Raw genomic sequence first — 57671 nt, forward strand, 5'->3', positions numbered from 1 at the left:
GTCGCCGACGAACTCACCCGGTGGGTTCGCAGCGGAGCGACGGACGGGTTCAACATCTCGCCGTACCTGGTGCCCACCGGACTCGACGAGATCGTCGGCCTGCTGGTGCCCGAACTGCAGGAGCGAGGCTCGTACCGAACGGAATACGAAGGCTCCACTCTGCGAGAACATCTCGGTCTCCGGCCCGCTCTGTCGCGACGGGAACTCCCGACCCGGCAGGCCGTGGGGTGACGGGGGCCCGTGTGGCGGGGCGACCGGCGATCTCTTACACTCGGTGACGACCATCCAGAGCGACCGAGAGACCTGGCTCGTTGACGTCGCAGCAACCCCCCGCCCTGCGGGTGCGGGTGCTACCGCCGGGATCGATGGAGGAACGATGTTGACCGAAGGTTTCGTGAGCGCCTGGGGGCGTCTCCACGTCGATCTCTGCCGGCTGTCCACCTCGATCTGTCACAGCTGACCTGATACCCCGATCCGTCGGGGTTCCGGCTCTTCACACCGCATCCGCGTCGGATCCGGTGTCCCTCACCTTCCTGTGCGCGTGAGCGCTGCCGAATCGTCTCGGCAGCGCGCACGGCACTTCTTCGAGATCACGGAGTTCTCGGTGCCATCAGTGCATTTGTCCTCGCCCCACCGCGGTGCCCGCATCGCAGCAGGTATCGGCGCCGCCGCCGTGCTGGCCACGGCGCTCACCGCCTGCGGTGGCGGTTCCAGCAGTTCCTCCGCGGATGCGGGCCCCGCACAGCCGGGCGGCACACTCCGCTACGGCCTCTCCCAGGCACCCACGTGCGCCGACCCGGCGCAGTCGGGCACGAACCAGACGATCTACGTGGCTCGTCAGGTGGTGGACTCGCTCACCGACCAGGACCCGGCAACGGGTGAACTGAAGCCGTGGCTCGCCGAGAGTTGGGAAACCGACGCCGACGCGTCCTCCTTCACGTTCCACCTGAAGGACGGTGTGACGTTCAGTGACGGAACACCTTTCACCGCGGATTCGGTGAAGAAGAATCTCGACGCCATCGTGAACACCCTCTCCGGCGCCAAGGCCCCGCTCGGTGCCAGCTACCTCGCCGGTTACACCGGTACCACCGTGATCGACCCGCTGACCGCGCAGGTCGACTTCGCCGCACCCAACGCGCAGTTCCTGCAGGCGTCGTCGACCCCGCAGCTGGGCATCCTGTCCGATGCGTCCGTCGCGAGGTCCGCCGAAGAGCGGTGCACCGGCAACATCTCGGGCACCGGGCCGTTCACGTACGGCGACTACCAGCAGGACAAGTCGGTGACCCTCGCCAAGCGCGCCGGATACAACTGGGGTTCGGACGTGTTCGGCCACGACGGCGAGGCCTATCTCGACACCATCGAGTTCAGTGTCGTGCCCGAATCCGGGGTCCGCACGGGCAGCCTGTCCTCAGGACAGCTGGACGCGATCAGCGACGCGTTGCCGCAGGACGCCCCGCAGATCGAAGGCGCGGGCGGGCAGGTGCTCACCACGTCGAACCCCGGGACGCCGTTCGGTTTCCAGCCCAACGTGACTCGCGGGCCGCTCGTCGATCCGGTCGTGCGCAGCGCGCTGGTCCCGGCGATCAACCGGCAGGAACTGGTCGACACCGTGCTCGGGCCCAACTTCAAGCCCGCCACGAGCACGCTGGCCAGCCGCACCCCCGGCTACGTGTCGCTGCCGGACGTGACGTACGACCCGGAGAAGGCGAAGTCGATTCTGGATCAGGCGGGCTGGGTTCCCGGTGCCGACGGCATCCGGGAGAAGGGCGGTCAGAAGCTGAGCTTCCCCGTTCTGTTCAGCTCGGTGTTCGCCGGTAACCAGGCCATTCTCGAACTGGTGCAGCAGCAGCTCAAAGAGGTGGGAGTGGATCTGCAGCTGAATCTCGTGTCCACTCCTGAGGCCACCGCCCGCCAGAATGCCAAGGACTTCGACGCCACCTACTACAACAGCACCCGCGCCGACGGTGACATCCTCCGCACCCAGTTCGGCCTCGAAGGCCGCAACCTGAACAACCGCGGACCGATTCCCGCGCTCGACGACGTGCTCGCGAAGCAGCTCGCCACCACCGACACCACCGAGCGGAGTTCGCTCGTCGCCGACGCCCAGCAGCAGGTGCTCGACAACGGCCTGTGGATTCCCACGGTGGAGTTGTCGCAGGCGATCGGCGCCGGCCCGAACGTGCAGGACCTGAAGTTCGAGGCCTCGGCCCGGCTCCAGTTCTTCGACACCTGGATCAGCGGACGCTGAGCCATGATTCGCTACCTCGGACTACGTGTGCTGCAGGCGATCGCCGTCCTGTGGGCGACGTTCACCGTGTCGTTCGCCGTGCTGTTCCTGCTGCCGTCCGACCCGGTGAGCATCGCCGTCGACTCGGCGACCACCGGAACGACGGTCGACGCGGCTGCCGTCGCGGAGTTGCAGGCCCGGTACGGCCTCGACCAGCCGGTGTGGGTGCAGTACTGGAACTCCCTGAGCCACGCCGTCCGCGGTGACTTCGGGTACTCGATCGCCACCGGGCAATCGGTGACCGAGGCCATCGGGAACGCGGTGCCCAGCACGCTCGCGCTGGCGTCCGCGGCGCTGGTTCTCGCGGTCGTGTTCGGGGCAGCGGTCGCGTTCCTCGCCACCTACACGAGGGTCCATTGGGTGCGGAATCTGCTGTTCTCACTTCCTCCGCTCGTTGTCGCGGTGCCGACATTCTGGGTGGGACTGATTCTGCTGCAGCTGTTCTCGTTCCGGTTGAAGGCTTTCCCGGCGTTCGGTGACCAGGGGATCGCGACGCTGGTGCTCCCCGCGGTGACGCTCGCGCTGCCGACCGGCGCCGTGATCGCGCAGGTGCTCGCGGCGAGTCTGCAGACCACGTGGCGGCAGCCGTTCATCGAAGCCGCGCGGGCGAAGGGCGCGTCCCGTTGGCAGATCCAGACCCGGCACGCGCTGCGCCTGTCGAGCATTCCCGCATTCACCATCGCCGGTGTGCTCGTGGGTAATCTGCTGGCCGGATCGGTCGTCGTCGAGACGGTGTTCTCGCGCGCCGGAGTGGGGCGGCTCACCCAGACTTCCGTGATGGCGCAGGACATTCCGGTGGTCCAGGGAATCGTGGTGCTGAGCTCCGTCGTCTATGTACTCGTCAATCTCGCCGTCGATCTGCTCTACCCGCTGATCGATCCGAGGATCGTCGAGGGTAGACGCAGTTCCGGCGCCGGCACCACCGCGGGTGTGGAGGAGAAGGTTCATGTCTGACATCCTCACCAGGGAACTGATCGACGAGGCCGAGGGTTTCGGCACTCCACCGATCGACCCGCCTCCCGTGATCGTGTCCGAGTCGGGCAGCCGCGGACGCCGCGTGGTGACGTGGTTGCGTCGCAATCTCGCGCTCGTGGCCTCGGCCGCCGTGCTCCTTGTCGCGGTCGGATTCGCGGTGGCGCCGTCGGTGTTCGCGAGCGGCGACCCGCTGGTCGGGGTGCCCGCCCAGAAACTGCAGGCGCCGAGTGCCGCGCATTGGTTCGGCACCGACAACATCGGCCGCGACGTGTATACCCGCGTGGTCCACGGCGCCGGACTGTCGCTGACCGCAACGCTGTTGGCCGTGGGCATCGCACTGGTCGTCGGTTCGCTGATCGGCCTGCTGTCCGGTGCCGTCGGAGGTGCGCTGGACGCCGTCCTGATGCGGGTAGTCGACGTCCTCCTGTCGATCCCCGCCCTGCTGCTCTCGCTCGCACTGGTGACCGCGCTGGGGTTCGGCACCGTCAACGTGGCCATCGCGGTGGGCGTGTCGCTGATCGCGAACTTCGCCCGCGTGATGCGTTCGGAGGTGCTGCGAGTACGCCGGTCGCTGTACGTCGAGGCGGCGTTCGCGTCGGGTGTCCGCTGGCACACGGTGCTGCGCCGCCACGTGCTGCGGAACTCGTACGCGCCCGTCGTGGCACTCGCCGCCGTCGAGTTCGGGATGGCGGTCCTCGCGGTGTCGTCGCTGAGCTTCCTCGGGTTCGGTGCGGTGCCGCCCACCCCGGAATGGGGCTCGCTGATCTCCGAGGGCCGGAACTACCTCGCCACCGCATGGTGGATGACAACCCTGCCCGGACTGGTGATCGTGGCCGTCGTGCTGTCGGCGCACCGACTCGGGCATGCACTCGAACAGAGGGAAGTGCGATGAGTTCGACTACTACTGCGGCAGGCACCACGGCGCCGCTCCTCCAGGTCTCCGGACTGCGGGTGGCGTACGGGAGCGTGAGCGATCCCGTCGTGGCCGTGAAGGGCGTCGACCTCACGGTCTCGCGCGGCGAAGTGGTGGCCGTGGTCGGCGAGTCCGGCTCCGGAAAATCCACCACCGCGCACGCCATCCTCGGACTGCTCAGCGGATCCGGGCGTGCCGTCGCCGGCACCGTCACATTCGACGGTGAGCGTCTCGACACCAAGTCGGAGCGCGCACTCGGGCGGGTCCGCGGCGCCCGGATCGGCCTGGTTCCCCAGGACCCGACGACATCGCTCAACCCCGTCCTGCGGGTCGGCGCCCAGGTGGCGGAGGTGCTCCGGATCCACGGTCTCGCCGACCGGCGGACAGCAGGCATCGAGGCGGTGCGCATTCTCGCCGAGGCCGGGATCGACCGGCCCGAGGCGCGGGCGAGGCAGTACCCGCAGGACCTCTCGGGCGGGCAACGGCAGCGCGTCCTGATCGGGATCGCCTTGGCGTGCAGCCCCGAACTCGTGATCGCGGACGAGCCGACCAGCGCGCTCGACGTCACGGTGCAGCGCCGGATTCTCGATCACCTCGACGCGCGGATCGCCGAGTCCGGTACCGCGGTCCTGCTGATCACGCACGATCTGGGTGTCGCCGCCGACCGTGCCGACCGGATCGTGGTGATGAGCCAGGGTGAGGTGGTGGAAGCCGGTCCCACCCGCGAGATCCTCGAGAATCCACAGCACGAGTACACCCGCACCCTGCTGGCCGCGGCGCCGAGTCTCTCGGTGGGACGGGGGTCCAGCCGCGCCGCGGCGGCGGGCGGAGCCGAACCCGATGTCCTGTTGCGCGTCTCCGGGGTGTCCAAGACGTTCCGGATCGATCGGCGCACGGCCATCGACGCCGTCCAGGACGTGTCGTTCGAGGTTCCGCGCGGGCGCACGCTGTCGCTGGTGGGGGAGTCCGGGTCCGGCAAGTCCACGGTGGCCCGGATCGCGATCCGGTTGGAATCTCCCTCCGCGGGCCGCGTCGAGTTCGACGGCCGGGACATCACCACCCTGCGCGGCGGCGCGCTGCGCGCCCTGCGCCGCCGAGTGCAGATCGTGTACCAGAACCCGTATGCGTCCCTCGATCCGAAGCTGGCGATCGCGGACATCGTGGCGGAACCGCTCGGTGCGTTCGGTGTCGGGACCAGGGCGGAACGGACGGCCCGAGTCGCCGAACTGCTCGAACAGGTCGCGCTGCCGCGCACCTACCTCGAACGCAGGCCGGCCGAGCTGTCCGGAGGGCAACGGCAGCGGGTCGCCATCGCCCGCGCGCTCGCCCTGCACCCCGAACTCGTCGTGCTCGACGAACCGGTGTCGGCGCTGGACGTCTCGGTGCAGGCACAGATCCTCGGGTTGCTCGAGAGCCTGCAGCGGGAACTCGGGCTCAGCTACCTCTTCATCTCACACGACCTTGCCGTGGTCCGGCAGATCAGCGACACGGTCGCGGTGATGCGGTCCGGCCGCATCGTCGAATCGGGCACCGCGGCAGAAGTATTCGACAATCCCCGCCACGACTACACCCGGCAGTTGCTCGACGCCATCCCGGGACGATCCGTCGTGCGCCCACGTTCTGCACAGCTGGAGGAATCGATTCATGCCTGAGCCACACGACCCGCTCGTCGCCGTCGATCTGTACGGTACGGGGATCCATCCGCAGTCCTGGCGCCGTCCGGACTCGCGCGCCGAGGACCTCTTCACCGCCGGCTACTGGACCGGCCTCCTCGGGCAGGCCGACTCGGCCGGAGTGGACCTCGCCTTCGTCGGCGATACCTTCGCGATCGCCACCACGGGACATGCCGATCAGCGTGGGCAACTGGATGCCGTGGCGATCGCGGCACGGGCCGTCGCGTCCACCGAGCGCATCGGCCTGGTTCCCACGGTGACGGTCACCCACACCGAACCGTTCCACGTGTCCAAGGCGATCGCGAGCCTCGACCACGCGTCGCTCGGCCGCGCCGGGTGGCAGGTGGACGTGTCGGCCGGTCAGGCGCAGGCGAATCTGTTCGGGCGCAAGGATGCACAGGAGGCCGAGAGTCTGTGGGCGGAGGCGGCCGACGCGATCGAGGTCGTCAGTCTGCTGTGGGACAGCTGGGAGGACGACGCCGAGATCCGCGACGTCGCCACCGGCCGTTTCATCGACCGGGACAAGCTGCACTACATCGATTTCGGGGGCACGCACTTCTCCGTGAAGGGTCCCTCGATCACGCCGCGGTCGCCGCAGGGGCAGTCGCTGATCGTGATCGGTGCGCGGGACGAGCACTCCACCCGGGTCGCCGCGGCGCGCGCCGACGTGATCCGCATCGGCGCACCCACCGTGGACGCGGCGCGTGACGTCGCGGACCGGGTGCGACGTGCCGCGGTCGAGGCGGGCCGGGCCCCCGCTTCGCTCCGGATCCTGCTGGACGTCGAGGTGGTGATCGCCGAGACCGCCGACACGGCGGAACGCGACCTCGCCCAGCTCGAGAACTGGTCCGGCGGCCGCTACGAGCCGGCGTCGATTCTCCACCGCGGCGCCGCGCATGGACTGTCCCGGCTGATCACCGACGTGGTGGACACCGGGGGCGTCGACGGTGTCACCCTCCGGCCGCTGGCGCTGACGTCCGGCCTGAACGAGATCACCCAACGCGTCCTGCCGCTGCTGCGGCCGGGCGGCCGAGCGTCCGACAGCGGAGTGCTCCGGGAGCGGCTCGGCTTCACCCGTCCCGTCAATCACTTCGCCGGACAGGACTGACCTCATGAGCGACCAGCGCAAGCAGATTCATCTCGCCGCCCACTTTCCCGGCGTCAACAACACCACCGTGTGGAGCGACCCCGCCTCGAAGAGCCAGATCGACTTCGACTCGTTCGTGCACCTCGCGGAGACCGCCGAACGCGGACTGTTCGACTTCTTCTTCCTCGCCGAGGGCCTGCGCCTGCGTGAGCACCGGGGCCTGATCCACGACCTCGACGTGGTGGGCCGCCCCGACACGGTGACGGTGCTCGGCGCACTCGCCGGAGTCACCACGCATCTGGGCCTGGCGGGGACGATCAACACCACGTTCAACGAACCGTACGAGCTGGCACGGCAATTCGCCTCGCTCGACCATCTGTCCGACGGCCGGGCCGCGTGGAACATGGTGACGTCCTCGGACGCGTTCACGGGGGAGAACTTCCGGCGCGGGGGATACCTCGACAAGGCCGACCGGTACGTCCGTGCAGGCGAACTGATCGAGGGCGCCCGCAAGTTCTGGGACAGCTGGGATCAGGATGCGTTGCAGATCGACCGCGCCCGGGGAGTGTTCGCCGCGGACAACTCGATCCGCGACGTCACCCACTCCGGCTCCCAGTTCGACATCCGGGGACGATTCACGATTCCCCGGAGCCCGCAGGGGCACCCGGTGCTGCTGCAGGCCGGTGACTCCGATCAGGGCCGCGAATTCGGGGCCGCGCAGGCGGACGCGATCTTCACCATCCACGGGTCGCTCGAGGACGGCCAGAAGTTCTACACGGATGTCAAGGGCAGGCTGGCGAAGTACGGGCGCAGTTACGACGATCTCAAGGTCCTGCCCGCGGCGACCTTCGTGCTGGGCGACTCCGCGGCGGACGCCGCCGAGCGCGCCGATCACATCCGGCACCAGCAGGTGGGCCCGCAGACGGCGATCGCGTTTCTCGAACAGGTCTGGGGTCGTGACCTTTCCGCATACGACCCGGACGGTCCGCTACCGGACGTCGAACCGGCCGACGACACGAACATCACCCGCGGCCGGGTCCGGCACGCGAAGGACCCCCGCGAGATCGCCGCCGCGTGGCGGGCGAAGGCCGAAGCCGAGAAGCTCAGCATCCGTGAACTGATCATCGCGGTCACCACCCGCCAGCAATTCGTCGGCACCGCCGCCCAGGTGGCCGAGGAGATCGACCGCTACGTGCAGGCGGACGCGTGCGACGGCTTCATCCTGGTACCGCACCTCACACCGGCCGGGCTCGACGAGTTCGTCGAGAAGGTGGTCCCGGAATTGCAGAACCGCGGCAGCTTCCGCTCCGAGTACTCGGGGACGACCCTGCGCAGCCATCTCGGACTGCGCCATCCGCATCACCAGACAGAAGGAGTTCGGGCATCATGACCGCAGTCACGGCAGGCGCGACATTCGAGCAGGACTGGCAGGACTGGCATTCGGCGCGGGAGGAGTCTTTCCGCGACCCGCTGGGATGGCTGAGTCTCACGGCGTTGCACTGGCTCGTCGAGACCGACACCACGTTCCCCGACCTGCCCGGGAAGTGGCGGGCCGACGCGGACGGGGTGGTGATCACGGCCACCGCCGACGCCGGTCTCGAGGTCGACGGCGACGCGGTCGACGGCACGGCGACCCTCGCACCTCTGGAGGGTGCACCCGGTCTGCTCGTGCGGCACGGGAGCCGCAACATCGAGGTGATCCGGAGGACCGGTGACGTCGCCCTGCGGATCCACGACCCCGAGGCGGGCACCCTCGCCGCGTTCACCGGCATCCCGGCGTTCCTGCCCGCGCGGCAGTGGGCCGTGCCGGCAACGTTCACCCCGTTCCCGCAGTCCCGTGTCGTGACGACGGGTGCGGTCGTCGAGGGTCTCGAGCACCACCACACGGCGCTGGGCTCACTCGCATTCGAGTACGACGGCGCCGCACACGAACTCGTCGCGTTCGCAGGCACGAACGGTGGCCTGCACGTCCTGTTCACGGACGCCACCAGCGGGGTCAGCACGTACCCCGCGGCGCGGTCCCTGGCCGTGGACGCCCCCGCCGCCGACGGCCGGGTGGTCCTCGATTTCAACCGGGCGGCCAACTTGCCGTGCGCGTTCACCGACTACGCCACCTGCCCGGTCGCGCCCGCCGAGAACCGGCTGACGCTCGCGGTCGAGGCCGGCGAGAAGAACCCGCGGTAGGCATGGCCGAGAAGCAGGTCGTGCTCGGGGCGGCGGCGCCCGTGGGCCGGGCGGACTTCGCCGTCCTCGCGGATGCCGCCCGTACCGCGGAGCGGGGGAGATTCGACTTCTTCCTCGCCGAAGGCGTCACCGCGGCGAACGCGCTGGCCGGGTTCACCGACACGGTGGGGCTCGCGGCGACGCTGGACACGACCTCCGCCGAACCGTACGACGTGGCCCGCCGGCTGGCCTCACTCGATCACCTGTCCGGCGGCCGTGCGGCATGGAACACCGTGGCGCCCGGCGACGAGCGGGCCGCGGAGTTCGTCGACACCGCCTGCACGCTGTGGGATTCCTGGGCCGAGGGGGTCGTGACCGTCGACCGGGATGCGGGGCGATTCGTCTCGGATCCCACCGCAGGCGCGTTCTATCACCGGGGCAGGCACTTCGACATCGGTGGACGCTTCACCGTCCCGCGGAGCCCGCAAGCGCAACCGGTGGTGATCGTGTCGGGTGACGGCCCGGCGGCCCGGGATCTCGCCGCCCGGCACGGCGACGTGATCATCGCGCCGCTCGGCACGTTCGAGGCCGGTCGCGCGTTCTACGACGACCTCGCGCGCCGCACGGTCGAGGCAGGCAGACCCGCCGGTGCGGTGAAGGTCCTGTCCGCCGCGACGTTCGTGGGTACCGCCGCGTCCGTCGCGGACCGGATCGTCCGGTGGGTCCGCGAGGACGCAGCGGACGGGTTCGTCCTGCCCTCTCACCTCACCTCGGACGAACTCGCCCTGTTCGCCGACACGGTGGTGCCGTTGCTGCAGGACCGCGGCGTTCTGCGCACCGAATACACCACCGCCACGCTGCGGCGGCACCTCGGACTCGGTGCCCCGCGCAGCCATCGCGCTGTCAATCCCCGCTCTCTCCAGAAGGTGCCCTCATGACCACTCCGTTGTCCGTCCTCGACCTGTCGCCCGTCAGCGAGGGCACCACCGCCCGCACCGCGCTGCGGAACACCGTCGACCTCGCCCGGCACGCCGAGGCGTGGGGATACAAGCGGTACTGGGTTGCCGAACACCACTTCGTGGGCGTCGCCAGTTCCTCGCCTGCCGTGCTCGTCGGGATCCTGGCCGCGGCGACCAGCACGCTCCGGGTCGGCGCCGCCGCGGTGCAGTTGGGCCACACCACCGCAGCGGCCGTGGTCGAGGCGTTCGGCACCGTCGACGCGCTGTACCCGGGTCGCCTGGACCTCGGGCTCGGACGGTCGGGTCAGCGGCGGGCCGAGGCGCTGAAAGCGGTTGCGGAACGCAACAACCAGCCGACCCCGCCCCGCCGGGAGACGGAGATCCGCGACGGCGTCGTGATCCCGGCGCCGTTCGATCCGACCGGGCTCCTGCTGTCTCCGCGGCTCGCGGCGGCGCAGTCGGTTCTGCAGCAGCCCGGCGCGCTGTCACCCGCATTCGACCAGCAGGTCGACGACATCCTGGCACTGCTCGGCGGCACGTACCGCACCCCGGACGGGATCGAGCTCCACGCGAGCCCCGGCGAGGGCGCCTACGTCGAAGTGTGGGTGTTCGGCAGCAGCGCGGGACCGAGCGCAGAACTGGCCGGCCGGCTGGGGCTGCCTTTCGGCGCGAACTACCACGTGAGCCCGTCGACAACCATAGAGGCGGTCGAGGCCTACCGCGCCGCGTTCCGCCCGTCGTCGAAGCTGCAGAAACCGTACGTCGTCGTCTCCGCCGACGCGGTCGTGGCGGAGGACGACTCGACCGCGAAGGAACTGGCGTCGACGTTCGCGCACTGGACGCACAGCATCCGCAGTGGGCACGGTGCGATCCCGTATCCGGACCCGGCGCACACGGCACCGCTCGGCGAGACGGAACGCGCGGCGGTCGAGGACCGGCTGATCACCCAGTTCGTGGGGGCACCGGCCACCGTCGCGGACCGACTCGACAGTCTGCGAAGGCTCACCGACGCCGACGAACTGGTGATCACCAGCGTCACCCACGATCACGGCGACCGGTTGCGCTCCTATGAGCTGCTGGCAGCGGAGTGGGGACTGCCGGGCCTGCTGGCCGCCTGAGAGCACGATGATTGAACGCTGGTCCAAATGGGAATCCCAGGCCCATGGACACAGCAAATGCCCCTGTGCCCGAGTCCCGTGACGAGCTGGTCGAGCAGCTACGGCAGTACCTGAGCTCGATCACGTCGACGGAACTCGGCCCCGACGACGACTACTTCACCCTGGGATTGGTGAGTTCGTTGCGGGCCCTGGAGATCGTCACGTACATCGAAGGCTCCCACGACGTCGTGGTCGAGGTGGAGGATCTCGATCTCGACAACTTCCGTACCGCAGCGCGGGTAGCGGGCTTCATTCGGAGAAAGCGGGGCGAGCAGCTTCGTGCGACGGACGGGGCGGCGCCGTGATCGGTATCGACACACTCGTCGCCTCCGCCGAGACGGACGCCGGCACCTGGGACGAGACCGGACTGCCGGTCGATGTCATCGAGGCCGCCGCGCGGGCGGGAGTCCTCGGGCTGGACCGGACGACGGACTGCCGGGGACTCGGCCTGAACGCGGCCGAACTCGGCTCGGTCGCAGAAAGACTCGGGGCGGTCTGCACGTCGTTGCGCTCGCTGCTGACCGTGCAGGGGATGGTGAACGCCGCCCTCGATCGGTGGGGCACCGCCGAACAGCGGGCGCAGTGGGTGCCGGCCCTGGCGACCGGTGAACTCCTCGCCGGATTCGCCGCCACCGAATCCGAAGCCGGCAGCGACCTCTCCTCTGTGACTACCAGTTTCGAGGCGCACGGCTCGGATCACCGGATCTCCGGACGGAAACTGTGGGTCACGTTCGGCGAGGTCGCGGATGTACTGCTCGTCCTCGGCCGCTCGCAGGCCGGGCTGACGACGGCGCTGGTCGAAACGGACGCACCCGGAGTGTCCGTCGAACCGATCCACGGGCAGCTGGGTATGCGCGGCGCCCGGATCGCGCACATCGCGTTGGACGGCGTCGTCGTCCCCGCCGACCACCTGATCGCACCGCCGGGATTCGGACTGTCCCACGTCGTCGGCACCGCCCTGGACCACGGCCGGTACACCATCGCCTGGGGGTGCGCCGGGATGGCGCGTGGGTGTCTCGCCGACGCCGCCGCACACGCGTCCACCCGGGTGCAGGGCAGCGCCGTGCTGTCCGAGCACGACTCGGTCCGCGCGATCATCGGTCGCAGCTGGGTCGATGCCGCGGGGGCTCGGGCGCTGTGCGAACGGGCCGCCGAACAACGCGATGCCCACGAGCCGAGCGCGCTGTTCACGACGATCGCCGCGAAGTACGCCGCTTCCCGCGTCGCCGCGTCGGTGAGCCAGCAGGCGGTCCAGGTGCTCGGGGCCGCGGGGTGCGCCCCCGGCAGCCGGGTGGGTCGCTTCTTCCGCGACGCCAAGGTCATGCAGATCATCGAGGGCGCGACGGAGGTCGCCGAACTGCAGATCGGTGACTACGTGCTCGGGGGAGGTGCGCGATGACGGCCGACCGACCGGTCACGATCGATTCGGTCGCGCTCTGGTTCCCGGACGACGAGGTGACCGTGGCGGGCCTGCCCGAGCTCGACGAACTGCCGATCGCTCAGCGTGAGCACGCATTGTCACTGGGCATCGACACGGTGCGGATCGGAATCGGGCTCTCCGAGGTGGATCTGGCACACGCCGCGGCGGACGAGGTGCTCCGGACGGCGGGCCTCGACGCCACTCAGCTCGATGCGCTGCTGCTCGTCCAGGGCCGGGTTCCGCAGTATCTGCTCGCGTCCGAGGCGACGCGGCTGCAGCACCGGCTCGGCGCGACCCAGGCGTTCACCACCAGTGTGGGTGACCTCGGGTGCGTGTCGGTCTCGGGGGCGTTCGCGCTCGCGTCGGCGTTGCTCCGCGGCGACTCCCGTTGCCAGAACGTCCTCGTCGTCGCGGCGGCGAAGACACCGACCCGGTCGCGGTACCGGTCGCCGATGACGCTCCTGGGCGACGGCGCCGCCGCGGTCCTGCTGACGACGTCGGGGACCGGGCGCTACGAACTCGTCGACCAGATGATCCGCAGCGACGGGAAATACGCCGACCTGTTCCACATCGACTACCGCGACGTCCGCGAAGCCGACTGGGTCGAGGAATGCGCCGACGAACCCACGTACTCGTTCCGCCTCGCGGTCGAGAGCCGGAAGCGGTTCACGGAGATCAACGCGGACCTGCTGGCCCGGAACGGGCTGCAGCAGGACGCCATCGGCGTGTTCCTCATGCAGAACCTGTCGCTCGGCGCGTTCACGTTCTGGCAGGAGGCACTCGACGTCACCATCGATCCGGTCTGCCGCGACAACCTGGCCCGGTTCGGCCACCTCGGATCCGTCGACGTCGCGGCGAACCTCGAGCACGCGGCGTCCGCACAGGCGCCCGGCGACTACTGCGTGATCATGAACAGCAGCCCGGTCGCGGCGTGGAGCAGCGCGCTGCTCCGACGCCTGCCGGATCGACCCGGGCACGGGAAGTGATCGCGATGGAGCAGACGGTCAAGTGCGTGGTCTGGGATCTCGACGACACCATCTGGGACGGTGTCGTCCTCGAACAGGACGCCCCCATGCCGAAAGCCGACGCCCTCCGCGCCCTGGACGTGCTCGACCGTCGCGGCATCCTGCACGCCGTGGCGAGCCGCGGCGAATACGAACCCGCCGCCGCGCACCTGCGCATGCACGGGATCGAGGAACTGTTCTGCGCCGTCGACGTCGGCTGGGGCCCGAAGTCGGAAGCCGTGCGCCGCATCGCGGACACACTGAATCTGGGTCTCGACACCATCGCCTTCGTCGACAACGATCCCGTCGAGCGGGCCGAGGTGTCCGAGGCGCTTCCCCCGGTGCGCTGTTATCCCGCCGAGCAGATCGCGTCGTTCCCCGACCTTCCCGAGCTGACTCCGCCCGCCGTCACCGAGGAGGCGAGGCAGCGGAGGTCGCTGTACCGCGCCGAACGGATCCGTCAGGTGAGCGAACAGGAGTTCCACGGGTCCAACTCCGAGTTCCTGGCCTCGCTCGAACTGGTCATGACGGTCCGCCGCGCGACCGAGGACGACCTCGAACGCGCCCACGAACTGACCGTCCGGTCTCATCAACTCAACACGACGGGCCGGACTTTCGGCATCGACGAACTGCGCCGGCTGTGCGCCTCGGACGACCATGAGGTGCTCGTGGCGTCGCTCGGCGACCGATTCGGCGGGTACGGCACGATCGGTCTCGCGGTCTCCGAGATCCGTGGCGACGATTCCGTCCTGCAACTGCTGCTGATGTCGTGCCGGGTGATGTCCCGTGGGGTCGGGACGGCGCTGATCCGGCACGTCGTCGAGCGGGCCCGCGCGCACGGAAGGCGGGCGCTCGCCGAGTTCGTGCCGACGGACGTCAACCGGGTCATGCTGGTGACCCTGCGATTCGCGGGCTTCGACGTCGTCGACCCGAACCCCGATCGGATACTGCTGCTGTGCAATGACGTTCGCAGTACTGCGGCGCCGAACGCCGACCACGTCGCGGTCCTCTCGGGAGACGTGGCGCCATGACGGACGTGGTCGCGAACGGTGGGGTGATGTCCGGGATTCTCCGCCAGTGCGCGCGGGTTCCCGGCCGGATCGCGATCGTGGTGGGCGAGCGGTCGCTGACGTACCGCGAACTCGACTCGGCGAGCGAGGCACTGGCGCGGCAACTCGCTGCCCTGGGCGTGCGGCCGGGCCAGGTGGTGCTGATCCACCAGCGGCAGAGCGTCGAGACGGTGGTCGGGATGATCGCCGCGCTGCGACTGGGTGCGGCCTGGTGCGTGATCGAACCCGGACACCCGGTGGTTCAGCTCCGCGCACTCCTCGGCGACATCGACTGCGGTGCCATCGTCTTCGGGTCCACCGATCCGAAGACGCCGCCGGAGTCGGTCCGGGACCTGGCCCGGAGTGCGGGCGGACGTGTTCCCGCACTGCACGACCGGGACGCCGACCACCCGCCCGTCGCCGAACCGGCCGATCTTCCCGAGGACGTGCCCGCGGGCACCGCCGCCTACGTGATCACCACGTCCGGGTCGACCGGCGTCCCCAAGGCCGTCGTCGCGAGCCGCGCCAACCTCGCGAACATGGTCGACGGGCGCAATTATGACTACGACGACGGCGACCTCGTCACATTCTCCGCGTTCCGCCTCACGTGGGACGGCTCCCTGCTGAAAACGCTGTGGGCGTTGTGCACCGGCGGCACCAGCGTGCTCCCGGACGCTCGCGCACTGATGGACGCCGAGGCGGTCGCCGCGCTCGCCCGGACGTGGCAGGCCACCCACCTGGTCGCGACCCCGTCCTTCTACCGGCTGCTGCTGCCGCATCTCACCCCGCTGCGCGAACGTCTGCGGTTGGTGACGCTTGCGGGAGAGGCACTTCCGGGCACGCTCGTCGAACAGCATCGCGCGGTGCTGCCCGGGGTCCCGCTGAGCAACGAGTACGGTCCGACCGAGACGACCGTCAGCTGCCTGGCTCATCCGGTGCGCGACGTGCCCGCCTCGATCGCGCCGATCGGCAGACCATTGGGGGCGAGCACGGCCTACGTCCTCGACGCGAAACTGGTCGAGGTGCCGTACGGAACGGTCGGGGACCTGTACGTCGGCGGTCCGCAGATCTCCGAGGGCTACGCGTCCCGCCCGGCCGTCACCGCGGCCCGCTTCGTCGCCGACCCCTTCGCGGAGCGGCCGGGCGCCCGGATGTATCACACGGGTGACCTCGCGCGCGTCGATCCGCACGGCGACATCGAATTCTGCGGCCGGTTCGACGGACAGGTGAAAGTGCGTGGCGCCCGGGTCGAGAGACACGCGGTGGAGGCCGTCCTGGAGGGTCACCCCGCGATACACCAGGCCGTGGTTCTCGCGACCGCAGACGAACACGGGGAGACGGCCTTGACCGCGTTCTGGGTGCCCGCGGCCGCAGCGACCGTACTGCCCACGCCGCGCGACCTGATCGCGCACTGCGCCGAGCGGCTCGTCGCGCAGGCGGTGCCCGACCGCTTCCTCGCGCTCGGCGCCCTTCCGCTCGCACCGAGCAGCAAGGTGGACGAGGCGGCGTTACGCCGCCTGCTGCCCGGCGGAGGTGGTGGCGTTGCGTGAGCACCATACCGAGGCCGCCGGCAGCGCGGAAGCACCGTTCCCGCTGTCGTCGGCCCAATACGAGGCGTGGCTGGCCCAGCAACTGGCCCCCGACGTGCCGCTGTGCATCGCCCAGTACGTCGAGGTGCACGGCGACCTGGACGTCGACCTTCTGCGCGAGGCCACCGTCGCGACCGCCGACGAATTCGGATCGCCCTTCCTCCGGTTGATCGACAAGGACGGTCAGCCGTTCCAACTGGTCGACCCGTCGACGGACCGGTCGATCGGCCTGATGGACTTCCGCGGGGACGCCGAACCGGTGGACGCCGCCCGCCGATGGATGCGCGCCGACTGCGAGACCCCGCTGGATCCGACTCGCGACCGCCTCGTCGAATCGTCGATTCTTCGCGTCGGTGACGCGCACTACCTGTGGTACAGCAAGATTCACCACGTCGCCCTGGACGGTTACGGTGCGATGACGATGCTCAACCGCATCGCGGCCCGGTACACCGCGGAGGTGCTCGACCGGGAACTGCCGCCCAACGAGGCCGTGGACCCCCGGCATCTGTACGACGCCGATCAGCAGTACCGGTCGTCGTCCCGCTTCGCCGCGGACCGGCAGTTCTGGGCCGAACGGGTCGGCGGTCTCGGACCCGGATCGAGCCTGGCCCGACGGACCGGGCCCGCGGTCGCCACGAGCACCGACGTCACCGCGCCCCTGCCGGACGCGGCGGAGCGAGCGCTCGGCGACGCCGGCGCCCACGGGACCGCGAAGATCATCGCCGCGTTCGCCTGCTACCTGTCGAGGACGACGGGACGCCGGGACGTGCTCGTGAAGATCCCGGTGTCGGCACGCACCACCGCGACCCTGCGACGGTCCGGCGGAATGGTGGCGGGCGTCGTGCCGCTTCCCGTGCAGATCCGTCCCGGGGACACGGTGGGGCAGCTGGTGGCGCGGGTGCAACTCGACCTGATGGGCGCGCTGCGACACCAGCGTTTCGGGCTCGGCGACATCCGGCGCGACGCGGGCGCCGGTGCCACGGAGACGCTGTCGGGACCGATGGTCAACGTGATGCTCTTCCACCAGGAACTCGCTCTGGGGCCGCTCGTCGGCGAGTACCACATCGTCACGTCCGGGCCGGTCGAGGACCTGCTCGTCAACGTGTACCGGAGCGGCACACCGGTCCGGACCTTCGTCCACTTCCTGGCCAACCCCAACCGGTACGACGCCGACGAGGTCGGCGAACATCACCGGCAATTCCTGGAACTGCTGGGCGACTTCGTCGCGGCCGACGCGGACGCCGCGCTCAGCACCGTCCACGAGGAGACGGCCCGGATCGCCTTCTGGACGCGCACATTGGCGGACGCACCCCCGGTGCTGGACCTGCCCACCGACCGTCCGCGGCTCGCGCGGCCGTCCCACCGCAGCGCCGCCGTCGATGTCGCACTCGACCCGGATCTGCGGCGCACCCTGGAAGCGTTCGCCGCCGGACACCGCACGGACGCCGCCACCGTGATCCATGCGGTGCTGGCGCTGGTGCTGGCACGATCGGCTCGGACCGACGACGTCGTCATCGGCACGGGGACGGAAACCGACCCGGTGGTGTTGCGGACCCACGTGCGCGGCTCGGACCGCTTCGGCGAGTACGTCGGCACCGTGCGGGACGCCGCCGCGGAGGCCTTCGCCCACCGCGGTGTGCCCGCCCGGCGAATCGCGGACATCCTCGACCCACCGCGGTCCACGTCACACGCACCGCTCTTTCAGGTACTGCTCGAATTCTCGGACCAGGCAGCGGAACTCGGCGACCTCGACCTGCGCGTGACGGTGTCGGGCACGACGGCCCGATTCGCCTACGCGACAGACCTGTTCGACGCCGCCACCGTTGCGGGAATCGCTCGGCGGTTCGTGCGGACCACCGAGGCCGCCGCCGCGGATCCGTCCGTCGTGATCGGCGACATCGACCTGGTCGGATCGGCCGAACGCGCTCTGCTGCAGGACTGGTCGTCCCGTCCGGCGGATGCCGCCGACGAGACGACACTCGGTGCGCTGTTCGCCGCCCGGGCGGCGCGGAGCCCTGACGCCATCGCCGTCGTGTCGGGCGGCGAGCGCATGAGTTACGGCGACCTCGATACCCGGTCGAACCGCCTTGCACGGCACCTGCTCGCGCGGGGCGTGGGTCCGGAGTCGTCGGTCGCGGTCGCGATGCCGCGATCGGCGGCGCTCGTCGTCGCACTCGTGGCGATCGTCAAGGCCGGGGCCGCCTATCTCCCCATCGACGCGGACCATCCCGGTGAGCGCTCGGCGCTCGTCCTCGACGACGCCCACCCGGTGTGCACTCTGGCCACCCGGGACACCGCACAGTCGCTGCCGGCATCGGACATTCCCGTCCTGCTCCTCGATTCGACGGACACGGATCTCGGCGGCAGCTCCGCGGACCCGCTGACCGACGCGGAACGGGCACCGGTCGATCCGGACTCGTCGGCCTACGTCGTCTACACGTCGGGATCGACGGGACGGCCGAAGGGCGTCGCGGTGTCGCACCGCAACGTGGTCTCGCTCTTCACGAGCACCCGGGACCTGTTCCGGTTCGGGGACACCGACGTGTGGACGATGTTCCACTCCCCGGCATTCGACTTCTCGGTCTGGGAGTTGTGGGGCGCGCTGCTGCACGGCGGGACGCTCGTCGTCGTCGACTTCGACACCACCCGGTCGCCCGCCGCGTTCCTCGCGCTGCTGCGCCGCGAACAGGTGACGGTGCTGAGCCAGACGCCGACGGCGTTCTCGCAGCTGATCGAGGCCAACGACACGGAGGACGGCGCCGGCCCGCCGCCGCTGCGCTACGTCGTGCTCGGCGGCGAGGCGCTCGACTTCGGGCAGCTCGAACGCTGGTACTCACGCCACGGCGAGGACGCGCCCGTGCTCGTGAACATGTACGGCATCACCGAGACGACGGTGCACGTCACGCACCTCCCGCTCGGTCGCGGGCTCGCCGCCGCCGCGTGGACGAGCAAGGTAGGGCGGCCGATCCCCGGATTCCGGGTGTCGGTGCTGGACGCGCGGCTGCATCCGGTGCCGGTCGGTGTGGCCGGCGAACTGTACGTGGCGGGACCGCAGGTCGCGCGCGGCTACCTGGGCCGCGCCGGGCTCACGGCGTCCCGCTTCGTCGCGGATGCGTCGGGCGCCCGGATGTACCGGACCGGGGACGTCGTGCGGTGGCGACGCGACGGGAGTCTCGACTACCTCGGACGCGACGACCTCCAGGTCGAGATCCGCGGATTCCGGGTGGAACTCGGCGAAGTGGAATGGGTGCTGGGCCGGTGCGACGGGGTCGCGCAGGCAGTGGTGACCCTGCACGAGGATCCGGTGACCGGCCCGGCTCCGGCGGCGTACGTGGTGCCCGAGCCGGGTGCGACCGTCGACACGGAGGCCGTGCTGGAATTCGCCGGAACCGCTCTGCCGTCGTACATGGTCCCGGCCTCGGTGACGATCCTCGAGCGGCTCCCGCTCACCGTCAACGGGAAACTGAACCGGGCGGCACTTCCGGCGCCCGTCACGGCTTCCCGCGCCGAATTCGCGGCGCCGGGCACTCCCGTCGAGGAGTCGCTCACCGTCATCTTCGCCGCGCTGCTCGGCGTGCCCGCGGTCGGGGTCGACGACGACTTCTTCGCGCTCGGCGGCAACTCGCTGATCGCGGCGAAGGTCGTGGCGCGGATTCACGGTGTGCTCGGTGCGGGTGTGGGAGTGCGTGACGTCTTCGAGGCGCGGACGGTGCGGTCGCTGGCGGCACGGGTGAGCCGAGCGGCATCGGCGGACCGGCCGCCGCTGGTGGCGATGGACCGTTCCGCGGCGGCGCCGGTGTCCCTCGCGCAGACGCGGATGTGGTTCCTCGACCAGTTCGACACGACGTCGCCCGCCTACAACATCGCGGCGGCCTTCCGATTGCGCGGCCACCTCGACGTCGCGGCGCTGCACACGGCGCTGACGGACGTCGTGGACCGGCACGAGGCGTTGCGGACGATCTTCCCGATGCGGGGCGACACGCCCGTGCAGTCGGTGATCCCGGCGGCGGAGGCGGTGCCCCGTCTCCGCGCGGTCACGGTGTCGGGGGAGAGCGACCTCCGGGACCGGCTCGCGGCGGCGCTGTCCGCGGGCTTCGAGGTGACCGCGCAGGTTCCGTTGCGGGCGCACCTGTTCGAGGTCGGTCCGCGAGATCACGCCCTCGCCCTGGTGGTCCATCACATCGCGGCGGACGCGCTGTCGCTGGGCCCGCTCGCCCGGGACATCACGTCCGCGTACACCGCCCGGGCGCGGGGCCACGCGCCGGCCTGGGTGCCGCTTCCGGTGCAGTACGCCGACTACAGCATCTGGCAGCGGGCGCTGCTCGGATCGGAGGACGATCCCGGCTCCCTGATGTCCCGCCAGCTCGGGTACTGGCGTTCCGCGCTCGCCGACGCGCCGGTCGTGACGGACCTGCCGATGGATCGCGCACGTCCCGAACACCGGTCGCTCGCCGGCGAGCGGGAGTCGTTCGACATCGGGGACCGCCTGCACCGGAAGGTGGTCGCCCTTGCACGCGAACACGATGCGACCGTGTTCATGGTGACGCACGCGGCATTCGCGGTCCTGGTGTCCCGCTTGGGAAGCACCACCGACGTGGTGATCGGATCCGCGGTGGCGGGACGCGGTGAGGCCGTCCTCGACGACGTGGTGGGGATGTTCGTCAACACCCTGGCACTGCGCACCCCCGTCCACGGCGCCGAGTCGTTCACCGCGCTGCTCACCGCCGTGCGGGACCGCGACCTGGAGGCGTTCGCGCACGCGGAGGTGCCGTTCGAGCGGGTGGTCGAGGCGCTCGCTCTCCCGCGCACCACGGCCCACGCGCCGTTGTTCCAGGTGCTGTTCGAATTCCAGGACGTCGTGCGGCCCACTCCGAGCCTGCCGGAACTGGAGGTGGCGGAGATCGACCTCGGCGTCTCCGTCTCCACCTTCGACCTGCAGCTGACCCTGGCCGAACGATTCGGAGAGGACGGGTCGCCGGCCGGGATCAGCGCGGGATTCACCTATGCCACCGATATCTTCGACGCCGCGACCGTCCGCAAGTTCGCCGAACGATACGTACGGTTCCTCGAGGCGGTGGTCGCCGACCCGGACGTTCCCCTGGCCCGATTCGATCTGCTGTCCCCCGGCGAGCGCGAGGCACTCGTCCCGGTGCGCGGGCGGCCCACCGGCACGACCCGGCTGCTACCGGAGATCCTCTCCGCCGCGGCCGCCCGGGACCCGCACGCCGTCGCGCTGTCGTACGGCAACGCGGTGATGTCGTATCGCGAACTCGACGACTGGTCGAACCGCCTGGCCTGGGTGTTGATCCGCCGCGGAATCGGACCGGAGGATCACGTGGCGATCGGGCTCGTCCGATCCGTGGAACTGGTGGTGTCGGTGTGGGCGGTGGCGAAGTCGGGTGCGTCGTTCGTCCCGGTGGATCCGAGTCTGCCGCCGGGGAGGATCGCCGACATCCTCGCCGACTGCGGGGCGGTGGCGGGACTCACGGTCGCCGAACAGCGCGACCGGATGCCGGACGGCGTGGAGTGGCTGCTCCTCGATTATCCGGGCCCGACGCGGCGATGGGAGTCCCGTCCGATCACCGACGACGACCGGGTCGTGCCGCTGAGACCGGGCCATCCGGCGTATCTGATGTACACGTCCGGATCGACGGGGGCACCGAAGGGCGTCGTGATCCCCCATGCGGGATTGCAGAACTTCACGATCGATCAGCGCACCCGGTACGCGACGACGAATGCCTCGCGTGTCCTGAATCTCGCGTCGCCCGGGTTCGACGCGACGATGCTCGAATACCTCGCGGCGTTCGGCGCCGGTGCGCGACTGGTGATCGCGGCGCCGCACGTCTACGGCGGCGCCGCACTGACGGAACTGCTGGCGGCGGAGAGGATCACGCACGCGTTCGCCACCCCCGCGGTCCTGGCCACGATCGACCCGCGAGGTCTGCGGCTGCTCCGCACGCTCGTCGTCGGCGGCGAACGCTGCCCGCCGGAGTTGCTGGCCCGCTGGGCGTCCGGGCGCACCCTGCTCGTCGGCTACGGTCCGACCGAGACGACGGTGATGTCGAACATCGGCGACCCGATGACACCCGGCGACCCCGTGCGGATCGGCCACCCGATGCGCGGTGTCCGCGAACTCGTCCTCGACGAGTGGTTGCGTCCCGTGCCGGTCGGTGTGGTGGGTGAGCTGTACGTGCTGGGCGAAGGTCTGGCGCGTGGCTACCACCGGCGGGCGGGAGTGACCGCCGCCTCGTTCGTGGCGAACCCGTTCGACCACCCGGGATCACGCATGTACCGCACCGGCGACCTGATGCGCTGGACGAAGGACGGTCGGCTGGAATATTTGGGCCGCAACGATTTCCAGGTCAAACTGCGCGGCCAGCGGGTCGAGCCGGGGGAGGTGGAGGCGGCGCTCACCCGCTGCCCCGGTGTCGCGCAGGCGGTGGTCGTGGTCCGCCACACGCCCGCTGCCGAGGCGGTCCTCGCCGGATACGTCACGGCAGAGGACGGCGCAGACCTCGACACGAGCGAGGTGATGCAGTTCGCCGGATCCGTCCTCGCGCCGTTCATGGTGCCTGCCTCGGTGACGGTCCTCGACCGACTGCCGCTGGGCGCCAACGGCAAGGTCGACCGGCACGCACTGCCGGAGCCCGAATTCGCACCCCGCATCTTCCGTGCCCCCGCCACCCCGTTCGAATCCGCGGTGGCCGACGTGTTCGCCGAGGTACTCGGGACCGGCGTCGTCGGAGCCGACGACGACTTCTTCGCGGCCGGAGGCAACTCGCTGACCGCGACGCAGGTGGTTGCGCGGATCAACTCCGCGCTCGGCACGGACGTCGGTGTGCGGGACGTGTTCGAGACCCCGACCGTGCGGGCGCTCGCGACACGGATCGCGCGCGAGACCGCGGGCGGCGAGGCCCGGCCTGCGATCGCAGTGCCCCGGCGCCCCGACCCGGTGCCGCTGTCGTGGGCGCAGCACCGGATGTGGCTCCTCAATCAGTTCGACCCGTCCTCGCCCGCGTACAACGTCGCGATGATCGTCCGGCTGTCGGGTGACCTCGACGCCGACGCACTGGCCGCCGCCCTCGCCGACGTGGTGGACCGGCACGAATCGCTCCGCACCCGGTACCCGTACGGCGATTCGGGACCCACCCAGGTGATCGTCGGTGCGGGCCACGTCGCGCAGCTCACCGTGTCGACGTCCGACGATCCGGTACGCGAACAGATCTCGGAACTCGTGTCCGCGGGTTTCGACGTCGCCACCGAAGTCCCGATGCGGGCCAGGCTGTTCGAACTCGGCGACCGGGAGCACACCCTCGTCGTCGTGGTGCACCACATCGCGGCCGACGGGTTCTCGATGGTTCCGCTCGCCCGCGACGTGATGACGGCCTACACCGCGCGGTCCGAGGGCTGCGCGCCGGGATGGGAGCCGCTGCCGGTGCAGTACCCCGACTACACCGTGTGGCAGCGGGAACTCCTCGGCTCGGAGGACGACGCGGACTCCCTGCTGTCGCGGCAACTGGACTACTGGCGATCCGCCCTCGCCGACGCGCCCGCGGTGAGCGCGTTGCCTGCGGACCGTGACCGTCCGCCGAGGCGATCGGCCACCGGCGACCGGGTGACGTTCGGGATCGGCGCCGACCTGCACCGGGACGCGGTGGCGTTGGCGCGGACCCGCCGGTGCACCGTGTTCATGGTCGTGCACACGGCCCTCGCCGTGTTGCTGGCCCGCTCGGGCGGTACCGGCGACGTGGTGATCGGGTCGCCGATCGCCGGCCGCGGCGAGGCCGTCCTCGACGACGTGGTGGGAATGTTCGTCAACACGCTCGTGCTGCGGACCGACGTGTCGGGGACTTTCGACGATCTGCTCGCCCGGGTCCGCGAGACCGACCTCGCGGCCTACGCCCACGCGGACGTGCCGTTCGAGCGGGTGGTGGAGGCGCTGAACCCGCCTCGGTCCCAGTCGCATTCACCCCTGTTCCAAGTGTTGCTCGAGTTCCGGAACACCGAACATCCCGATCTCGCCCTCCCGCACCTGGAGGCCGAAGTTCTCGAACCCGATGTCGAGGTGTCGCTCTTCGACCTGCAGCTGACGGTGCGCGAGCGGTACGACGAGGCCGGAACACCGGAAGGGATGACGGCGGGATTCACCTACGCCACCGACCTCTTCGATGCGGCGACCGTGCAGGCCCTGGCCGATCGGTTCACCCGGATCCTCGCTGCGTTCGTCGCGGATCCGACAGTCGCCGTCGGAGACGTCGACGTGCTGGCCCCGGACGAGCGCACCCGGATTCGCGAATGGAGCGCGGCGGCCGAGACCGTCGTGCTCGATCCCCGGTTGCAGCTCACCCCCGAAGGCGTGACCGGTGCGGTGTACGTGGCCGATACGCGGGAGCACCACACCTCGGCAAGGGCGGCGGCCGCGACGTTCGTGGCGAATCCGTTCGGCGTCCCGGGCTCCCGGATGGTCCGGACCGGCGCGCTCGCACGGTGGAACCGGTCCGGACGACTGCTGAGCGTAGGCGCCACCGGGCGTCCGGCGCGGTCGGTCACGGACGTCGTGGCGAGTCATCCGGCGGTCCGCGAAGCGGTGGTCCTCACGAGCGCGACGGGTGTCACCGCCTTCTGGGTCCCGGCAGCCGCGGCGGCCGTGCTACCGATGGCGGACGACCTGCGGGAGTTCAGCGCCGGGCGGCTCGACGCCCGATCGGTTCCCACGCGATTCGTCGCACTCGGTGCCGTCCCGCGGACGGCGGACGGCGAGGTGGACGAGAACGCGCTGCGCGCACTCGTCTCCGAGGCAGCGCCTGCGCCCGGCGAGTCGCGGCAACGCTGGACGACGCTGCAACGGTCGGTCGCCGAGCACTGGGCGGCCGTGCTGGGGCACGACGACTTCGGTCCCGAAGACGGGTTCTTCGACGTCGGCGGCAACTCGCATCGCGTCGTGGAACTGCAACGTCGTCTCGACGAACGCTGGCCCGGGGCTCTGCGGGTGGGCCAGCTGTTCGACCTCGTCACCGTGGCGGCGCAGGCCGAGGCGATTTCGCAGTCCACCGACACGAGCGAGGCGTCCGCGCCCGCCACCTACGAGTTCTGACCGGCCGGGAGGAGGCAACCGTGACCGTGCGACATCCCACACCGGATCCTGCACCGGGCGACGACGACATCGCCGTGGTCGGCATCGCCGCGCGCTACCCCGAGGCCGCGAACCTGGCGGAGTTCCGCGCCAATCTCGCGGCGGGCCGGGATTCGGTGCGCCCGCTGTCGCGGTCACGGGCGAAGGCGACCGGGCTGGGACCTCCCTCCCACTACCACGCGATGGGTTTCGTCGAGGACATCTCCACGTTCGACTACGCCTTCTTCACCCTGTCGAAACGGGAAGCGTCGCTGATCGACCCGCAGCAGCGGCTCGCACTGGTCCTCGCGTATCAGGCGGTCGAGGACGCCGGATACTCGGTGGCGGAGTTCCGCGACAGCGCGACGGCGGTGGTGTTCAGCGCCGCCACCTCGACGTATCCGGCGATGTGGGCGGAACCGGGTGTGCTGAGCACACTGGGCAACGTTCCGTTCGCCGTGCCGGCCCGGATCGCCTACCAGCTCGGCCTCACCGGCCCCTGCTACGCCGTCGACTCGGGTTGCAACGGGTCGCTGATCGCGGTGCACCACGCCTGCCGGGAGCTGCGGTCGGGTGACGCCGACTTCGCCCTCGCAGGCGGAGTCAGTCTGCGGGTGAACGGTCTCCGCGCCGACATGGCGGAGGGATCCGCGGAACTGATGTCACCCGGCGGGCGTTGCCGCGCGTTCGACGCGAACGCGGACGGCACCGCGGTCGGGGAGGGCGGTGCGGCGCTCCTCCTCACCACGATGGCCCGCGCCCGCGCCGACCGCGTCCCCGTCCACGCCGTGATCCGCGGCACCGCAACGGTGTCCAGCGGGCATTCGTCCGCGACGATCAGCTCCCCGAGCGCCCGGGCGCAGGTGGCCGTCATCTCCCGGGCCTGGCAGAAGGCGGGTCTCACCCCGGACGATGCCGGGTACCTCGAGGCCCACGGATCGGGAACTCCACTCGGCGACGCGGTCGAACTCGAAGGGATCACGTCCGCGTTCCGGGGCCGTCCCGGCGTACTGCCGATCAGTTCGGTGAAGACCAACATCGGTCACCTCGATCACGCCGCCGGGGTGTCCGGCCTCGTGAAGGCGATCCTGGCCGTCGAGCACGGCGAGTTGTACCCGTCGCTGCATTTCGAACGACCCACCGGTGGAGTCGACCTCGCGGGCAACGGAATCGAGGTGGTCACCGAGGCCCGGACGTGGAGCGACGAGACCGGACCCCGGCGGGCGGGGGTGAGTTCGTTCAGCCTCGGCGGCATCAACGCACACTGCGTGGTGGAACAACCGCCCGCGCGTGCCACCGGATCGCGCGCCGGCACTACGAGTCGACTGGTCGGGGTGTCGGCGAAGAGCGTGGGCGCCCTCGCCACGCTGTGTACGGAACTGGCGACGGCCGTGCGCGGGCACGACCTCGACGATGTGGTCTTCACCCTCAATCACGGCCGCCCGCACCACGACCACCGGGTGGCGGTGCACGCACGCAGCATCGCCGAACTCGCGCAGTCGCTCGCTGTCCGCGCCGCCGAACTCGACGCCCGCGGCGAGGACTCCGCACCGACCACCCGGCAACGCCCCGCCGTGGCGTTGCTGCTGTCGCCCGACCGGATGCCGCCCGCACTGCGCGGCCGAACCCTGCCGTCGGAGCTTCCGGCCACCGGCGACGAGGCGGACCTCCTCGCCGGCCAGATCGCCGTCCACCGTGACCTCCGGGCCGCGGGCGTCACCGTCGACGCCGTCCTCAGCGGCGGCGTGTCCCGGTACGCGGCCCGGTATCTGCGGGACACACTGTCGGCGGTGGAGGCTGCAGACATCGCCGCCGCGGCCGCGGACCCCTCGATCGACACCGACCGGCTCGTCGCCGTCGCGAAGGGAATGCTCGCGGACGGCCCCGTCGTCTTCGTGGAGCCGAGCCCCGAGGGACGCCTCGGCGCACTGCTCGCCGACGCTCTCCGCGACACGCCGGACGTCGACATACTCCGTGCGCCGGACACGTCCGACGCGGTCACCCATCTCCTCGCCCGGCTGTACGAGCGCGGAGTCGACCTCGACTGGGCGGCCGTCGACCGTGGTGACGACTCCGCCTGGCGAGTGCGCCTACCCGGCCACCCGATGCGCGGTTCGCGGTGCTGGTTCGACCTCCCGGGCCAACCCGACTGGGACGACGCCGCGGACAATCCGTCGGCGGAACCGAGCCCGCAATCGGTGACGGCCGCGCCGGAAGACAGCCTCGACTGGTTGCAGACGACACTGCGCGAGTTGCTCCACAGCGAGAGGGACGTCGGCGCCGACGACGACTATTTCGACCTCGGTGGAAACTCGCTCATCGGCATGCAACTCGTCGACCGGGTGTCGGACCGATACGGGGTCCGGCCCAAACTCATCGACCTCTACGAGCGGCCGAAGGTCGCAGATTTCGCCGCACTCCTCGCGGACGGCACGTCCGCGTCCGGTGGGCTGCCTCCGATCATGCCGCGGGGGCGGCACGTGATGTCGTTCGGTCAGGTACGCATGTGGTTCCATCACCAACTCGACGCCGACACGACCATCTACAACCTGCCGATGGTCAGCGAATTGCACGGGCCGATCGACGAATCCGCCGTCCGGGGAATGTGGGACGACCTCGCCGCACGGCACCGGGTGCTGCTGTCCAACTACGTCGAGGTCGACGGGGAGCCGGAACTGCGGATCCGCGAAACCCTCGGCGACTTCTTCCGCACCGCCGACGTGTCGGGCGAACCGGATCCGGTGGCCGCGGCCCGGGCCCTCGTGCACGAGGCCGCGGTGGCACCGTTCGACCTGGCCACCGACCCGCTTGTGCGGGCACTGCTCATCAGGATCGGCCCCGACGAGCACGTCCTGCAGGTCACCACCCACCATTCCGTCAACGACGGGGGTTCGCCGAGAATCTTCGAGCAGGAACTGCCCGCCCTGTACGCGGCACGCCGCGCCGGCCGCCGCGCCGACCTCGCACCGCTCCCCATCGAGTACTGGGACTACGCCCTGTGGCAGCGGGAACTCATCGCGAGTGCCGCGCTCGACTCCGAACTCGAATACTGGAGAACCGTTCTGGAGGACGTACCGCTGCTCCGGCTGCCCACCGACTTCCCGCGTCCGGAGCGGAAGAACTTCACCGGCGCGTTCCACACGTTCACCGTCTCCGAGGAGCTGACCCGGAGCCTGCGGGCCGTGGCCCGGAGGGAGTCCGTGTCGCTGTTCGTGGTGCTGCTCTCCGCGTTCTACCTCCTCATGGCGAGCCGCAGCCGCCAGCGCGACCTCGTGGTCGGGACACCGACGACCGGACGCAACCGGCCGGAACTGTCCGGCATGATCGGGTACTTCAACAGCACGGTGGCACTGCGCGCCGACCTGTCCGGGGACCCGAACATCACGGAGCTGTGCGCACGCGTGCGTGATGTCGTGCTCGGCGCCCTCGAACACCAGGAGATCCCGTTCGACCGCGTCGTGACCGCACTCACCGGCGACCGGGACCTGAGCCGGACACCACTGTTCGACGTCTGCCACGTCCACCAGGAACTGCCGGCGCTGCAGTCGCAGCAAGGACTCACCGAGACGCTGTTCGACCAGGAGGATCCCGCGGCCATCGCGTTCGGCGGGGTGCCGTCCGGCACGGCCAAGTTCGATCTCACCCTCGTCACCACGGAGCGGGGCGGCGAGGACGGCATGGCGGCCGGGCTCGAGTTCAGCACGGAACTGTTCACCGAGCAGACTGCCGCCGCGCTGTGCGCCGAATACGTCCGCATCCTCGAAGGTGTCGCGGATGCGCCTCGCACACAACCTGTTTCCGTGTTCCTGACCGACGCGGCCCCCGCCCCGGTGGCGCGGCTGGTGGCGCCACCCCTGGTCCCGGCCGACCGGCCCCGGCAACCCTCGACCGGCGCGGAACCGCCGAGCTACTCGACCGCACGGGTGACGGCGACACTCGACGGACAACCGGGCCACCCGGAACTGCTCGCCGCCTGGCTCACGCTCCTCGCCTGGTACACGGCGCAGGACGAGGTGGCCGTGGGCACCGCCCCGGGACCGGGGGCATCGCCGCGGGTCGTGGTCGCGGACCTGTCGGGAGATCCCACCTACCCGGAGCTGGTGGAGACCGTACGCCGGGAGCTGTCTTCGGATCCTCGCGCGGCCGACACGGCGGCGCAGGACTTCCCCGTGCGCTGCGACGGGGAGCGCGACGACAGCGCCGAACGGGCAGACCTGTCGCCCGTCGAACTCGGGCTGTCGTGGACCCGCGGTCCGACGGCACTCACCCTCGAACTCGACTACGCCACCGACCTCTTCGACCGGAGCACGGCTACCGCGATGCTCACCGACCTCCGGCGGCTGCTGGCCGGACTCGTGGCTCATCCCGACCTGCCCACCCAGGAGGTGGCGATGGAGTACGTGCACCAGGACGACACAGGCTTTTCGACGGAGGCGGCGCGATGAGTGAAGGCAGTGCGATGAGCGTCGGTGTGGTGGGGGCGGGGACCATGGGCGCCGGGGTGGCCGAATGTCTCGCGCAGGCCGGCCACGACGTGATCGTCGTCGACCCCGACCCGCGGGCCGTCGAACAGGCGCGGTCTCGGATGCGCGACTCGCTGCGGCTCGCGATACTCCTCGGCCGGGCCGGTGGTCCGAAACCCGCCGAAGCCGCCGCGCGGGTGCACTGGACCGGGCAGCTGACCGATCTGCGGGACGCCGCCGTCGTCATCGAATGCGTCCCCGAGCGAATCGACCTCAAGGAGAAGGTCTTCGCCGAACTGGATCGTGTGTGCGCACCCGACGCGCTACTCGCGTCGTGCACCTCCGGCATCCCCGTCGACCGACTCGCCGCGAGTACCACGAGACCGGAACAGGTTGTCGGACTGCACTTCATGAACCCCGCCCCGCTCAAGGACACCGTGGAGGTGGTGCGGGGGCCGCGGACGTCGCCGCAGTCGCTGGACCGTGCGCTGACGCTCCTCGCCACACTGGACAAGACCGGCATCGTCGTCGGCGACGGACCCGGATTCCTGCTGAACCGTGTCCTCATGCTGTGTATCGCGGAGGCGGCGACCGCCCTCGGCGACGGTATCGCCGACGCGGACACCACCGATGCGTTGTTCGAAGGCTGCCTCGGCCACCCGATGGGACCACTGCGGACCGCCGACCTGATCGGCCTGGACAACGTCCACGACACGATGACCGCGCTGCGCGAGTTGACCGGTGACGACCACTACCGCCCGCCCGAGCCGCTCGTCGCCCTGGTCGAGGCCGGTCATCTCGGGCGTAAGACCGGGCGAGGATTCCATGAGTACCGGTGAGGTGCTGCCCCTCACCTACGACCAGCTCGCGGTGCTCCGCGCCGGTGTTCCCGACGCCTCCTTCGGCCAGTATCTCGAACTCGACGGCCCGCTCGACGAAGACCGGTTCTGCCGGGTGCTGCAGCAGACGCTGGCCGAATGCACCGGACTGCACAGCACTTTCGTGCTCGACGGCCCGGAACCCGGGCAGGTTACCGGCGCCCCGGTGACCGGCCCGGACGTCCTCGACGCCGCCGCGTCCGACGACCCCGGCCGACTCGTGACGACATGGATCGACCACGAGCTGAACCGCCCGATGGACCCCGGCACCGGACCGCTGTACGTGCACGCCCTGTTCCGATTGCCGCACGGCCGATACGGGTGGTTCCAGCGCTACCACCGATTGGTGAACGACGAACCGGGCATGACGGCGATCGTCCACCGCACCGCCGAGACCTATGAGGCGGGGGAATCCGCCCCCACCCCGCCGCCGGAGTCCCGGCCGTTCGTGTCGCCGTCCGTCCCGCTGACCTCCGATGCGCGGTACCGCGAGAGCGACTCGTGGGCGGACGACCGCCGCTACTGGGAGCACCTGCTCGCCGGAGCGCCGCGACACGAGACCCCGCCCGGTCCGGTCTCCGAGGAGGAGAACCTCGGCCCGTTCACCATTCCCGCCGACGGCGCGCTCGTACGGCTCGCACGCCGCAGCGGTGGCGGTCCCGCCGCCGTCCTACTCGCCGCGCTGGCGGTGTACCGGCACAGCCGCACGGCCATCGACGACGTGGTGGTCGGGCACCGGTCGCAAGGGTCCACCACACCCGTGAGGCTCTCCCTCGCACCGCAACTCACGTTCGATGCGCTGACACGGCACGTGGGTCTGCAACTGCGGAGATCCCGGAGACACCGGTTCCTCTCTTCCACAGATGGTCCGGTGGACTCGTGGTCCGTCGCGGGCGGCATGCGGGAACCGCTCGGCGTCGAGCGCATCGGCACGGGTGCCGTCGCCGTCGTGAAGCGGTGGGACTCCGCCGGTGGCGGGGTGTTCGTGGAGGTCGACGACCGGGACGGTTCCTGGACCGTCGACGTGCACGGTCCCGGTGACGCGCAGTGCCTCTCCCACATTCTCGCCGCCGCGGTCGAGGCACCGGATACACCGTTGGCTCGTGTGGATGTGTTGGGTGTGGTGGAGCGGGGGGTGTTGGTGCCGGTGCGGGGTAGGGCTGGTGTGGGGGTGCGGTTGTTGCCGGAGATTTTGGCGGGGGGTGTGGGGTTGGGTGGGGGTGGTGTGGCGGTGTCGTGTGGGGGTGTGGAGTTGTCGTATGGGGAGTTGGATGAGTGGTCGAATCGGTGGGCGCGGGTGTTGATCGGGCGGGGTGTGGGTCCGGGTGTGGTGGTGGGGGTGGCGGTGCCGCGGTCGGTGGAGTTGGTGGTGGCGGTGTGGGCGGTGGTGAAGTCGGGGGCGGCGTTTGTGCCGGTGGATCCGGGGTTGCCGGAGGTGCGGGTGCGGGAGTTGTTGGTGGATTCGGTTGCGGTGGTGGGGTTGTCGGTGTCGGGGGTGGTGTTGCCGTCGGTGGTGGAGTGGTTGTGGGTTGATGATTGGGGTGTGGTGGTGGGGGTGTCGGGGGTGGGGGTGTCGGATGGGGATCGGGTGCGGCGGTTGTGGGTGGGGGATGCGGCGTATGTGATGTATACGTCGGGGTCGTCGGGGCGTCCGAAGGGGGTGGTGGTGACGCATGGGGGTTTGGCGAATTTGGTTGAGGAGGTGCGGGTTCGGTTTGGTTTGTGGTCGGGGTGTCGGGTGTCGCATGTGGCGTCGCCGAGTTTTGATGCGTCGGTGTACGAGTGGTTGATGGCGTTTTCGGTGGGGGCGCGGTTGGTGGTGGCGCCGGCGGGGGTGTTCGGGGGTGCGGCGTTGGGGGAGTGGTTGGCGGTGGAGGGGGTGACGCATTGTTTTGTGACGCCGTCGGTGTTGGCGACGGTGGAGTCGGGGGTGTTGGGGTCGGTGCGGGTGTTGGTGGTGGCGGGGGAGGTGTTGGGGCCGGAGTTGGTGGCGCGGTGGGCGCCGGGGCGGGAGTTGTTCGATGCGTATGGGCCGACGGAGGTGACGGTGCAGGCGACGGTCAGTGGTGCGTTGGTGGCGGGGGGTGTGGTGACGGTGGGGGGTCCGGCGGTGGGTGTGGAGGTGGTGGTGCTGGATGGGTGGTTGCGGCCGGTGCCGGTGGGTGTGGTGGGGGAGTTGTATGTGGGGGGTGCGGGGTTGGCGCGGGGGTATTTGGGGCGGGCGGGGTTGACGGCGGGGTCGTTTGTGGCGAATCCGTTCGGGGTGGTGGGGTCGCGGTTGTATCGGACGGGGGATTTGGTGCGGTGGGATGGGTTGGGGTCGTTGGTGTTTGTGGGGCGTGCTGATTTTCAGGTGAAGGTGCGGGGGCAGCGGGTGGAGTTGGGGGAGGTGGAGTCGGTGTTGGTGCGGTGTCCGGGGGTGGTGGCGGCTGCGGTGGTGGTGGGTGAGGGTGGTGGGTTGGTGGGGTATGTGGTGCCGGAGGTGGGGGTGCGGGTGGATCCGGGTGTGGTGGTGGAGTTTGCGGGGTCGGTGTTGCCGGGGGGTGTGGTGCCGTCGGTGGTGGTGGTGTTGGGGGAGTTGCCGGTGACGGCGAGTGGGAAGTTGGATCGTGCCGCACTCCCCGCGCCCGTCGTGGCGCGCGGACCCCACCGCGTACCACGAACAGTGGCGGAACACACGCTGGCGTCGGTGTTCGCCGAAGTGCTCGGGCTCGACCAGGTCGGGTTGGACGAATCGTTCTTCGCGCTGGGCGGCGACAGCATCCTGTCGATCCGGCTCGTATCCCGTGCCAAGGCACGAGGACTGGTGTTCACCCCGCAGCAGGTGTTCGAGCACCGGACCGTGGCCGCGCTCGCGGCAGAATCGGACATCACGGAGGGTGAGACCACAGTTGCGCTCGCCGAACTCGCGGGCGGCGGAATCGGCACGTTCCCGCCCACCCCGGTGGTCCGGTACCTGATCGAGCGCGGCGGGCACTTCGAGCGGTTCAGCCAGAGCGTGCTGATCGACCTCCCGGGCGGCATCGACTCGGACCGGCTCCTCGCGACCGTCACCGCGGTGCTCGCGCGACACGACATGCTGCGGTCGCGGCTTTACCAGGACGCGAACGGGCAGTGGCAGATGGAGACTCGTGCCGCGACCGAGATCGACATCGACTCACTGGTCCGGCGCATCGTTGTCGACCCGGAGTCCGATCCCGGCACGCTGGCAGACCTGATCGCGGCCGAGCACCAAGCGGCCGTGGAGAGGCTGCGCCCGTCCGACGGGGTGGTCGTCCAGTTCGTCTGGCTCGACCCGCGGCCCGCCGCCGCGCCCCCGGCACGGACCGGACGATTGATCGTGGTGGCACACCACCTCGCGGTCGACGGGGTGTCGTGGCGGATTCTGCTGCCCGACTTCGCAGCTGCCGGGTACCAGTTCAGTACCGGGAGCGTACCGGCCCTCCCGGAACCGGCGACGTCGATGCGCCGGTGGGCGCACGCGCTGGCCGAAGAAGCCGTCCGGAGCGACAGGGCCGCCGAGTTGGGGTGGTGGCAGCACGTCGTCGACGGACCCGACCCGCTGATCACCGAACGCCCCCTCGATCCGGGCCGGGACCTCGCGACCGCGCTGCAGGACGTGAGCGTCGAGACCTCCCGCGACGACACGTCCGCTCTGCTCACACGCCTCCCGGAGCTGTATCACGGGGGTGTCCTCGACGTCCTGCTGACGGCGCTGGTGGTGGCGGCGTCGAGGTGGCGTGCGGAGGGGGGGATCCCGGGCACGTCGATGCTGATCCGGCTGGAAGGGCACGGCCGGGAGCAGCAGGTGGTGCCCGGTGCCGACCTGTCCCGCACCGTCGGCTGGTTCACGACGGTCTTCCCCGTGCGCGTCGATCTCCGCGGCATCGACCTCGACAACGCACTCGTCGGCGGCCACGACATCGGCAGCGCCGTGAAACGCGTGAAAGAACACCTCCGGGAAGTCCCCGACATGGGCATCGGTTACGGACTGCTCCGCTACCTGAACCCGGAGACCGCGGGCAGCCTGCCGGGAACGGAACCGGGGCAGATCAGTTTCAACTATCTCGGTCAGGTTCCGGATTCGGCGGACGGCGACACGGCGGTCGGCTGGAGTCCCGCGGACGGGTTCGGCGACCTGCGGTACGTCCCGGACCCCGACATGCCGGCGTCTGCCGCCGTCGAGGTCAACGCGATCGTGATCGGCGGACGACTCCGGGTCGGGTTCGGGTTCCCGGACACTCTGCTCGCGCACGCCGACGTGGAGCGGCTGGCACAACGGTGGCGGGAGTGTGTGTGCGCATTGGTGTCCCACGCGCACAGTGGGGACGCAGGCGGACTCACACCGTCGGACGTTCCCCTCGTCGACGTGACCCAGGCCGACCTCGACACGTGGGAGGAGCGCTTCGGCGTGCTCACCGACGTGTGGCCGCCCGCACCCCTGCAGGCCGGGTTGCTGTTCCACGCCCTGCTCGCGAAACCGTCGATCGACGCGTACACCGTCCAGGTGGCACTGCACCTGAAGGGTGCCGTCGACCCGTCCCGGATGCGCCGCGCCGCCACGGCATTGCTGGATCGGCACGCGAATCTGCGGGTGGCGTTCGTCCCCGCCCGAGACGGAACATTCGTCCAGGTGGTGCCCGCGGCCGTCGACCTCCCGTTCCGCGAGATCGACCTCACGGATCTGCCCGAGGTCGCGCGGTCCGCCGAACTGGACCGGGTCCTGACCGCCGACCGGGCCACGCCGTTCGACACGTCCCGGGCCCCACTGGTGCGGTTCCTGCTCGTGACGACCGGCAGCCACGAATCCCGGCTCGTGTGGACCAATCATCACACCCTCCTCGACGGATGGTCGATGCCGCTCGCGATCCGCGAGCTGCTCGCGCTCTATGTGGCCGGAGACGACGATGTTTCGGCGTTGCCGCGACCCCGGCCCTACCGAGACTTCCTGTCGTGGCTGCATCGCCGGGACCCTGCGGACTCGCGAGTGGCATGGGCGACCGCGCTCGCCGGCGTCGACGGTCCGACGCTGCTCCTGCCCGACGCACGGGGGCGGCCGCTGTCGGCTCCTCCCGAGAGTGCTCGGTTCACCGTGTCCGAGGAACTGACCGCCGACCTCACCACCCTCGCGCGTACCCGCAACACGACGCTGAACACGGTGACTCAGGTGGCGTGGGGCATCGTGCTCGGTTCAGCGACTTCCCGCCACGACGTGACGTTCGGAAGCACCGTGTCCGGGCGGTCGCCGCACCTGTCCGGCGTCGAATCGATGATCGGGTTGTTCGTCAACACCGTGCCCACACGCATCACACTGAACCCCCGGGAAACGCTCGGCCGGCTGCTCGACCGGACACAAGCGGAACAGGCAGCCCTCCTCGACCACCACCACCACCTCGGTCTCGCCGACATCCAGCGAGCAGCCGGTCCCGACATCGGGTTCGACACGGCAACCGTCTTCGAGTCGTACCCGATCGACCGGGGAGGCCTGACCGAAGACACCGACCTCGCCGGCATCCGGGTGGTCGACGTGAGCGGCGTCGACGCCACACACTATCCGCTGAGCGTCGCCTTCTCGGTGGACACGCAGCTGCGCATGACGTTTCACTACCGACCCGACCTCGTCGACCGGGCCACCGTCGACGCGACGGCCGGCCGGGTCATCCGGGTGCTCGAGGTGATGGCCTCCGATCCGGATGTCACGTTGGCTCGTGTGGATGTGTTGGGTGTGGTGGAGCGGGGGGTGTTGGTGCCGGTGCGGGGTAGGGCTGGTGTGGGGGTGCGGTTGTTGCCGGAGATTTTGGCGGGGGGTGTGGGGTTGGGTGGGGGTGGTGTGGCGGTGTCGTGTGGGGGTGTGGAGTTGTCGTATGGGGAGTTGGATGAGTGGTCGAATCGGTGGGCGCGGGTGTTGATCGGGCGGGGTGTGGGTCCGGGTGTGGTGGTGGGGGTGGCGGTGCCGCGGTCGGTGGAGTTGGTGGTGGCGGTGTGGGCGGTGGTGAAGTCGGGGGCGGCGTTTGTGCCGGTGGATCCGGGGTTGCCGGAGGTGCGGGTGCGGGAGTTGTTGGTGGATTCGGTTGCGGTGGTGGGGTTGTCGGTGTCGGGGGTGGTGTTGCCGTCGGTGGTGGAGTGGTTGCGGGTTGATGATTGGGGTGTGGTGGTGGGGGTGTCGGGGGTGGGGGTGTCGGATGGGGATCGGGTGCGGCGGTTGTGGGTGGGGGATGCGGCGTATGTGATGTATACGTCGGGGTCGTCGGGGCGTCCGAAGGGGGTGGTGGTGACGCATGGGGGTTTGGCGAATTTGGTTGAGGAGGTGCGGGTTCGGTTTGGTTTGTGGTCGGGGTGTCGGGTGTCGCATGTGGCGTCGCCGAGTTTTGATGCGTCGGTGTACGAGTGGTTGATGGCGTTTTCGGTGGGGGCGCGGTTGGTGGTGGCGCCGGCGGGGGTGTTCGGGGGTGCGGCGTTGGGGGAGTGGTTGGCGGTGGAGGGGGTGACGCATTGTTTTGTGACGCCGTCGGTGTTGGCGACGGTGGAGTCGGGGGTGTTGGGGTCGGTGCGGGTGTTGGTGGTGGCGGGGGAGGTGTTGGGGCCGGAGTTGGTGGCGCGGTGGGCGCCGGGGCGGGAGTTGTTCGATGCGTATGGGCCGACGGAGGTGACGGTGCAGGCGACGGTCAGTGGTGCGTTGGTGGCGGGGGGTGTGGTGACGGTGGGGGGTCCGGCGGTGGGTGTGGAGGTGGTGGTGCTGGATGGGTGGTTGCGGCCGGTGCCGGTGGGTGTGGTGGGGGAGTTGTATGTGGGGGGTGCGGGGTTGGCGCGGGGGTATTTGGGGCGGGCGGGGTTGACGGCGGGGTCGTTTGTGGCGAATCCGTTCGGGGTGGTGGGGTCGCGGTTGTATCGGACGGGGGATTTGGTGCGGTGGGATGGGTTGGGGTCGTTGGTGTTTGTGGGGCGTGCTGATTTTCAGGTGAAGGTGCGGGGGCAGCGGGTGGAGTTGGGGGAGGTGGAGTCGGTGTTGGTGCGGTGTCCGGGGGTGGTGGCGGCTGCGGTGGTGGTGGGTGAGGGTGGTGGGTTGGTGGGGTATGTGGTGCCGGAGGTGGGGGTGCGGGTGGATCCGGGTGTGGTGGTGGAGTTTGCGGGGTCGGTGTTGCCGGGGGGTGTGGTGCCGTCGGTGGTGGTGGTGTTGGGGGAGTTGCCGGTGACGGCGAGTGGGAAGTTGGATCGTGCCGCACTCCCCGCACCGGAGGCTCCGGCGCGTCGATTCCGCGCCCCGGCAACCCCGTTCGAGTCCGTTGTCGCCGAGGTGTACGGCGACGTCCTCGGTGTCGATCGCGTCGGTGCCGACGACGACTTCTTCCGGCTGGGCGGAGATTCGCTGTCGGCCACCCGGGTCGTCGCCCGGGTCGATGCCGCTCTCGGCGTCGACGTCGGCGTGCACGCCCTGTTCGAGGCGCCGACCGTGACGGCTTTCGCGGAGCGCGCGGCGAAAGCGGGTGTGCTGACGCACCGGCCGGAGTTGCGGGCAGCGCCGCGCCCCGAACGCATTCCCCTGTCCCTGGCGCAGACCCGCATGTGGTTCCTCAACCAGTTCGACACGTCTTCGCCCGCCTACAACATCGCCATGGCGTTCCGGCTCACCGGCGCACTCGACCTCGGGGCACTGCGGGCTGCGGTGTCCGATGTGGTGAAGCGCCACGAATCGCTCCGCACCCGATTCCCGATGGCCGGCGACGAACCGGTGCAGGTGATCCTCCCTGCTGCCGATTCGGTGCCGGACCTGCCCGTCACGACGGTGTCGAGCGACGAGGAGTTGCGGGAACGGCTGTCGGCGGCGGTCTCGGAGGGGTTCGACGTCACTGGGCAGATCCCGTTGCGGGCCGCCGTGTTCGAGATTTCCGGCACCGATCGAGTGCTGCTGGTCGTGGTCCACCACATCGTTGCGGACGGCGTGTCGATGGTCCCGCTCGCGCGCGACATGATGGTGGCGTACACCGCGCGGGCGGGCGGGCACGCCCCGGAGTGGCACCCGCCCACGGTCCAGTACGCCGACTTCACGCTCTGGCAGCGTCAGCTCCTCGGGTCGGAGGACGATCCGCAGTCGATGGTGTCGCAGCAACTGGACTACTGGCGCACCACGCTGGCCGGCCTCCCCGCCGCCCTGGACCTGCCCGCCGACCGCCCGCGGTCGATGCAACGCACGCCCGACGGGAGCAGGGTCGGATTCGAGATCGACGCCGGTCTGCACCACCGGCTGCTGGCGACGGCGTCCACGCACCAGTCGACCGTGTTCATGGTCGCGCACGCCGCCCTTGCCGCCTTCCTCGCGAGGATGTCCGGTACCGAGGACATCGCCGTCGGCACCCCGGTCGCCGGGCGCGGCGAGGCCGCCCTCGACGACGTGGTCGGCATGTTCGTCAACACCGTGGTGCTGCGGACCGTCGTCTCCGACGCGAGCCGGTTCTCCGAACTGCTCGGGCAGGTGCGCGACGTCGATCTCGGCGCGTACGCCCACGCGGAGGTGCCGTTCGAGAAGGTCGTGGAAGCGCTCGATCCGCCCCGCTCGACGGCACACTCACCGCTGTTCCAGGTGCTGCTCGAGTTCCAGAACGTCGAACGCCCCGACCTTTCGCTGCCCGGCGTCGCGGTAGAGGGCATCGACCTCGGTGCGACGATCGCGAGGTTCGACCTGCAGCTGACGTTGTCCGAGGAGTACACGGACGACGGAACACCGGCAGGCATCACGGCCGGTTTCACCTACGCCACCGACCTTTTCGACGCCGAAACCGTCGCCGGCCTGGCCGACCGGTTCGTCCGGATGCTCGACATCGCCGTCACCGACCCGTCGATCAGGGTCGGCGACCTCGAGATCCTCGACGCCCTCGAACGGGACGAACTCGTGCCCATGCGCGGCTTTCCCGCGGCCGCGGAACGCACGCTGCCGGACGTCCTCACCGCGGGCGCCGCGCTTGCACCGGGGGCGACCGCAGTGTCGTGCGAAGGCGTCACCGTGTCATACCGGGAACTCGACGAGCGGTCGAACCGACTGGCCAGGGCGCTGATCCGTCGGGGCGCCGGCCCGGACGCCTTCGTCGCGATCGGCGTGCCGCGATCGATCGAATGGGTGCTGTCGGTGTGGGCGGTCGCGAAATCGGGGGCGGCGTACGTGCCGGTCGATCCCGCCCTGCCGCCCGCGCGCACCGGCGGCATGCTCGAGGATTCGGGTGCGGTGCTCGGGTTGACGGTGACGGAGCACCGTGACCGGTTGCCCGGGGTGGTGCCGTGGCTGCTGCTCGACGATCCCGACGTGGCGACTGCGCATTCCGCAGACCCGATCTCCGACGCCGACCGCATCCGTCCGCTGCGCGTCGAGCACACCGCCTTCCTGCTCTACACCTCCGGTTCGACGGGAACACCGAAGGGCGTCGTGATCACGCACGGCGGTCTCGCGAATCTCGCTGTGGAGGAACGGGAACGGTTCGCGTCGATGCACGGTGCCCGGGTGTCGCACCTGGCGTCGCCGAATTTCGACGCGTCCGTGTTCGAACTGCTGATGGCGTTCGCCGTCGGCGCGACTCTGGTGATCGTGCCGCCGAGAATCTTCGGGGGAAGGGAACTGGCCGAACTGCTCGAGGCCGAGCACGTCACGCACGCCTTCTTCACACCCACGATCCTGGACACCCTCCGCCCCGAGGACCTCCCCTCCCTGCGGATACTCGCGATGGGAGGCGAACGGTTCCCACCCGAGTTGGCGGACCGCTGGACCCCGGGGCGCTTCGTCTTCAACGGGTACGGCCCGGCCGAGGCCACGGTCCAGACGACGATCAGCGAGGTGCTGTCACCCGACGAACCGGTGAACATCGGTGGGCCCGGCCGCGGCGTCGACGTGATCGTGGTGAACACCTGGCTGCAGCCCGTTCCGGTGGGGGTGATCGGGGAACTGTACGTCGCGGGGCCGGGGCTCGCGCGCGGCTACCACCGGCGTGCGGCGCTGACGGCCGCGTCCTTCGTGGCGAACCCGTTCGGCGAACCCGGCTCCCGCATGTACCGGACCGGCGACCTCGTGCGGTGGATCGAGGTCGGCAGGCTGGAGTATGTGGGACGCAACGACTTCCAGGTGAAGATCCGGGGACAGCGGGTGGAACTCGGCGAAATCGAATCGGTGCTGGCCCGCTGCGACGGCGTCGGCCGCGCGGCGGTCACCGTGCACAGCGGCACCGGCGACCGGCTGGTGGGATACGTGACCGCCGAAGCCGGTGCGAGCATCGACACCGCCGAGGTACTCCGGTACGCCGGATCCCACCTCGCGCCGTACATGGTGCCCACCCAGCTGGTGGTGCTCGACCGGCTGCCCGTCGGCCGCACCGGCAAGCTCGACCGGCGAGCGCTACCCGCACCGGTGCTCGCGCCCAGAGAGTTCCGGGCACCCGCCACCCCGGTCGAGGAGGCGGTGGCGGAGGCCTTTGCCGACGTCCTCGGCATCGAACGCGTCGGAGCCGACGACGACTTCTTCGAACTGGGCGGGAACTCGCTCGTCGCGACCCGGGTGGCGTCCGCGCTCCGCGACCGGCTCGGCACCGACGTCGTGCTGCAATGGATCTTCCGCAACCCCACCCCGGAGGGCCTGGCTCGCCGCATCGTCGACCCGTCGGCGCTCGGAAGCATGCCGGCGGACGACGTGCTGAACGTCGTCGTTCCGTTCCGGGCATCCGGTGCGCAATCCGCGCTGTTCTGCGTGCACCCGGCGGGTGGACTCGCGCTGGGATACGCCGGACTGATGAAGTACGTCTCGCCCGACCGTCCGGTGTACGGGCTGCAGCTGCCGATCCTCAGCGGCGGAACGACGTTCGAGTCGATGGCGCAGCTCGCCCACCGGTACGTGGTCGAGATGCGCGCGGTGCAGCCCGAGGGGCCCTACCACCTGCTGGGCTGGTCCCTCGGCGGTGTCATCGCCCAGGCCGTCGCCGTCGAACTCCGTGAGTCCGGCGCCGAGGTCGGCACACTCGCGATGATGGACAGCTACGTCGCGGAGGGCGAAAACTTCGGTGACCTCGAGGTGAACGCCGAGGAGTGGTTGCACGGGCTGGGTGTCGAGTTCGAGGGCGAGGGCGACACCGGCATGTCGTACCGCGAGCAACTGGTCGAGATGCTCGGACGATCCTTCGGCCGCGACCCCGCGTTCGCGTCGACCCTCCTCGGTCGCATCAGCACCGGCCTGGAGAACTCGAGGCAGATCTCCACCGGATACCGGCCGCGAGTGTTCGACGGCGACCTGGTGTTCTTCAGCGCCGCGCAGTCCGCCGACGGGGAGGAAGGCGAACGGCCGTCGCCGAGCGTCTGGCAGCCCGCGATCACCGGCGTGATCGTCGAACACAAGGTGGAGTGCGACCACCTGCGGATGACCACACCGGAAGCCCTCGCGGTCATCGGGCCGATCCTGGAGCGCTCCCTGGGGTCACGCCCCGATCGCACTGCCGATGACGGGCCAGGAGTCCCGTAACTCGGTCTCGAACAGCCCCCACGAATGCGTGCCCTGCGACAGATAGGCGAACGTGGCGGGAATCCCCAGCGAGTGCAGCCGCGACTGGAACGCGGCCGCACACACGTTGGTCACCATCTCGACGACGCTGCCGCCGATCGTCTGGGGCACCACCAGCACGGGGTCGTGGTTGTCGATGTTGCCGGGAAGTCCGTTGCCGCTCGAGACGAACAATTCTGTGCCGCGCAGACGTTCGGCATTCAGCATCGGGTCGTGTACCCGCCACCGCGGATCCACGGCAGAGCCCCACATGTTGGCCGCATTGCCGCCGCCCCGCAATTCCACCATCGACCGCACCATCGCCTGGCCCAGCAGTCCGCTCGTCGCGGCACACCCGCTGTACGAGCCGACGGCACGATAGAAACCCGGAGCCTGAATGGCAAGGTCGAGTACCGCGCCGCCCGCCATCGACACCCCGCCGATGGCGTTCGCCCCCGTGGTCGCGAAGCGGCTGTCGATGGCCGCGGGGAGTTCGGTCGTCAGGTACGTCTGCCACTTGTTCCGGCCGAGGACCGGGTCGTCGGCATCCCAGTCCGTGTACATGCTGTACTGGCCGCCGATCGGCATTACCACGTTGACGTGCTTGTCGGCGAAGAAGTCCCGCACACCGGTGTTGTTGAACCAGGAGATCCCGTCCGACCCGCCGCCGATCCCGGTGAGCAGGTAGAAGGTGGGCGCCGGAGCGCCCGATGCGGGAGAGATGACGTCGTTGGCCACCCACCGGCCCATCGACTCCGAATACACGTCCACCCTGGTGATGCGGGGCTCGGCGGACGCCGACGGCGGGCCGAGCACCGCCCACACGGATACGACCAGCAGCATCACCGCCGGTACACGCAGAGAGATCGCGGATCGCAGAGCTTCGAACGGTCGCATGGACGCCCCCTGGCTGTGGCCTGCCCTTCCAATCTAGGACTGCGGGGTACCTGCTTGGTGCGGTTCCAGCGAACCGGTGTAAAGATGATTCGGTGACCGACAACGACCGGCCCGACGAACGTTTCACCCTCGCAAGCGAGCGGACGTTCCTCGCCTGGATGCGGAGTTCGCTTGCACTTCTGGCCGGTGGCATCGCGATGATCCACCTGGTCCCCGAATTCAGCACGGGGTGGGTGCGGACGACCCTCGGCCTGATCCTGATCGGTCTCGCCGCAGCCGCGGCCCTCGTCGGCATGCGGCGGTGGTCGCAGGTCGAGAAGGCCCTGCGCGACGGAGCACCGATGCCGCCGCCCCACGAGTTGTGGCTGTTCGCGGTGACACTGACGGTGGTGGCACTGGGAGCGGCGCTCGCCAGCCTGGTGGCCGCGCTCTAACCTGCAGAAGAGGTTTGCATCTCGCGAACCGGACGTGAAGACGAAGGAGTACACGGTGGCCCACGAACTCAAGCTCGGTTACAAGGCGTCCGCGGAGCAGTTCGGTCCGCGGGAGTTGGTGGAGCTGGGTGTTCTGGCGGAGGCGCACGGTATGGATTCGGCGACGGTGTCGGATCATTTCCAGCCGTGGCGGCACGAGGGTGGTCATGCGCCGTTCTCGTTGGCGTGGATGACGGCGGTCGGGGAGCGGACGGAGCGGTTGCAGTTGGGGACGTCGGTGATGACGCCGACGTTCCGGTACAACCCGGCGGTGGTGGCGCAGGCGTTCGCGACGATGGGGTGTCTGTACCCGGGGCGGATCATGCTCGGGGTGGGCACCGGAGAGGCGCTGAACGAGATCGCGACGGGTTTCGCGGGGGAGTGGCCGGAGTTCAAGGAACGGTTCGCGCGGCTGCGGGAGGCGGTCCGGTTGATGCGTGAGCTGTGGCTCGGTGATCGGGTCGATTTCGAGGGGGAGTACTTCACCACGAAGGGGGCGTCGATCTACGACGTGCCCGAGGGTGGGATTCCGGTGTACATCGCGGCCGGTGGTCCGGTGGTGGCCCGGTATGCCGGTCGGAGCGGTGACGGGTTCATCTGCACGTCCGGGAAGGGCATGGAGTTGTACACGGAGAAGTTGATGCCTGCGGTCGCGGAGGGGGCGGAGAAGGCGGACCGTGATGTGGCGGAGATCGACAAGATGATCGAGATCAAGATCTCGTACGACACGGATCCCGAGTTGGCGCTGGAGAACACCCGGTTCTGGGCGCCGTTGTCGTTGACGCCGGAGCAGAAGCACAGCATCGATGATCCGATCGAGATGGAGAAGGCGGCGGATGCGTTGCCGATCGAGCAGGTGGCGAAGCGGTGGATCGTGGCGTCGGATCCGGATGAGGCGGTGGCGCAGATCCGCCCGTATCTCGATGCAGGGTTGAACCACCTGGTGTTCCACGCTCCCGGCCACGATCAGAAGCGGTTCCTGGAACTCTTCGAGCGGGATCTGGCGCCGCGGTTGCGGGGGTAGGCGGCTTCGCCGCCCGTGCGTGGTTAACGAGTGCAGGGACTCGTCAACCACTCACGGGCCCGAAGGGCCTCACAGCATGTTCACGCGCTTGTAGAGGTGCCGGGAAGGACCGCCCAGCAGATCGGCGTCGTCCAGGAACCGCATGAGCGGCTGCGAACTCTCGCGAATCTTCTCGGCCCGGAATCGGTTGTTCTTCGCCTCGCGGAGCGCACGTTCGGTGTCCAGTCCGGCTGCCGCGTAGACGGCGGGATTGATCATGCTGGAGACGATCAGATTGGACGCGATAGCGATGCAGGCGCGGCTCGCAGCACGGTGCGCCTTGCTCATGCCCTGGGCCCGTCGCAGGGTCTCCTCCCGGGCGAAGCGCATGTGCCGGGCTTCTTCGACCACGTGAATCTTGCTGGTGACGCGGACGATCGGCTGGACGCGTGTGTCCTTCATCCAGTCGCGCTGCATGACGTCGAGGATCTCTTCGGCGACGAGAATGCCGGCGTACGCGACCTCTCCCGAGGCGAGCGCCTTGAACCCGCGACCCAGTGTGACCACCGACTTGCGCGGAACGTAGGAGGGGCAACCGAACTTCTCGGCGGTGCGCGCGAACATCACCGAGTGCCTGCACTCGTCGGCCACCTCGGTCAGCGCGAACTGGAAGTGGGCCTGCGATGCGTCCTTGGCGTACATGTCCCGGATGACCATCTGCTGAAGGATCATCTCGAACCAGATTCCGGTGCCCATGATCGAGGACACCTCGTGCTTCGTCAGCGTGATCTGCTGTTCGAACGTCATCTCGTCCCACATCGGCGTTCCGTACAGCGAGGACCACTCTGGGGTGAGGCCGTACAGGTCGTCGGGGACCGGCGCGTCCCAGTCCACCTCGACGGTCGGGTCGTACGACATGCGTGCGGAGGACTGGAGAAGCCGGGCGCCGGTGTCCTGGCGATCCGTGATCTTCGGATTGCGGAGAGCGAGCGTCGAGCGTGCCATGAAATCCTCCATGTCAGTGTGACCAGCAGTTACACCTAATCATGTCGAAGAAGCCCCTTGACGTCAATGGCTCTGGTGTACAAATAGTGGACAACTTGCGGGTAGTTCTTCGGGCGTCAAGGCCTCGGTGATGATCCCCACAACTGCGACCCAAGGCTTGCTCAAAATTTGCCGATCGTCTGTAGTGAGTTCTCGGCAGCGGGCCCGGATGATCCCTTGCCCTGGCATCACCCTGCAGAAAGCGGAATGAACCCATGTCTGATCAGAAGAGTGCCGCCCAGCCCCACAGCCTCGACGTCGTCGTCGGCGCTCGCGTTCGGGTCCGCCGCGACTCCGACGCTCCCGCGCCCGGTGTCGTGATCGAGGATTTCGCGGACCTGTCCCAGTCGGAGGGACTCCTCGGACGTGATTGGGCACCCGTGCACCGCTGGGCCGTCGCGCTGGACGACGGACGCCTCGTGTTCGCCGACGACGGCGAACTCGACCTCGAGACCGACGCGCCGCAGGCGGCGCGCGGCTGATTCAGCCGAGTCCGGCGGCGATCTCCAGGAGTTGCTCGACGGTGCCTGCGGCGATGGTTCGCACATGTTCGGTGACGGCGGAAATCGGCCAGTCCCACCACGCGATCCGCACCAGTGCGGCGATCTCGGATTCCGAATAGCGGTCCTTGATGTGGACGGCCGGATTCCCGCCCACGACGGCATAGTCCGGCACGTCCCGCGTCACCACCGAACCGGTCGACACGATCGCGCCGTGTCCGATGCGGACGCCAGGCATGATCGTCGCGTCGCCTCCGATCCACACGTCGTTGCCGACGACGGTGTTGCCGCGCGACGGTAGATCCGCGAGTAGATCGGCGTGCTGGGCCCACGACCCGCCCATGATCGGAAACGGGAACGTCGAGACTCCGCTCATTCGATGGTTTGCGCCGTTCATGATGAACGTGGTCCCGGTCGCGAACGCGCAGAACTTGCCGATGATCAGCCGGTCCGGCCCGTAATGGTGCAGAACATTGCGCGTTTCGAACTCGTCCGCGAACTCGGGAGCGTCGTAGTAGCTGTACTCCCCGACCTCGATCAGTGGATTCTCGATCAGAGGTTTGAGGAGGACCACGCGAGGCTGACCCGAAACGGGATGCAGGGTCATCGGATCCGGTGCGGCATTCGTGGGCAACTACTTCTCCATTCCTCGGCGCAGTCAGGTTTGCGCGATCTCCTGTATAGCGCCGTACGGTCCTGTGCCGCACTCACTTTTGCCGGGGTGTGGCTATTGCCATTGTTCACGAACTCTTGCTAGTGTCGAACATGTATTCGAACGACCTTGGGGGAGGTTGGTTGTGGGGGAATTGGTGGCAGCGGATCTGGAGGAGTTGCGTGCGTTCACGGCGCGGCTGCGATGCGTCGAGGCGGGTGGGGACGCCGGGGTGGGGATCGAGTGGCTCGATGCGATCGAGGCGTTGAAGTCGGTCGGGTGCGCGGTGCAGGCGGTGATCACCGACGGCGTCGCGACGAGTATTCGCGAGGACCGCAGGGCTCGGGGGTTGCCGCGGGCAGAGTGGGACCGGGGCATCGCGTCGCAGATTGCGTTGGCCCGCAGGGAATCCCCGAACCGCGGCGGGCGACATCTGGGGTTCGCACAGGCGTTGGTGCACGAGATGCCGCACACCCTGGCCATGTTGCGGACCGGGCGGTTGAACGAATGGCGAGCCACCCTGTTGGTGCGCGAAACAGCCTGCCTGTCGGCGGCGGATCGGGGCAGCGTGGATCGCCGGTTGTGTTCGGACCCGGCCATTCTCGACGGGGTCGGGGACCGCGGTCTGATCGCACGGGCGAAGGCGCTGGCGGTGGAACTCGACGCCGCGTCCGTGGTGCGGCGGCATCGTAAGGCGGTGTCGGAGCGGCGGGTGACGACGCGGCCGGCGCCGGATTCGATGGCGTATCTGAGTGTGTTGATGCCGGTCGAGCAGGCGGTCCGTCTGCAGGCCACGCTGGGGCGGGATGCGGACAGTTTGATCGCCACCGGCAACAGTGGTGGCCGGACCCGCAATCAGCTGATGGTGGACCTGTTGTTCGACCGCGGCACCGGGCGGGCCGCTGCTGGTGGTGTTCCGGTGGCGGTGAATCTGGTGCTTTCCGACGAGACCTTGCTGGCCGGTGGGCACGAGGCCGCGCAGTTGCAGGGGTTCGGGCCGATACCGGCGGGGATCGCCCGGCAGCTGGTGGCCGACGCCGCCGATGGTGACACCGAGATGTCGCTGCGGCGGGTGTATTCGTGCCCGCAGTCGGGGGCGCTGACCGCGATGGAATCGCAGGCGCGCACGTTCCCGAAGAGCCTGAGACAGCTGATCGACCTGCGGGACCGGACGTGCCGAACCCCGTGGTGCGATGCGCCGATCCGGCATCGCGACCACATTCGCTCACGCCGAGAGTCCGGTGCCACGTCGGCGGACAACGGGTCCGGGCTGTGCGAGGCGTGCAATTATGCGAAGGAAGGCGACGGATGGTCCGCCCGCGCAGTCGACAACCCCGGCGGCACCCACCTCATCGACGTCCGCACCCCGACCGGGCACCAATACCGGTCGGCGGCGCCACAGCTCCCGGCCCCGACACTGCGCTCGGCTCACGAGGCGGTGAGAGCGAACACCCGCATCGTGCGGTTCGTTCGATGCTCGTAGACGCCGTAGACGCGCACCATCTCGTCGAATTCGCGATAAATCCGTGTCCGCTCCGGTTCGGCGAGGAGAGTCGCGGTGACGGGGATGTCCTTCCCGCCGATCGTGACCTTCGCGTTCGGCTGGGCGAGAAGGTTCCCGGACCACGCCGGGTGGTGATCCTGCCCGAAGTTGCTGCCCACGACGAAGATCTGCTCACCCTCGCGGTAGTACAGGAGCGGGCTGGTCCGTGGTGCGCCCGACTTGCGCCCCGTCGTGGTCAGCAGGACTACCGGAGCGGCGATCGGACCGAGGATCGTGAAGCGTCCCCTGGTCTTCTGGAGGAGCCGGCGGTCGACTCCGGCGAGTTTCCGGATCAGCAACGATCCGGGTCGGGTGGCGGCAAATTTGGCTGCGGGTTCGCGGAGGAAGCTGTTCTCGCTGCCCCATCGGACGTCGGGGAAGGGTGATTCGGCCATACGTCATCTGACCGCCGGGCGGGTGCGCTGTCAATCGCCCTGATCCGGTGGCCGGATACGCTATGGCCATGGCTGCGCCAGCGACACCCTCACCCGTGAATCCGCCCGCACGTCCTCAGCCGTCGAGCGTCTACATCGCCTCACCGGAGGGGGACACCGGCAAGTCCACCATCGCGCTGGGTGTGCTGCAGATGCTGTGTGCGTCCGCGGCGAGGGTGGGCGTCTTCCGTCCCATCGCCCGATCGACGCAGGAAACCGACTACATCCTCGAGTTGCTCCTCGAGCACACCACGGCCGACATCGGGTACGAGGAGTCCCTGGGGGTCACATACGAGCAGGTCCACGCCGATCCCGACGGCGCGCTCAGCGAGATCGTCTCCCGGTATCACCAGGTGGCGGCGCAGTGCGATGCCGTCGTGGTGATCGGCAGCGACTACACCGACGTGGCCAGCCCCAGCGAACTCGGCTACAACGCCAGGATCGCCGTGAACCTCGGCGCCCCGGTGTTGCTCGCCGTGAAGGGAGCGCGGCGCACCCCCGACGAGATCGCCCAACTAGCCCAGCTCGCCATCGGTGAACTGACCGCTCACCACGCCCACCTGCTGGCCGTGGTCGCCAATCGGTGCGACCCCGACCAACTCGATGCGGTCACCGACGCGTTGGCGGTCACCGGTGTGCCCGCGTGGAGCCTGCCCGAGATCCCCCTGCTGGTCGCACCGACCATGGCCGAGCTCCTCGAGGCGATCGACGGCAGCCTGTTCAGTGGCGACCCCGAGCTCCTCCACCGGGAGGCCCTGCGGGTGATGGTGGGCGGAATGACGGCGGAGCACATTCTCGAACGGTTGACGGAGGGCACGGTGGTGATCGCCCCGGCCGACCGTTCCGACGTGCTGCTGGCGATGGTGAATGCGCATGAGGCCGAGGGATTCCCGTCGCTGGCGGGCATCATCATGAACGGCGGGCTGATGCCGCACCCGGCACTCGCGAAGCTGATGGCCGGCCTCAAGCCGCGGTTGCCGATCCTCACCACCGGACTGGGCACGTTCGACACGGCCAGCGCGGCCGCGCAGACCCGTGGCCGGGTGGCGGTCGGTTCGCAGCGCAAGATCGACACCGCGCTGAGTGTCATGGAACTCCGGGTGGACGCACCCACCCTGCTGGAGCGGTTGAAGCTGCCGATCCCGTCGGTGGTGACTCCGCAGATGTTCGAATACCAGCTGATCGACCGCGCCCGCCGCGACCACAAGCACATCGTGCTCCCGGAGGGCGACGACGACCGCATCCTCCGCGCGGCGGGGAGACTGCTGCAACGGCAGGTGGCGGAGCTGACGATTCTCGGCGACGAGGTGCAGGTGCGTCGCCGCGCGGCGGAACTCGGCGTCGACCTCGGTGACGCGCAGGTACTCGACCCCCGGACGTCCGAACACGCCGGTCCGTTCGCCGAGGAGTACGCGCGGCTCCGCGCCCACAAGGGCATGACCGTGGACCGTGCCCGCGAGGTGATGACCGACATCTCGTACTTCGGAACCATGATGGTGCACTTGGGAATCGCGGACGGCATGGTCTCCGGTGCCGCGCACACCACGGCGCACACCATCCGGCCGTCGTTCGAGATCATCAAGACGCAGCCGGGGGTGTCCACGGTGTCGAGTGTGTTCCTGATGTGCCTGTCCGATCGGGTGCTCGCGTACGGGGACTGCGCGGTGGTGCCCGACCCCACGGCCGAACAGCTGGCCGACATCGCGATCTCGTCGGCGCAGACGGCGTCCCAGTTCGGCATCGATCCGCGTATCGCGATGCTGTCGTACTCGACCGGCGACTCCGGCAGCGGCGCGGACGTCGACAAGGTGCGCTCTGCGACGAAACTCGTCCGCGAGCGTCGCCCGGACCTGTTGGTGGAAGGCCCCATTCAGTACGACGCTGCCATCGAGCAGAGCGTGGCCGACAAGAAGATGCCCGATTCGGCGGTAGCCGGGAAGGCGACGGTCTTCATCTTCCCCGACCTCAACACCGGGAACAACACGTACAAGGCCGTGCAGCGCAGCGCCGGCGCCATCGCCGTCGGGCCGGTGTTGCAGGGCCTCAACAAACCCGTCAACGACCTCTCCCGGGGGGCGCTGGTCGAGGACATCGTGAACACCGTGGCCATCACCGCGATCCAGGCGCAGGGAGCAGAGCAGTGACCGAGGGGTCTGTACTGGTAGTCAATTCCGGTTCGTCGTCGATCAAGTTCCAGCTGATCCACCCGGACACCGGTAAGTCCTCGGCGTCCGGTCTCGTCGAGAGGATCGGGGAACCCGAGGGGCGCATCGTCTATCACCACCGCACCGGATTGGCGGAGCGCCACGTTCACATCGCCGACCACCGCGCCGGGCTGAAGATGGTGTCGGACATCGTCGCCGAGGTGGGTCGGCCTCTGCGGGAGGCGGGGATCGTCGCGGTCGGCCATCGCATCGTCCACGGCGGCGACGTGTTCTTCGAACCCACGATCATCGACGACGCAGTGGTGCAGTCCATCTCGGACCTTTCGGCCCTTGCGCCGCTGCACAATCCGGCGAACGTGATCGGGATCGAGGTGGCGCGGGAGGAGTTGCCGGACATCCCGCACGTCGCGGTGTTCGACACCGCGTTCTTCCACACCCTGCCCGCGGAGGCGTCGACGTATGCGATCGACCGGCAGGTCGCGAAGGAGCACTCCATCCGGCGGTACGGCTTCCATGGCACGTCGCACCAGTACGTGTCGGCGCGCGCGGCCGAGTTCCTCGGCAGGGACCTGTCCGAGCTGAACCAGATCGTCCTGCACCTGGGGAACGGTGCCTCGGCGTCCGCGATCCGCGGGGGCCTGGCCGTCGACACGAGCATGGGGCTGACCCCGCTCGAGGGACTCGTCATGGGAACGCGGTCCGGGGACGTCGATCCCGGCGTCATCCTGCACCTGCACCGCAGCGGGATGGGTGTCGATCAGATCGACGACCTCCTGAACCGGCACTCCGGACTCAAGGGCCTGTCGGGGGTCAACGACTTCCGGGCGCTCCTGACGCTCGTCGGCCAGGGCGACGAGGCTGCGGCGTTGGCGTACGACGTGTACGTGCACCGACTCCGCAAGTACATCGGCGCCTACCTGGTGGAACTGGGCGGCGTCGACGTCATCACGTTCACCGGGGGAGTCGGCGAGAACAACGTCGACGTCCGCCGCGACAGCCTGGCCGGGCTGGGGCGCCTCGGCATCGTCGTCGACGACGACCGCAACCGCGCGGATTCCCGGGATGCGCGCCGTATCTCGGCGGACGAGTCCGACGTTCAGGTGCTGGTCGTGCCCACCAATGAGGAGTTCGCGATCGCCCGTGCGGCGGTGGAGCTGATCGGCGCCTGAGCGTTACAGCAGGCTCTTGGGCCGGATGGTGTTGGCCAGATCCACCAGCGTGTACCGGTGAGTGCGCTCGGGGGCGTTGCGGGCCAGCGCCCGCAGGCCGGCCTCGGCGCCCTTGCGTAGTCCCCGTTCGGTGAACGGCACACCGAGGATCTGCTCGAGTTCCGTCGCCGAGGTGTGACCGGCACGCATCCAGTCCAGTGCGGTGCCCAGTACGAGCGTGCGCATCTGCAGTGCCCGGCTCTCCTCGGGTGCGAGCGCGGCGACACGGAGTGCAGCCTCCCGGAGGGCCGATTCGTCGATCTCCTCGATCGGCTTGCCGGACAACAGCATCAGCACGCTCGTCATCCGGGCCATGGTGAAGTGCCGGGACGTCGCGGGAACCTGATCGAGGGCGGTGATGGCACCGGGCAGATCTCCGCGTTCGGTGAGTTGCCGCGCCAGACCGAATGCCGCACTCACCATGCTGTGGTCGGTCCGCCACACCGTCCGGTAGTACTTCTCGGCGAACGTCCGCCACTGGTGGGGGTCGGAGCTCTCCCAGTGCTGCAGAATCAGTTCGGCGGTGGCGGCGAGCGCAAGTTTGGGTGCCGTCTCCCCGGGCATCGCCTGCAGTACGGATTCGAAACGGGAGAACGCCGTCTCGTAGTCGCCGTCGATGAGCGTCGCGAGTCCGGCGTACCAGTCGACGCGCCAGTTCCCACCCATGTCTCCCTCCACGTCGCGGAGGAGTTCGGTGGCGGTGGCGGCGTCACCGAGATCGAGGTGCGCCTTGATCTCGGCGAGCGTGAGTTCCCGGGAGAACGACACGTCCAGGTCTCCGACGACCCGTTCGATCCCGTTCTCGCGCGCGTGCCGAATGGAATCCAGCGTCTGCTGCGGCTCGCTGTGCACCGCGGCGGCCAGGAGCGGGGCGTTGGGATCGGTCGGGTCGATCAGGGGTACCGCCAAAGCCTGCGCCACCGACTGCGGATCGAGATTTTCGTCCCGTTCGACGCCGTCGACGTACACGTCGGTCTGCTCGACGGCCTCGTCCGTGCCGAAAGTCGTTCTCTGCTTGCTGAACACGGTCGACAGTCCGGGATGCTCCTCGCCGGTCTGCTGCGCGAGCACCTCCCGCAGCACCGCTGTGAGCTGACCCGTCATCTCCTCGGCCGACGCGAAACGCCTGCTCGGATCGGGGTCGGTGGCGCGCAACAGGAGTCGGTGGAAGAACTCGTATTCCGCGAGGAGCGGCGCCTGCTCGGGGGACGGGATCCCGTCGAGGTACCGGCCCTTGTCGGACGGCATGTCGAGCGTCAGCACGGCGAGTGTGCGCCCCACCGTGTAGATGTCGGATGCCACGGTCGGGCCGGTCTTGACGATCTCCGGCGCCTGAAACCCGGGCGTGCCGTACAGGTAGCCGTAGTCCTCGATGCCCGCGACGGCACCGAGGTCGATCAACTTGAGGGCATCCTCGGTGACCATCACGTTGTCGGGTTTGAGGTCGTTGTACACCAGACCGGTGGAGTGCAGATACGCCAGTGCGGGAAGGATTTCGAGCACGTAGGCGATGGCCTGCTCGACCGGCATGCGTTCGGGCTTCGCGTGCGTCGACAGGACGTCCCGCAGCGAGTGACCGCCCACGTACTCCATCACGATGTACCCCATCGGGGTCCCGTCCGACCGGGGATGCTCCACGAAGTTGAAGATCTTCACGATGCTCGGGTGGGCCACCTCGGCGAGGAACTGGCGTTCGGCCACCGCCACGGCCTGAGCCTCGGCGTCGCCGAAGTGCAACAGGCCCTTGAGCACCACCCACCGGTCACTGACGTTGCGATCGATGGCCAGATAGATCCAGCCGAGGCCGCCGTGCGCAATGCAGCCCTGTACCTCGTACTGGCCGCCGATCAACTCGTTCGGGCCGAGAAGCGGCCGGAAGTCGTACGTGGCTCCGCAGTTGGGGCACAGACCGAACTCGGAGCCCTCGGACGTGGCGCCGGTGCGGCCCACCGGCTTGTTGCACTTCCAGCAGAAGCGCTTGCTCTCGGGGACTTTCGGCTCGGTCATCACGGCGGACGCCGGGTCGAGTGTCTTCACGACGGGAACCTCGACGAGACCGCCGCCGAGACGCAGGCGCTGCCCGGACCGGGTGCGCGGTGAGCGCGTCGAGCGGCCGGTGCCGGACGCGCCGGACGGCCGGGACGTCGGTGCCGCCTGGGTGGCCGGACCCTCGTCCGGTTCTTCCCGGACCGCGGCCTGCGTGGCGTCCTCTTCCGGCTCCCGGACGGCGGCCTGGGTGGCGATGTCCGGGTCGGTGGACTCCGGATTCTGCGAATGCTGCGGCATGCGTCCCCTCAGTCCTGGTACACGGCGGACGGCGGGGCGGGGGACGGCCCCAGCATCGACAGCCACTGGTCGTACATCCTGGTCCAGGTACCGTCGCGGCGGATGCGTTCGAGCGTGCCGTTGACGAACCGCACCAGGTCCTCGTTCGACTTGGTGATGCCGACGCCGTACGGCTCGGCGCCCATGCTGTCTCCGACGATCTCGAGATAAGGGTCCTGGGACGCCAGACCGGCGAGGATCGTGTCGTCGGTGCTCACCGCATCGACCTGCCGCTGTTGCAGGACCACCAGGCAATCCGACCACATGGGGACCGTCAGGATGTCCGCGGTGGGCGCCACCTGCTGCAACCGTGTCAGCGACGTCGTGCCGCGGACGACGCAGACCCGTTTCCCGTCCAGGTCGGCGGCGCTGCGGATCGGGGAGCCCTTCACGACGAGAACCCGCTGCTGCGCCTCGAAGTACTCGGAGGAGAACGCCACCCGTTCCTTCCGGTCGCAGGTGATGGTCATCGTCTTGGCCACGATGTCGACCATCGACTCCTGAAGTGCCTTCTCACGATTCGCCGACGTGAGGATGCGGTACTCGAGCCGGTCCGGATCGCCGAACAGGTCCCGCGCGATCTCCCGGGCCACGTCGACGTCGAAGCCCTGGATGGCACCGGTCGCCGGATCGCGGAAACTCATCAGATTGCTGCCCGTGTCGAGGCCGACGACGAGACGCCCCCGCGCGCGGATGGCGTCGACCGTCGGCATCGGCGGTGCGGCGTCGGTGTCGGGGAACGGGCGCAGGCTCGCGGTGGGATCGCCGCAGTCCTTCTCGGGAGTCGGCGGCGCAGCGCTGGTCTCGGGCGCCGGCGTCGCGGCCGCGGGAAGCGGGGGCTCGGTGTACGACACGCTCGGCGATCCGACGTGCTCGGGACTCGACTCGGCGCACCCGCCGATCAGCAAGGCGGCCGCCACGAGCACCAGCGCGATCCGGCGCCGCCTCACTGATATTCCCTCAATCGAGGCCACAACCCGATGATAATTCCGCCGAACGTGATCAGCGTCAGGACGAGGGCACCGGAACCGAGCGCGGTCAGCACCCGGGCCGCGGATTCGACGTTCGACCGCAGCCGGTCGCGGGCGGTGCCGATTCCGTCGGTGAGCGCGTCGTCGACGGCGGTGAACTGAGCCGCGGAATCCGAAGGTCCCGGTCCGATGGCGACCATTGCCGCCGAGACGAAGTCGCCCTTGGCGAGGATCTCGTTCATGCGGTCGTGTGCCGAAGACCAGCGCGTCCACGCCTCCTGCGCCCGCGCCACCTCGTCGTGGCCAACCGCGCGGTCGCCGTCGTGGGGGTAACTCGACAGCAGGGTGTCGAGCTGACCGGACTTGTCCTCGAAGACGGCGTCGTAGTCACCGTTCGAGTCGCGGCGGACCAGTTTGAGGGTCTCCTCGGTGCGCGCCTGCTGGGCCAGGATGCGGGCCGCTGTCAACTCGTGCATCGGGCGGGCGCCCTCGGTCAGCGCCCGCTTGGTGTCGAGGGAGGAGATCAACCCGGCGACCAGCATCCACGCCAGGAGGATCGCCGTGCACGACGACGCCACGATCAGCCCGAGATTGAACGTGCGCCGGCTGAGCCTCGCGATGACGATCTGGGCGACGATCAACGCGACGAGTGCGACGAGGATCAGGATCAGCGCCAGCCAGGGCGGACGGGAGTAATCCCGCTGCGTGTCCGCGACGTCGGCTTCCTGCTGGGCGTGCAACTGCTGCGCCATCGGCAGCATGCTCGTCTGCATCAGCGTGGACGCCTCGCTGAGATAGGCCGCGCCGACCGGATGACCGGTGCGATTGTTGGCGCGCGCGGTCTCGACGAGACCGGAGTAGACGCTGAGGTCGGTGGAGATGGAGGCGAGCAGGCGGCGGCTGTCCACGTCGCTCGCCGCGAGACCGCCGGACGCGTACACGAGGTCGGCGGAGGCGGTGCCGATCGCCTGCGCGTAGGTGTCCCGGAGTTCGGGCGGTTCGAGACCGCCGGAGATGAACGCCGTCGTGGCCGCGGCGTCCGCCACGGACAGGGCGCTGTAGAGGTTCTGTGCCGAGAACGACAGCGGTTCCGTTTCCGCGAGGACGCTGTCGAGGGTGGCTTCCCTGCTGTTCACCGTCGAGGCGGCCACGAACCCGGCGGTGAGGGTGAGCAGGACCAGGAGGGCGCCGAGGGCGGTGAGTTTCGCGGGAGTCGACTCCAGGAACGCGCGCAGTTCCTTGCGGCGCGCCACCGCGGGGTCGACGTCGTCGTCCGCTGCGGCAGACAATGCGCGGCTGCCGTGGGGTTCGATCGACGGTGCCACACGCAGAACCACCTCGCACCCCTCCCGTGTCATGGCCGCACCTTGTGGGGAGCATATAAGCAGCGGTCGGTTCACGACTGCCGACGGGCAGTTCCGGAAGAAACCGTTAGTGTGAGGGAACTGCAGGGAGACCCATCAGGTCGGACAGGGGTAGTCGATGCGTGGTGACGGTGACGGTTGGGCAACCGGGCCGGACGGCAGTCGTCATTGGGGCAAGCACGGTGCGGCCGGGTTGTTGCTGCGTGCGCCGCTCCCCGACGAGACGCCTGCCGTGCTGCTACAGCACCGTGCGGTCTGGAGTCACCAGGGCGGTACGTGGGCGTTGCCCGGCGGTGCCCGGGACAGCCACGAGACCACCACCCACGCCGCGGTGCGCGAGGCCCACGAGGAAGCCGGCATCGAGAGCGCGGCCATCCGTGTCCGCACCGAGGTCGTCACGATGAAGGCCGCGAGCGGCTGGAGTTACACCACGGTGATCGCCGACGCCGAGCGCCCACTGCCCACCGTCGCGAACGGCGAGAGCACCGAACTGCGCTGGGTGCGGGAAACCGACGTCGCCGGGTTGCCGCTGCACCCGGGATTCGAAGCGGGGTGGCCGCAACTGCGCACCACCGAGGTGCGATTGCTGCTCGACCGGCACGACGTGCTGGGTGAACGCGGCGCGCTGGCACAGTTGTCGAAGGCACTGCCCCGCACGGTGCACCTGCCCGACGGCACCTACGGGTGGTTGCCGCGCGTCGAGGTGCTCGAGGCCCTGGACGCCGTCGGCCGCCTCGCCGAACCGGCCGGCCACGGCACCACGCTGGGAACGGTGACGGCGATCGTCACCACCGATCCCGACCTGATCGAACAGTTGCCGGCCACCATCGTGGTCCTGCCGCCCGCCACGGTGCTGG

Annotated in this window: 34 protein-coding genes and 1 riboswitch (2 of these 35 cut by a window edge); of the genes, 27 read left to right on the top strand and 7 right to left on the bottom strand. The window is 69.4% G+C overall.

Going from position 1 to position 57671, the window contains the following annotated elements:
• The 20 genes from CJ177_RS16120 to CJ177_RS16210 form a co-directional block, all read left to right on the top strand.
• Positions 1-231, top strand: the 3' end of a protein-coding gene (locus CJ177_RS16120; RefSeq protein WP_095868110.1) for an NtaA/DmoA family FMN-dependent monooxygenase. It extends 1164 nt beyond the left edge of the window; the window shows 231 of its 1395 coding nt (coding positions 1165-1395); the start codon falls outside the window, past its left edge; it ends in the stop codon at positions 229-231.
• A gap of 47 nt (positions 232-278) precedes the next feature.
• Positions 279-372: riboswitch (SAM riboswitch) on the top strand.
• A 4-nt stretch (positions 373-376) separates the two neighbouring features.
• Entirely contained in the window at positions 377-460 is an 84-nt protein-coding gene (locus tag CJ177_RS49400) for a putative leader peptide (protein WP_310794466.1), read from the top strand.
• A gap of 153 nt (positions 461-613) precedes the next feature.
• Complete coding sequence (locus CJ177_RS16125) at positions 614-2248, top strand: ABC transporter substrate-binding protein (RefSeq protein WP_095868246.1); 1635 nt, start codon at positions 614-616, stop codon at positions 2246-2248.
• Positions 2249-2251: 3 nt separating this feature from the next.
• On the top strand, positions 2252-3241 hold the full coding sequence (locus CJ177_RS16130) for an ABC transporter permease (protein ID WP_095868111.1): 990 nt from the start codon (positions 2252-2254) through the stop codon (positions 3239-3241).
• Positions 3234-4154, top strand: coding sequence for an ABC transporter permease (locus CJ177_RS16135; protein WP_025433177.1), 921 nt, complete (start codon positions 3234-3236; stop codon positions 4152-4154). The genes CJ177_RS16130 and CJ177_RS16135 overlap by 8 nt, the downstream gene beginning before the upstream one ends.
• Positions 4151-5827 carry an ABC transporter ATP-binding protein gene (locus tag CJ177_RS16140; protein WP_005251670.1) on the top strand — a complete coding sequence of 559 codons (1677 nt, stop codon included), beginning with the start codon at positions 4151-4153 and terminating at the stop codon, positions 5825-5827. Before CJ177_RS16135 ends, CJ177_RS16140 begins: the two co-directional genes overlap by 4 nt.
• Complete coding sequence (locus tag CJ177_RS16145) at positions 5820-6956, top strand: LLM class flavin-dependent oxidoreductase (protein WP_095868112.1); 1137 nt, start codon at positions 5820-5822, stop codon at positions 6954-6956. Before CJ177_RS16140 ends, CJ177_RS16145 begins: the two co-directional genes overlap by 8 nt.
• A gap of 4 nt (positions 6957-6960) precedes the next feature.
• Complete coding sequence (locus CJ177_RS16150; RefSeq protein WP_095868113.1) at positions 6961-8325, top strand: NtaA/DmoA family FMN-dependent monooxygenase; 1365 nt, start codon at positions 6961-6963, stop codon at positions 8323-8325.
• Complete coding sequence (locus tag CJ177_RS16155; RefSeq protein WP_095868114.1) at positions 8322-9119, top strand: DUF1684 domain-containing protein; 798 nt, start codon at positions 8322-8324, stop codon at positions 9117-9119. The genes CJ177_RS16150 and CJ177_RS16155 overlap by 4 nt, the downstream gene beginning before the upstream one ends.
• 2 nt (positions 9120-9121) lie before the next feature.
• Complete coding sequence (locus tag CJ177_RS16160) at positions 9122-10036, top strand: LLM class flavin-dependent oxidoreductase (RefSeq protein WP_095868115.1); 915 nt, start codon at positions 9122-9124, stop codon at positions 10034-10036.
• A complete protein-coding gene (locus CJ177_RS16165) occupies positions 10033-11175 on the top strand; it encodes an LLM class flavin-dependent oxidoreductase (protein WP_095868116.1) in 1143 nt (380 codons plus the stop codon). The genes CJ177_RS16160 and CJ177_RS16165 overlap by 4 nt, the downstream gene beginning before the upstream one ends.
• A 44-nt stretch (positions 11176-11219) precedes the next feature.
• Positions 11220-11519, top strand: coding sequence for an acyl carrier protein (locus CJ177_RS16170; protein ID WP_005251675.1), 300 nt, complete (start codon positions 11220-11222; stop codon positions 11517-11519).
• Complete coding sequence (locus CJ177_RS16175; protein ID WP_095868117.1) at positions 11516-12613, top strand: acyl-CoA dehydrogenase family protein; 1098 nt, start codon at positions 11516-11518, stop codon at positions 12611-12613. The genes CJ177_RS16170 and CJ177_RS16175 overlap by 4 nt, the downstream gene beginning before the upstream one ends.
• Positions 12610-13620: a 3-oxoacyl-ACP synthase gene (locus tag CJ177_RS16180; protein WP_095868118.1), complete on the top strand. Its 1011-nt coding sequence runs from the start codon at positions 12610-12612 to the stop codon at positions 13618-13620. Before CJ177_RS16175 ends, CJ177_RS16180 begins: the two co-directional genes overlap by 4 nt.
• On the top strand, positions 13617-14669 hold the full coding sequence (locus CJ177_RS16185; RefSeq protein ID WP_095868119.1) for an HAD family hydrolase: 1053 nt from the start codon (positions 13617-13619) through the stop codon (positions 14667-14669). The genes CJ177_RS16180 and CJ177_RS16185 overlap by 4 nt, the downstream gene beginning before the upstream one ends.
• On the top strand, positions 14666-16237 hold the full coding sequence (locus tag CJ177_RS16190; protein ID WP_095868120.1) for an amino acid adenylation domain-containing protein: 1572 nt from the start codon (positions 14666-14668) through the stop codon (positions 16235-16237). Before CJ177_RS16185 ends, CJ177_RS16190 begins: the two co-directional genes overlap by 4 nt.
• A complete protein-coding gene (locus tag CJ177_RS16195; protein ID WP_095868247.1) occupies positions 16224-25370 on the top strand; it encodes a non-ribosomal peptide synthetase in 9147 nt (3048 codons plus the stop codon). Before CJ177_RS16190 ends, CJ177_RS16195 begins: the two co-directional genes overlap by 14 nt.
• Before the next feature lie 20 nt (positions 25371-25390).
• Positions 25391-29833, top strand: coding sequence for a condensation domain-containing protein (locus tag CJ177_RS16200; RefSeq protein WP_095868121.1), 4443 nt, complete (start codon positions 25391-25393; stop codon positions 29831-29833).
• On the top strand, positions 29830-30690 hold the full coding sequence (locus CJ177_RS16205) for a 3-hydroxyacyl-CoA dehydrogenase family protein (protein ID WP_061045024.1): 861 nt from the start codon (positions 29830-29832) through the stop codon (positions 30688-30690). The genes CJ177_RS16200 and CJ177_RS16205 overlap by 4 nt, the downstream gene beginning before the upstream one ends.
• Entirely contained in the window at positions 30677-42217 is an 11541-nt protein-coding gene (locus CJ177_RS16210) for a non-ribosomal peptide synthetase (protein ID WP_095868122.1), read from the top strand. Before CJ177_RS16205 ends, CJ177_RS16210 begins: the two co-directional genes overlap by 14 nt.
• Here CJ177_RS16210 and CJ177_RS16215 read toward each other — a convergent pair.
• Positions 42173-43132, bottom strand: a complete 960-nt coding sequence (locus CJ177_RS16215; RefSeq protein ID WP_005251689.1) for an alpha/beta hydrolase family protein — start codon at positions 43130-43132, stop codon at positions 42173-42175. The two genes, CJ177_RS16210 and CJ177_RS16215, sit on opposite strands and share 45 nt — an antisense overlap.
• A gap of 92 nt (positions 43133-43224) precedes the next feature.
• Between CJ177_RS16215 and CJ177_RS16220 the strand changes: the two genes are divergently transcribed.
• The gene (locus tag CJ177_RS16220) at positions 43225-43566 is read left to right on the top strand and encodes a YidH family protein (protein ID WP_005264833.1); all 342 of its coding nucleotides are present in this window, start codon (positions 43225-43227) and stop codon (positions 43564-43566) included.
• A gap of 55 nt (positions 43567-43621) precedes the next feature.
• Entirely contained in the window at positions 43622-44629 is a 1008-nt protein-coding gene (fgd, locus tag CJ177_RS16225; protein ID WP_054247883.1) for a glucose-6-phosphate dehydrogenase (coenzyme-F420), read from the top strand.
• 69 nt (positions 44630-44698) lie between these two features.
• Here fgd and CJ177_RS16230 read toward each other — a convergent pair whose 3' ends face one another.
• Positions 44699-45613 carry a diiron oxygenase gene (locus tag CJ177_RS16230; protein WP_005251692.1) on the bottom strand — a complete coding sequence of 305 codons (915 nt, stop codon included), beginning with the start codon at positions 45611-45613 and terminating at the stop codon, positions 44699-44701.
• A gap of 254 nt (positions 45614-45867) precedes the next feature.
• Here CJ177_RS16230 and CJ177_RS16235 point away from each other — a divergent pair, with 254 nt between their 5' ends.
• Positions 45868-46134 carry a hypothetical protein gene (locus CJ177_RS16235; RefSeq protein ID WP_005251693.1) on the top strand — a complete coding sequence of 89 codons (267 nt, stop codon included), beginning with the start codon at positions 45868-45870 and terminating at the stop codon, positions 46132-46134.
• A 1-nt stretch (position 46135) separates the two neighbouring features.
• Here the strand turns inward: CJ177_RS16235 and CJ177_RS16240 are convergent, their stop codons facing one another.
• Positions 46136-46759: a CatB-related O-acetyltransferase gene (locus CJ177_RS16240; RefSeq protein ID WP_179443245.1), complete on the bottom strand. Its 624-nt coding sequence runs from the start codon at positions 46757-46759 to the stop codon at positions 46136-46138.
• Positions 46760-46949: 190 nt separating this feature from the next.
• Here CJ177_RS16240 and CJ177_RS16245 point away from each other — a divergent pair, with 190 nt between their 5' ends.
• On the top strand, positions 46950-48287 hold the full coding sequence (locus CJ177_RS16245) for an HNH endonuclease signature motif containing protein (protein ID WP_095868124.1): 1338 nt from the start codon (positions 46950-46952) through the stop codon (positions 48285-48287).
• On the opposite strand, the gene CJ177_RS16250 is transcribed toward CJ177_RS16245, so the two are convergent.
• Positions 48233-48742: a nitroreductase/quinone reductase family protein gene (locus CJ177_RS16250; RefSeq protein WP_005251697.1), complete on the bottom strand. Its 510-nt coding sequence runs from the start codon at positions 48740-48742 to the stop codon at positions 48233-48235. The two genes, CJ177_RS16245 and CJ177_RS16250, sit on opposite strands and share 55 nt — an antisense overlap.
• Positions 48743-48804: 62 nt before the next feature.
• Between CJ177_RS16250 and pta the strand changes: the two genes are divergently transcribed.
• Both pta and CJ177_RS16260 read left to right on the top strand, forming a co-directional pair.
• Positions 48805-50925 carry a phosphate acetyltransferase gene (pta, locus tag CJ177_RS16255; protein WP_095868125.1) on the top strand — a complete coding sequence of 707 codons (2121 nt, stop codon included), beginning with the start codon at positions 48805-48807 and terminating at the stop codon, positions 50923-50925.
• Positions 50922-52115: an acetate kinase gene (locus CJ177_RS16260; RefSeq protein WP_005251699.1), complete on the top strand. Its 1194-nt coding sequence runs from the start codon at positions 50922-50924 to the stop codon at positions 52113-52115. Before pta ends, CJ177_RS16260 begins: the two co-directional genes overlap by 4 nt.
• A gap of 3 nt (positions 52116-52118) precedes the next feature.
• Here CJ177_RS16260 and CJ177_RS16265 read toward each other — a convergent pair whose 3' ends face one another.
• From CJ177_RS16265 to CJ177_RS16275, 3 genes are read right to left on the bottom strand one after another with little or no spacing between them, the layout of a single operon-like run.
• Positions 52119-54440, bottom strand: coding sequence for a serine/threonine-protein kinase (locus CJ177_RS16265; protein ID WP_095868126.1), 2322 nt, complete (start codon positions 54438-54440; stop codon positions 52119-52121).
• An 8-nt stretch (positions 54441-54448) separates the two neighbouring features.
• Entirely contained in the window at positions 54449-55429 is a 981-nt protein-coding gene (locus CJ177_RS16270) for a glutamate ABC transporter substrate-binding protein (RefSeq protein ID WP_082833640.1), read from the bottom strand.
• Positions 55426-56808 (bottom strand): hypothetical protein, encoded by a 1383-nt coding sequence (locus tag CJ177_RS16275; RefSeq protein WP_061701232.1) that lies wholly within the window; start codon positions 56806-56808, stop codon positions 55426-55428. The genes CJ177_RS16270 and CJ177_RS16275 overlap by 4 nt, the downstream gene beginning before the upstream one ends.
• Positions 56809-56932: 124 nt before the next feature.
• On the opposite strand from CJ177_RS16275, the gene CJ177_RS16280 reads away from it, so the two are divergent.
• On the top strand, positions 56933-57671 hold the 5' portion of the coding sequence (locus CJ177_RS16280) for an NUDIX hydrolase (protein WP_005251707.1). The gene runs 20 nt beyond the window's last position; the window shows 739 of its 759 coding nt (coding positions 1-739); the start codon lies at positions 56933-56935; its stop codon lies beyond the right edge, outside the window.

Source organism: Rhodococcus sp. ACPA1 (assembly GCF_002300195.1).
Taxonomy (GTDB): Bacteria; Actinomycetota; Actinomycetes; order Mycobacteriales; family Mycobacteriaceae; genus Rhodococcus_F; species Rhodococcus_F opacus.

Coding starts and splice junctions, on each gene's coding strand:
- CJ177_RS16265 (WP_095868126.1), bottom strand. CDS start 54,440: ATGCCGCAGCATTCGCAGAATCCGGAGTCCACCGACCCGGACATCGCC.
- CJ177_RS16205 (WP_061045024.1), top strand. CDS start 29,830: ATGAGTGAAGGCAGTGCGATGAGCGTCGGTGTGGTGGGGGCGGGGACC.
- CJ177_RS16160 (WP_095868115.1), top strand. CDS start 9,122: ATGGCCGAGAAGCAGGTCGTGCTCGGGGCGGCGGCGCCCGTGGGCCGG.
- pta (WP_095868125.1), top strand. CDS start 48,805: ATGGCCATGGCTGCGCCAGCGACACCCTCACCCGTGAATCCGCCCGCA.
- CJ177_RS16210 (WP_095868122.1), top strand. CDS start 30,677: ATGAGTACCGGTGAGGTGCTGCCCCTCACCTACGACCAGCTCGCGGTG.
- CJ177_RS16215 (WP_005251689.1), bottom strand. CDS start 43,132: ATGCGACCGTTCGAAGCTCTGCGATCCGCGATCTCTCTGCGTGTACCG.
- CJ177_RS16155 (WP_095868114.1), top strand. CDS start 8,322: ATGACCGCAGTCACGGCAGGCGCGACATTCGAGCAGGACTGGCAGGAC.
- CJ177_RS16235 (WP_005251693.1), top strand. CDS start 45,868: ATGTCTGATCAGAAGAGTGCCGCCCAGCCCCACAGCCTCGACGTCGTC.
- CJ177_RS16240 (WP_179443245.1), bottom strand. CDS start 46,759: ATGACCCTGCATCCCGTTTCGGGTCAGCCTCGCGTGGTCCTCCTCAAA.
- CJ177_RS16180 (WP_095868118.1), top strand. CDS start 12,610: ATGACGGCCGACCGACCGGTCACGATCGATTCGGTCGCGCTCTGGTTC.
- CJ177_RS16190 (WP_095868120.1), top strand. CDS start 14,666: ATGACGGACGTGGTCGCGAACGGTGGGGTGATGTCCGGGATTCTCCGC.
- CJ177_RS16230 (WP_005251692.1), bottom strand. CDS start 45,613: ATGGCACGCTCGACGCTCGCTCTCCGCAATCCGAAGATCACGGATCGC.
- CJ177_RS16165 (WP_095868116.1), top strand. CDS start 10,033: ATGACCACTCCGTTGTCCGTCCTCGACCTGTCGCCCGTCAGCGAGGGC.
- CJ177_RS49400 (WP_310794466.1), top strand. CDS start 377: ATGTTGACCGAAGGTTTCGTGAGCGCCTGGGGGCGTCTCCACGTCGAT.
- CJ177_RS16170 (WP_005251675.1), top strand. CDS start 11,220: ATGGACACAGCAAATGCCCCTGTGCCCGAGTCCCGTGACGAGCTGGTC.
- CJ177_RS16145 (WP_095868112.1), top strand. CDS start 5,820: ATGCCTGAGCCACACGACCCGCTCGTCGCCGTCGATCTGTACGGTACG.
- CJ177_RS16130 (WP_095868111.1), top strand. CDS start 2,252: ATGATTCGCTACCTCGGACTACGTGTGCTGCAGGCGATCGCCGTCCTG.
- CJ177_RS16275 (WP_061701232.1), bottom strand. CDS start 56,808: ATGACACGGGAGGGGTGCGAGGTGGTTCTGCGTGTGGCACCGTCGATC.
- CJ177_RS16150 (WP_095868113.1), top strand. CDS start 6,961: ATGAGCGACCAGCGCAAGCAGATTCATCTCGCCGCCCACTTTCCCGGC.
- CJ177_RS16250 (WP_005251697.1), bottom strand. CDS start 48,742: ATGGCCGAATCACCCTTCCCCGACGTCCGATGGGGCAGCGAGAACAGC.
- CJ177_RS16135 (WP_025433177.1), top strand. CDS start 3,234: ATGTCTGACATCCTCACCAGGGAACTGATCGACGAGGCCGAGGGTTTC.
- CJ177_RS16140 (WP_005251670.1), top strand. CDS start 4,151: ATGAGTTCGACTACTACTGCGGCAGGCACCACGGCGCCGCTCCTCCAG.